This window comes from Streptomyces sp. NBC_00009, from assembly GCF_045040855.1.
In the GTDB taxonomy this organism is placed as follows: Bacteria; Actinomycetota; Actinomycetes; order Streptomycetales; family Streptomycetaceae; genus Streptomyces; species Streptomyces aureus.
Genome location: NZ_CP108312.1, coordinates 3,828,142 through 3,884,685, shown reverse-complemented (window position 1 = coordinate 3,884,685; position 56,544 = coordinate 3,828,142). Strand labels below are relative to the sequence as shown.

General features: G+C 70.5%; 49 protein-coding genes and 2 pseudogenes (2 of these 51 cut by a window edge). 30 read left to right on the top strand and 21 right to left on the bottom strand.

Annotated features, from left to right (window positions below; all coding sequences use genetic code 11):
- The 5 genes from OHA58_RS17505 to OHA58_RS17485 form a co-directional block, all read left to right on the top strand.
- Positions 1-633, top strand: the 3' portion of a protein-coding gene (locus OHA58_RS17505; RefSeq protein WP_383002767.1) for an alpha-ketoacid dehydrogenase subunit beta. Its footprint begins 372 nt before the window's first position; 633 of the gene's 1,005 nt are visible here — the last part of the coding sequence; its start codon lies beyond the left edge, outside the window; it ends in the stop codon at positions 631-633.
- Positions 633-1,991: a dihydrolipoamide acetyltransferase family protein gene (locus OHA58_RS17500; RefSeq protein ID WP_405479745.1), complete on the top strand. Its 1,359-nt coding sequence runs from the start codon at positions 633-635 to the stop codon at positions 1,989-1,991. The genes OHA58_RS17505 and OHA58_RS17500 overlap by 1 nt, the downstream gene beginning before the upstream one ends.
- A gap of 104 nt (positions 1,992-2,095) precedes the next feature.
- Entirely contained in the window at positions 2,096-3,058 is a 963-nt protein-coding gene (locus OHA58_RS17495; protein ID WP_405479743.1) for an NTP transferase domain-containing protein, read from the top strand.
- Positions 3,055-4,668, top strand: coding sequence for a molybdopterin molybdotransferase MoeA (locus OHA58_RS17490; protein ID WP_405479742.1), 1,614 nt, complete (start codon positions 3,055-3,057; stop codon positions 4,666-4,668). The genes OHA58_RS17495 and OHA58_RS17490 overlap by 4 nt, the downstream gene beginning before the upstream one ends.
- Positions 4,665-4,850, top strand: a complete 186-nt coding sequence (locus OHA58_RS17485) for a hypothetical protein (RefSeq protein ID WP_405479740.1) — start codon at positions 4,665-4,667, stop codon at positions 4,848-4,850. Before OHA58_RS17490 ends, OHA58_RS17485 begins: the two co-directional genes overlap by 4 nt.
- Here the strand turns inward: OHA58_RS17485 and OHA58_RS17480 are convergent, their stop codons facing one another.
- A complete protein-coding gene (locus OHA58_RS17480) occupies positions 4,851-5,960 on the bottom strand; it encodes a potassium channel family protein (RefSeq protein ID WP_405479739.1) in 1,110 nt (369 codons plus the stop codon).
- Between the two features lie 219 nt (positions 5,961-6,179).
- Between OHA58_RS17480 and OHA58_RS17475 the strand changes: the two genes are divergently transcribed.
- From OHA58_RS17475 to OHA58_RS17465, 3 genes are all read left to right on the top strand, one after another.
- Positions 6,180-6,539 (top strand): hypothetical protein, encoded by a 360-nt coding sequence (locus OHA58_RS17475; RefSeq protein WP_405479737.1) that lies wholly within the window; start codon positions 6,180-6,182, stop codon positions 6,537-6,539.
- A 406-nt stretch (positions 6,540-6,945) separates the two neighbouring features.
- Positions 6,946-8,136 carry an NAD(P)/FAD-dependent oxidoreductase gene (locus OHA58_RS17470; RefSeq protein ID WP_405479735.1) on the top strand — a complete coding sequence of 397 codons (1,191 nt, stop codon included), beginning with the start codon at positions 6,946-6,948 and terminating at the stop codon, positions 8,134-8,136.
- A gap of 10 nt (positions 8,137-8,146) precedes the next feature.
- A complete protein-coding gene (locus tag OHA58_RS17465; protein ID WP_405479734.1) occupies positions 8,147-9,085 on the top strand; it encodes a sigma-70 family RNA polymerase sigma factor in 939 nt (312 codons plus the stop codon).
- 308 nt (positions 9,086-9,393) lie between these two features.
- On the opposite strand, the gene OHA58_RS17460 is transcribed toward OHA58_RS17465, so the two are convergent.
- The gene (locus OHA58_RS17460) at positions 9,394-10,809 is read right to left on the bottom strand and encodes an FG-GAP and VCBS repeat-containing protein (RefSeq protein WP_405479732.1); all 1,416 of its coding nucleotides are present in this window, start codon (positions 10,807-10,809) and stop codon (positions 9,394-9,396) included.
- Positions 10,810-11,066: 257 nt separating this feature from the next.
- On the opposite strand from OHA58_RS17460, the gene OHA58_RS17455 reads away from it, so the two are divergent.
- From OHA58_RS17455 to OHA58_RS17430, 6 genes and pseudogenes are all read left to right on the top strand, one after another.
- Entirely contained in the window at positions 11,067-11,492 is a 426-nt protein-coding gene (locus OHA58_RS17455) for a hypothetical protein (protein WP_405479731.1), read from the top strand.
- 182 nt (positions 11,493-11,674) lie between these two features.
- Entirely contained in the window at positions 11,675-11,875 is a 201-nt protein-coding gene (locus OHA58_RS17450; protein WP_405479730.1) for a hypothetical protein, read from the top strand.
- 296 nt (positions 11,876-12,171) lie between these two features.
- Positions 12,172-12,864, top strand: a pseudogene (locus OHA58_RS17445) (potassium channel family protein); the annotation flags it as partial.
- Between the two features lie 176 nt (positions 12,865-13,040).
- Entirely contained in the window at positions 13,041-14,021 is a 981-nt protein-coding gene (locus tag OHA58_RS17440; RefSeq protein WP_405479729.1) for an NAD(P)H-quinone oxidoreductase, read from the top strand.
- A gap of 132 nt (positions 14,022-14,153) precedes the next feature.
- Entirely contained in the window at positions 14,154-14,930 is a 777-nt protein-coding gene (locus tag OHA58_RS17435; protein ID WP_405479728.1) for a hypothetical protein, read from the top strand.
- A gap of 555 nt (positions 14,931-15,485) precedes the next feature.
- Positions 15,486-16,025 (top strand): bacterial proteasome activator family protein, encoded by a 540-nt coding sequence (locus OHA58_RS17430; RefSeq protein ID WP_116512020.1) that lies wholly within the window; start codon positions 15,486-15,488, stop codon positions 16,023-16,025.
- Positions 16,026-16,180: 155 nt separating this feature from the next.
- Here the strand turns inward: OHA58_RS17430 and OHA58_RS17425 are convergent, their stop codons facing one another.
- Complete coding sequence (locus OHA58_RS17425) at positions 16,181-17,752, bottom strand: protein kinase domain-containing protein (RefSeq protein WP_405479727.1); 1,572 nt, start codon at positions 17,750-17,752, stop codon at positions 16,181-16,183.
- 312 nt (positions 17,753-18,064) lie between these two features.
- On the opposite strand from OHA58_RS17425, the gene OHA58_RS17420 reads away from it, so the two are divergent.
- Entirely contained in the window at positions 18,065-19,708 is a 1,644-nt protein-coding gene (locus OHA58_RS17420) for a protein kinase domain-containing protein (protein ID WP_405479725.1), read from the top strand.
- Positions 19,709-19,776: 68 nt separating this feature from the next.
- Here the strand turns inward: OHA58_RS17420 and OHA58_RS17415 are convergent, their stop codons facing one another.
- Positions 19,777-20,787 carry a phosphotransferase gene (locus tag OHA58_RS17415; protein ID WP_405479723.1) on the bottom strand — a complete coding sequence of 337 codons (1,011 nt, stop codon included), beginning with the start codon at positions 20,785-20,787 and terminating at the stop codon, positions 19,777-19,779.
- A 292-nt stretch (positions 20,788-21,079) separates the two neighbouring features.
- Positions 21,080-21,742: a response regulator gene (locus tag OHA58_RS17410; protein WP_405479722.1), complete on the bottom strand. Its 663-nt coding sequence runs from the start codon at positions 21,740-21,742 to the stop codon at positions 21,080-21,082.
- A gap of 389 nt (positions 21,743-22,131) precedes the next feature.
- On the opposite strand from OHA58_RS17410, the gene pdhA reads away from it, so the two are divergent.
- Genes pdhA through OHA58_RS17395 form a run of 3 tightly spaced genes read left to right on the top strand, consistent with a single transcriptional unit; the run spans position 22,132 to position 25,749 of the window.
- A complete protein-coding gene (gene pdhA, locus OHA58_RS17405) occupies positions 22,132-23,334 on the top strand; it encodes a pyruvate dehydrogenase (acetyl-transferring) E1 component subunit alpha (protein WP_405479721.1) in 1,203 nt (400 codons plus the stop codon).
- Between the two features lie 2 nt (positions 23,335-23,336).
- A complete protein-coding gene (locus tag OHA58_RS17400; protein WP_405479720.1) occupies positions 23,337-24,317 on the top strand; it encodes an alpha-ketoacid dehydrogenase subunit beta in 981 nt (326 codons plus the stop codon).
- A 10-nt stretch (positions 24,318-24,327) separates the two neighbouring features.
- Positions 24,328-25,749 carry a dihydrolipoamide acetyltransferase family protein gene (locus OHA58_RS17395; RefSeq protein WP_405479719.1) on the top strand — a complete coding sequence of 474 codons (1,422 nt, stop codon included), beginning with the start codon at positions 24,328-24,330 and terminating at the stop codon, positions 25,747-25,749.
- 63 nt (positions 25,750-25,812) lie between these two features.
- Here OHA58_RS17395 and OHA58_RS17390 read toward each other — a convergent pair whose 3' ends face one another.
- From OHA58_RS17390 to OHA58_RS17380, 3 genes are all read right to left on the bottom strand, one after another.
- On the bottom strand, positions 25,813-26,067 hold the full coding sequence (locus OHA58_RS17390; RefSeq protein ID WP_405479718.1) for a type II toxin-antitoxin system RelE/ParE family toxin: 255 nt from the start codon (positions 26,065-26,067) through the stop codon (positions 25,813-25,815).
- Positions 26,064-26,411, bottom strand: a complete 348-nt coding sequence (locus OHA58_RS17385; protein WP_405479716.1) for a hypothetical protein — start codon at positions 26,409-26,411, stop codon at positions 26,064-26,066. Before OHA58_RS17385 ends, OHA58_RS17390 begins: the two co-directional genes overlap by 4 nt.
- 64 nt (positions 26,412-26,475) lie before the next feature.
- Entirely contained in the window at positions 26,476-26,922 is a 447-nt protein-coding gene (locus OHA58_RS17380) for an ATP-binding protein (RefSeq protein ID WP_405479714.1), read from the bottom strand.
- A 242-nt stretch (positions 26,923-27,164) separates the two neighbouring features.
- Between OHA58_RS17380 and OHA58_RS17375 the strand changes: the two genes are divergently transcribed.
- The gene (locus OHA58_RS17375) at positions 27,165-28,046 is read left to right on the top strand and encodes a helix-turn-helix domain-containing protein (protein WP_405479713.1); all 882 of its coding nucleotides are present in this window, start codon (positions 27,165-27,167) and stop codon (positions 28,044-28,046) included.
- Positions 28,047-28,051: 5 nt separating this feature from the next.
- The gene (locus OHA58_RS17370; RefSeq protein WP_405479711.1) at positions 28,052-28,261 is read left to right on the top strand and encodes a DUF397 domain-containing protein; all 210 of its coding nucleotides are present in this window, start codon (positions 28,052-28,054) and stop codon (positions 28,259-28,261) included.
- Between the two features lie 69 nt (positions 28,262-28,330).
- On the opposite strand, the pseudogene OHA58_RS17365 reads toward OHA58_RS17370, so the two are convergent.
- Together OHA58_RS17365 and OHA58_RS17360 are read right to left on the bottom strand one after the other, a co-directional pair.
- Positions 28,331-28,570: pseudogene (locus OHA58_RS17365) on the bottom strand (contact-dependent growth inhibition system immunity protein); the annotation flags it as partial.
- Between the two features lie 108 nt (positions 28,571-28,678).
- Entirely contained in the window at positions 28,679-29,284 is a 606-nt protein-coding gene (locus tag OHA58_RS17360) for a PadR family transcriptional regulator (protein ID WP_405479710.1), read from the bottom strand.
- Between the two features lie 64 nt (positions 29,285-29,348).
- On the opposite strand from OHA58_RS17360, the gene OHA58_RS17355 reads away from it, so the two are divergent.
- Positions 29,349-30,563: an FAD-dependent oxidoreductase gene (locus OHA58_RS17355; protein WP_405479708.1), complete on the top strand. Its 1,215-nt coding sequence runs from the start codon at positions 29,349-29,351 to the stop codon at positions 30,561-30,563.
- A gap of 148 nt (positions 30,564-30,711) precedes the next feature.
- Here the strand turns inward: OHA58_RS17355 and OHA58_RS17350 are convergent, their stop codons facing one another.
- Positions 30,712-31,617, bottom strand: coding sequence for a D-alanyl-D-alanine carboxypeptidase family protein (locus tag OHA58_RS17350; RefSeq protein ID WP_405479707.1), 906 nt, complete (start codon positions 31,615-31,617; stop codon positions 30,712-30,714).
- A gap of 209 nt (positions 31,618-31,826) precedes the next feature.
- On the opposite strand from OHA58_RS17350, the gene OHA58_RS17345 reads away from it, so the two are divergent.
- Positions 31,827-32,495 carry a GntR family transcriptional regulator gene (locus OHA58_RS17345; RefSeq protein ID WP_405479705.1) on the top strand — a complete coding sequence of 223 codons (669 nt, stop codon included), beginning with the start codon at positions 31,827-31,829 and terminating at the stop codon, positions 32,493-32,495.
- Positions 32,492-33,796 carry a nitrate/nitrite transporter gene (locus OHA58_RS17340; protein ID WP_405479704.1) on the top strand — a complete coding sequence of 435 codons (1,305 nt, stop codon included), beginning with the start codon at positions 32,492-32,494 and terminating at the stop codon, positions 33,794-33,796. Before OHA58_RS17345 ends, OHA58_RS17340 begins: the two co-directional genes overlap by 4 nt.
- A gap of 234 nt (positions 33,797-34,030) precedes the next feature.
- Here OHA58_RS17340 and OHA58_RS17335 read toward each other — a convergent pair whose 3' ends face one another.
- Positions 34,031-34,855 carry a maleylpyruvate isomerase family mycothiol-dependent enzyme gene (locus OHA58_RS17335; RefSeq protein ID WP_405479702.1) on the bottom strand — a complete coding sequence of 275 codons (825 nt, stop codon included), beginning with the start codon at positions 34,853-34,855 and terminating at the stop codon, positions 34,031-34,033.
- A gap of 178 nt (positions 34,856-35,033) precedes the next feature.
- Between OHA58_RS17335 and OHA58_RS17330 the strand changes: the two genes are divergently transcribed.
- On the top strand, positions 35,034-35,855 hold the full coding sequence (locus OHA58_RS17330) for a carbon-nitrogen family hydrolase (RefSeq protein WP_405479701.1): 822 nt from the start codon (positions 35,034-35,036) through the stop codon (positions 35,853-35,855).
- Positions 35,856-35,897: 42 nt separating this feature from the next.
- On the opposite strand, the gene OHA58_RS17325 is transcribed toward OHA58_RS17330, so the two are convergent.
- Entirely contained in the window at positions 35,898-36,398 is a 501-nt protein-coding gene (locus OHA58_RS17325; RefSeq protein WP_405479700.1) for an LURP-one-related/scramblase family protein, read from the bottom strand.
- A 42-nt stretch (positions 36,399-36,440) separates the two neighbouring features.
- On the bottom strand, positions 36,441-37,316 hold the full coding sequence (locus tag OHA58_RS17320) for a YhjD/YihY/BrkB family envelope integrity protein (RefSeq protein WP_405479698.1): 876 nt from the start codon (positions 37,314-37,316) through the stop codon (positions 36,441-36,443).
- Between the two features lie 138 nt (positions 37,317-37,454).
- Between OHA58_RS17320 and OHA58_RS17315 the strand changes: the two genes are divergently transcribed.
- Positions 37,455-39,260: a thioredoxin-like domain-containing protein gene (locus tag OHA58_RS17315; RefSeq protein WP_405479696.1), complete on the top strand. Its 1,806-nt coding sequence runs from the start codon at positions 37,455-37,457 to the stop codon at positions 39,258-39,260.
- Between the two features lie 41 nt (positions 39,261-39,301).
- On the opposite strand, the gene OHA58_RS17310 is transcribed toward OHA58_RS17315, so the two are convergent.
- The 4 genes from OHA58_RS17310 to OHA58_RS17295 form a co-directional block, all read right to left on the bottom strand.
- The gene (locus OHA58_RS17310; protein ID WP_405479694.1) at positions 39,302-40,033 is read right to left on the bottom strand and encodes a DUF4232 domain-containing protein; all 732 of its coding nucleotides are present in this window, start codon (positions 40,031-40,033) and stop codon (positions 39,302-39,304) included.
- Between the two features lie 176 nt (positions 40,034-40,209).
- The gene (locus OHA58_RS17305; RefSeq protein ID WP_405479693.1) at positions 40,210-43,149 is read right to left on the bottom strand and encodes an AfsR/SARP family transcriptional regulator; all 2,940 of its coding nucleotides are present in this window, start codon (positions 43,147-43,149) and stop codon (positions 40,210-40,212) included.
- A gap of 92 nt (positions 43,150-43,241) precedes the next feature.
- Complete coding sequence (locus OHA58_RS17300; protein WP_405479691.1) at positions 43,242-44,537, bottom strand: M18 family aminopeptidase; 1,296 nt, start codon at positions 44,535-44,537, stop codon at positions 43,242-43,244.
- Between the two features lie 144 nt (positions 44,538-44,681).
- Complete coding sequence (locus OHA58_RS17295) at positions 44,682-46,508, bottom strand: acyl-CoA dehydrogenase (RefSeq protein ID WP_405479689.1); 1,827 nt, start codon at positions 46,506-46,508, stop codon at positions 44,682-44,684.
- Positions 46,509-46,682: 174 nt separating this feature from the next.
- On the opposite strand from OHA58_RS17295, the gene OHA58_RS17290 reads away from it, so the two are divergent.
- The 3 genes from OHA58_RS17290 (at position 46,683) to OHA58_RS17280 (ending at position 49,448) form a co-directional block, all read left to right on the top strand.
- Entirely contained in the window at positions 46,683-47,150 is a 468-nt protein-coding gene (locus tag OHA58_RS17290) for an SseB family protein (RefSeq protein ID WP_100596474.1), read from the top strand.
- 143 nt (positions 47,151-47,293) lie between these two features.
- Positions 47,294-48,256 carry a pirin family protein gene (locus tag OHA58_RS17285; protein ID WP_405479687.1) on the top strand — a complete coding sequence of 321 codons (963 nt, stop codon included), beginning with the start codon at positions 47,294-47,296 and terminating at the stop codon, positions 48,254-48,256.
- Between the two features lie 76 nt (positions 48,257-48,332).
- Positions 48,333-49,448: an AI-2E family transporter gene (locus OHA58_RS17280; protein WP_405479686.1), complete on the top strand. Its 1,116-nt coding sequence runs from the start codon at positions 48,333-48,335 to the stop codon at positions 49,446-49,448.
- Here OHA58_RS17280 and OHA58_RS17275 read toward each other — a convergent pair.
- Complete coding sequence (locus OHA58_RS17275; protein WP_405479684.1) at positions 49,370-51,589, bottom strand: SpoIIE family protein phosphatase; 2,220 nt, start codon at positions 51,587-51,589, stop codon at positions 49,370-49,372. The genes OHA58_RS17280 and OHA58_RS17275 overlap by 79 nt on opposite strands.
- A gap of 132 nt (positions 51,590-51,721) precedes the next feature.
- On the opposite strand from OHA58_RS17275, the gene aspS reads away from it, so the two are divergent.
- Positions 51,722-53,491 (top strand): aspartate--tRNA ligase, encoded by a 1,770-nt coding sequence (gene aspS, locus OHA58_RS17270; RefSeq protein WP_326712026.1) that lies wholly within the window; start codon positions 51,722-51,724, stop codon positions 53,489-53,491.
- Between the two features lie 116 nt (positions 53,492-53,607).
- A complete protein-coding gene (locus tag OHA58_RS17265; RefSeq protein ID WP_405479682.1) occupies positions 53,608-54,549 on the top strand; it encodes an intradiol ring-cleavage dioxygenase in 942 nt (313 codons plus the stop codon).
- A gap of 22 nt (positions 54,550-54,571) precedes the next feature.
- Here the strand turns inward: OHA58_RS17265 and OHA58_RS17260 are convergent, their stop codons facing one another.
- On the bottom strand, positions 54,572-55,024 hold the full coding sequence (locus OHA58_RS17260; protein WP_405479680.1) for a hypothetical protein: 453 nt from the start codon (positions 55,022-55,024) through the stop codon (positions 54,572-54,574).
- A 95-nt stretch (positions 55,025-55,119) separates the two neighbouring features.
- On the bottom strand, positions 55,120-56,544 hold the 3' portion of the coding sequence (metG, locus tag OHA58_RS17255) for a methionine--tRNA ligase (protein WP_405479679.1). The gene runs 288 nt beyond the window's last position; the window shows 1,425 of its 1,713 coding nt (coding positions 289-1,713); its start codon lies beyond the right edge, outside the window; it ends in the stop codon at positions 55,120-55,122.

Sequence of the window (56,544 nt, the reverse complement as noted above, 5' to 3'; positions counted from 1 at the left end):
GGCGGCGGCATCGGCGGCGTAGAGCACCACAGCGACTCCTCCGAGGCCTACTACATGGCCACCCCAGGCCTCCACGTCGTCACGCCCGCGACCGTCGCCGACGCCTACGGCCTGATGCGCGCCGCCATCGCCTCCGACGACCCCGTCGTCGTCCTCGAGCCCAAGCGGCTGTACTGGTCGAAGGACTCCTGGAACCCCGAGCACCCGACGGACGTGGAACCCATCGGGCGGGCCGTGGTCCGGCGGCCCGGCAGCAGCGCCACCCTCATCACGTACGGGCCGTCGGTGCCGGTCTGCATGGAGGCGGCGGAGGCCGCGCGCGCCGAGGGCTGGGATCTGGAAGTCGTCGACCTGCGCTCCCTGGTGCCGTTCGACGACGAGACGGTCAGCGCGTCCGTGCGCCGCACCGGGCGGGCCGTTGTCGTGCACGAGTCGGGCGGTTTCGGCGGGCCCGGCGGTGAGATCGCCGCGCGGGTCACCGAGCGCTGTTTCCACCACCTGGAGGCGCCGGTCCTGCGGGTGGCCGGGTTCGACATTCCGTATCCGCCGCCGATGCTGGAGCGACACCATCTGCCGGGGGTCGACCGGATCCTGGACGCGGTCGCACGGCTTCAGTGGGAGGCGGGCAGCTGATGGCACAGGTTCTCGAGTTCAAGCTGCCCGACCTCGGCGAAGGCCTCACCGAGGCGTCGATCGTCACCTGGCTCGTGCAGGTCGGCGACGTCGTGGCGGTGGACCAGCCGGTCGTCGAGGTGGAGACCGCGAAGGCGATGGTCGAGGTGCCGTGCCCCTACGGGGGCGTTGTTACAGCCCGCTTCGGCGAGGAGGGCACCGAACTCCCCGTCGGCTCCCCCCTCCTGACGGTCGCCGTGGGCACACCGGCCGAGGGCGAGAGCGACGACGAGGGGTCCGGGAACGTCCTGGTGGGATACGGCACCACGGCCGCGCCGGCGCGTCGGCGCCGGGTCCGCCGGCAGGACGACGTCCCTGCGGCTGCGCCCGCGGCACCCACGCGGACTGCCCCTTCCGCCTCCCCTGTACCGCCTCCGGAGGCGACACCGCGGAGCGGACCCGTGCCGGTCATCTCCCCCCTCGTGCGCAAGCTCGCCCGTGAACACGGCGTCGATCTGCGCGAGTTGCCCGGGTCGGGGCCCGATGGCCTCATCCTGCGGGCCGATGTCGAGAGCGCCATGCGGGAGACGGTGCAGGTACGGGCCCACGTGGCCGAAGCGGAAGCTGTGGCCCCGGCCCCGACCCAGGCCCCCGCCCAGGCTCCGACCCCGTCGGACGCGAGCGCGGCGGACGGCATCCGTGTCCCCCTGCGCGGCATACGAGGCGCCGTAGCCGACAAGCTCACCCGCAGCCGCCGCGAGATCCCCGACGCGACCTGCTGGGTGGACGCCGACGCCACGGAGTTCATGCACGCGCGCGTGGCCATGAACGCGGCCGGCGGGGACAAGATCTCCGTACTCGCCCTGCTCGCCCGCATCTGCACCGCCGCCCTGGCCCGCTACCCGGAGCTCAACTCCCGGGTCGACCTGGCGGCCCGTGAGGTCGTGCAGCTCGACGCCGTGCACCTCGGGTTCGCCGCCCAGACCGAGCGCGGACTCGTCGTCCCCGTCGTGAAGGACGCGCACGTGCGCGACGCCGAGTCCCTCAGCGCCGAGTTCGCCCGCCTCACGGAGGCGGCGCGGGCCGGGCGGCTCACGCCCGGGGAACTCACGGGCGGCACGTTCACGTTGAACAACTACGGCGTCTTCGGCGTCGACGGCTCGACGCCGATCATCAACCACCCCGAGGCCGCCATGCTCGGCGTGGGCCGGATCATCCCCAAGCCCTGGGTCCACCAGGGGGAGTTGGCGGTGCGGCAGGTCGTCCAGCTGTCGCTCACCTTCGACCACCGGGTGTGCGACGGCGGCACAGCGGGCGGCTTCCTGCGCTACGTGGCGGACTGCGTCGAACAGCCGGCGGTGCTCCTGCGCACCCTGTGAGGACGAGCGGCCCGCCCCCGCCCACCCCGATGTGACGTAAATCGTCGTGGGTGCGGGCCGTTTCCCGGGGTCGCAATGATCCTTCGTGCGCCCATACTCGGGGGATGAACGCTGCTCCCGCGCCGAGCCGCCCCGCCCACGACGCCGTCGTGCTCGCCGGCGGCGCCGCCAGACGGCTCGGCGGCACGGACAAGCCCGCGGTCCGTGTCGGCGGCAGGCCGCTGCTCGACCGGGTGCTTGCCGCCTGCGCCACGGCCGGCACCACGGTCGTCGTCGCCGAACCCAGACCCACCGCGCACCCCGTGCGCTGGACCCGCGAGGACCCGCCGGGCGGCGGGCCGGTGGCTGCGCTCGACGCCGGCCTGCGCGCCACCACGGCCGACCAGGTCCTCGTCCTCTCCGCCGACCTGCCCTTCCTGAGCGAGCAGACCGTACGGTGCCTCCTCGACGCCCTGAACGCGGGAACGGCGGACGGGGTCCTGCTCACCGACGCCGACGGCCGGGACCAGCCGCTCGTCGCGGCCTACCGCAGCGCACCCCTGCGCCACCACCTCGCCGAACTCGCCGCCACTCACGACGACGGCCTCTCCGGGCTGCCTCTGCGGCTGCTCGTCGGCCGGCTCGAACTCACCCGCATCACCGACCCCGTCGCGTCCTTCGACTGCGACACCTGGGACGACATCGCCGCCGCCCGGTCACGTATCAGGGAGCATGGGCACGTGTTGGATGAATGGATCTCCGCAGCCAAGGACGAACTGGGCATCGAGCTCGACGTCGACACCGGCGTCCTGCTCGACCTCGCCCGCGACGCCGCGCACGGTGTGGCCAGGCCGGCCGCGCCCCTGACGACGTTCCTCGTCGGATACGCGGCCGCGACCGCCGGGGGAGGCCGCGAGGCCGTCGCCGAGGCCTGCACGAAGGCCGCCGCGCTCGCTGACCGCTGGGCGAAGGAAGCCGCGGATGAGGAAGCGTCGGCGAGCGGCACGACGGGTGCCGCATCTGACGGTGCCTCCTCTGACGGCGCCTCACGCGGCGGCTCTGCGGGCGCGCGGCCGGACGCGGGATGAGCGGTCAGAGCGCTGAGTCGTTGGCCGCGCAGGCGCGCGCGGCCGAGGACGGCGCCGTCGACGAAGCGCTCGCCCTGGTCAACGAGGCCCGGGCGGCGGACGGCCGCGGCGCAGGCGGCGCGGGGGTTCCCGGCGCGGCGGGCTCCGCTGGCGGACGCTCCGGCAGGGCAGGCTCCGGCACGGGACGCCCTGGCCCGGAACGCGGTGCGGCAGAGCGCTCCCGGCGCACCGAACCCGCCACCCCCACCAGCCACACGGATCACCCGGATCACCCGGATCACACGGATCACCCGGGCCATCCGAATCACCCGGGCCATCCGGACCCCGCGCGCCACAGCGCCCCTTCAGACCACCGAACCGGCTCCCGGCACCAGGCCGCCCCCTGGTCCGCCGCGCGAGCCGTCGCCGCACGGGCCGGGCGCGCGGCCGCCGCACGCCGGGGACGTGCGGCGGAGCGCCGCGTGCCGCTCGACCGGGCGCTCGGCCTGACGCTGGCCGAGCCCCTCGCCGCGCTCTCCGACCTCCCCTCCTTCGACACGTCCGCCATGGACGGCTGGGTCGTCGCCGGGCCGGGCCCCTGGGACGTACGGGCCGAGGGGATCCTCGCCGGGCAGGACCGGCCCGAGCCGCTGTCCGACGGTGAGGCCGTCCAGATCGCCACCGGCGCCCGGGTCCCGCGGGACGCGACCGCCGTCATCCGCAGCGAGCACGGCCGCACCGACGACAAGGGCAGGCTGTTCGCCCTGCGCGACGTCGGCCACGGCCAGGACATCCGCCCCCGGGGCCAGGAGTGCCGCTCCGGCGACCAACTCCTGCCCACCGGAGCCCTGGTGACGCCGGCGGTGCTCGGGCTCGCCGCGGCCGCCGGATACGACGAGCTGCTGACGGTGGCGCGCCCGAGGGCCGAAGTGTTCATCCTGGGCGACGAGTTGCTGACCGAGGGCCTCCCCCGTGAGGGCCTCATCCGTGACGCGCTCGGCCCGATGCTTCCGCCCTGGCTGAGGGCGCTCGGCGCGGAGGTCACCTCCGTACGGCGTCTGGGCGACGATCCGAAGGCGCTGCTCAAGGCCGTACGGGCGTCGGACGCCGACCTCATCGTGACGACCGGCGGCACCGCGTCGGGCCCGGTCGACCATGTGCACCCGACGCTGAGCCGCGTCGACGCCGAGCTGCTTGTCGACGGAGTTGCGGTGCGGCCGGGGCACCCGATGCTGCTCGCCCGCACCAAGGAGGGGCAGCACCTCGTCGGCCTGCCGGGCAACCCTCTCGCGGCCGTTTCCGGGCTCCTCACGCTTGCCGAGCCGCTGCTGCGGATGCTCGCGGGACGGCCGGAGCAGGAGCCGTACACCGTGCCGCTCCAGGGGGCTGTGCACGGGCATCCGCATGACACGCGGCTCGTCCCCGTCGTGGTGCGGGGGGAGGACGCCGTGCCGCTGCGCTACAACGGTCCGGCCATGCTGCGCGGGATCGCGGCCGCCGACGGGCTCGCCGTCGTCGCGCCCGGCGGCGCGAAGGCCGGGCGGGAAGTGGAGATCCTCGACCTGCCGTGGTCGTGGAACCCGGCGGGTGACGACGGAGGCGACGCCTCCGCCGAGAGGTGTTTCACGTGAAACTTCCCGGCCATGACGCAATGGCCCGCCTCGTCACGCCGCTGCGTGTGCTGTTCCTGATCATCCTGGTCGGCACCACCCTCGAAGTGCTCACCGAGCGTACGCCGGATGAGTGGCGACTGAACCGCTGGAGCCAATGGTTTGCCGGATGTACCACACTGGCTCAGAGGTGTATTGCCTGATCAGTAGGTGGGGACCGCCCGGCTGACCGTGATTACGCGGTCCGCGAGCTGGAGAGTCGCGGCCTGCGGGTCGGTGTAGTCCAACACCTTCTTCCCACGCACGACGGCCACCACAAGGTCGGAGCATTCGCGCGGTGACCGGCCCACCTCGTCCTTGGTCACCAGGCGCTCGACGAGATCCAGGCCGCTGCCGTAAGTCATCAGGTCTTCGAGAGTGTCCGCGAGGTGCGGGCTCGCCGTGGACACGCCGAGCAGGCGACCGGCGGAACTGGAACTGGTCACGACAGTGTCCGCGCCGCTCTGCCTGAGCAGTGGCACGTTCTCGTCCTCTCGAACTGCGGCGACGATGGTCGCGCGCTTGTTGAGCTGGCGTGCTGTGAGGGTGACCAGCGTCGCGGTGTCGTCCCGCTGCGGCGCGATGATGATGTGCGCTGCGCGCGGCAACTCGGCCTTGAGGAGCGTCTCAGAGCGGGTGGCGTCTCCGAGGACCGACACCAGCCCGTCACCGTTCGCGACGTCCAACACCTTCCGTTGTGGATCGACGACCACGATCTCGTCTTTGGTGATGCCCTGACCAAGAAGCGTTTGGATGGCGTGCCGCCCCTTGGTGCCGTAGCCGACAACGACCACGTGGTTCCGCATGCGAGAGCGCCAACGGTGGACGCGCACCTGTTGGCGTGTGCGCTCGGTGAGCACTTCGAGAGTCGTCCCGACCAGGATGATCAGGAAGAGCACGCGCAGAGGTGTGATGACAAGGATGTTGATGAGCCGGGCGCCGTCGCTGACAGGCGTGATGTCCCCGTATCCAGTCGTCGAGAGGGTGACGGTCGCGTAGTAGGCCGCGTCCAGGAAGTCGACCTTGCCATCGGAGTTGTCGTTGTAGCCGGAGCGGTCGAAGTAGACGATCAGTGTGGTCACGGCCAGAACCAACAAGGCCATGGCCAGCCGTCGTAGAACCTGCTGGAGGGGCGGCACCGACCCTTGCGCCGGCATGGTGATGGACCGTCCGGCCTCCACGTCGTCCAACGCTTCGGTGCGGGAGCGGTACCAGAGGGACCGGTAGATCGAGAACCGCTCCGTCTTGGACGGTGGTTGCTTCTCGTCTCTCATCCTTTGCCCCCTACGGCGGCGGTCTTCCAGGCAGTCAGCACGGTGACCATGTTCCCGGACGAAGCCACACCGGTGTTGAAGCCACAGAATCCGGCACGTCGCTGAGTGAGCTGCGTCGCGCTATGTGGATCTAAAGGGCAAGGCGATGGCTGCCACTGCCAGGGAAGGGTGAGTAGCTGTACTCAAGCCTGGCAGGGCCCATCGCTGAACAATGAGTTCATGCATCCGTGGGTCGTTGATGCCTTCGTGGCGGGCTGGATCACAACGCTCGATGTGCTGCTACTTGTCGGGTACTCGATCTATGAGGGCATCAGGCAGTGGCCGTCCGAAGAGCATGCTCGTGCTCTGACAACGCGCCTGTGCCTGGTCCTGACGATCGGAGCTGCTGGTTTCGCCGTGGTCGGCTTCGTGTTCTACCGGGTGGAACTGGTGGTGGCAGCCGTATCTCAACTGGTGCTGGCCGCGGTGATTCTCGTTCTTCTGCTGATGGGGTTCGGCACCGAGTGCGCTCGCTGGGTCGCCCGACGCTCCCATCGTCATCGTCTTGTGCGTGAACGGCACCGGATGCGAGGTCGCTGAGCCTTCCGCTGGGCGATCACTCAATCTGGAACGGTGCGGCCGAGGTGCGGGTACCGGAAGCTTCTGGCCAGGCGTGATCAAACTCGATGACGCGAACCTGCACTCGTCAAGATTCGGCGACACGCGCTCAACCTTCGAGGGCATGGGACAAGCTTCGAGGGCATGGGACAAGCCGTTCCAGGTGTGACGCCGACCGATAGTTGGCCATCTCGATCCGTAGTTGGCCATCGCCCCGTTCGACTGCCCAAGACAGGCCCAAGCATCTGTCTCAGGCTCAGCCGCTCGTCTTGATTCCTCAGGCTCAGCCGCTCGTCTCAATTCAGTGACCCGCGTCACGCCCGGCTCCTGTCAGCAATCGGGGCGCCGTCTCGTTCAAGGGGCACGCGAACGAGACAGGAGCAACGCCATGAAGCACCGCATCGTCGTACTCGGCGCTGGATACGCCGGGGCCTTCGCCGCCGGAAACCTGGCCCGTCGGCTTTCCCCCGCCGACACCGAGATAACCGTCGTCAACGCCGTGCCCGACTTCGTTGAGCGGATGCGGCTCCACCAGCTCGCGATCGGCCAGGACCTCGCGTTCCGCAAGCTCGCCGACGTATTCGCGGGCACCGGGGTGCGGCTGCGCCTGGCGCGCGTCACCGGCGTCGACCCCGAGCGCAGGACCGTCGCCGTGACCGGCGAGGACGGCGACGGCGAGCTCGCGTACGACACGCTTCTCTACGCGCTCGGCAGTTCCGTAGCCCACCATGGCGTCCCCGGCGTGGCCGAGTACGCCTTCGATGTGACCGGCCGGTCCTCGGCGCTGCGTCTGCGCGAGCGCCTGGCCGGCCTGGGCGAGGGCGGCACCGTGCTGGTCGTCGGTGAGGGGCTGACCGGCATCGAGACCGCCACCGAGTTCGCCGAGTCCCGGCCCGGCCTCTCGGTCCAGCTCGCCGCCCGCGGCGAGCTGGGCGCCTGGCTCTCCCCGAAGGCCCGCCGTCACCTGCGCCAGGCCTTCGACCGGCTCGGCATCACCGTCCACGAGCACACCGGCATCGAAGCCGTCGAGCCGGCACGGGCGATCGCCGCCGACGGTACGTCCATCCCGGCCGACGTGACCGTGTGGTCGGCCGGGTTCGCCGTGCACCCCATCGCGGCCGCCAGCGGCCTGGAGGTCGCCGAGACCGGCCAGATCGTCGTCGACCGCACCATGCGCTCGGTCTCGCACCCGGACGTCTACGCCGCCGGTGACTGCGCCTACGCGATCGGCGAGAACGGCCGGCCGCTGCCGATGTCCTGCGCCTCGGCCGGCTTCACCAACATGCAGGCGACCGCCGCGATCATCGCGCGCCTGACGGGCGGCGAGGTCCCGACCGTCGGACTGAAGTACTACGGCAACCACATCAGCCTCGGGCGGCGGGACGCGATCTTCCAGATGGTGGACGGGGACGTCCGGTCGAAGTCCTGGTACCTGGGCGGCAAGGCCGCCGCGCGGCTCAAGTCGGGCGTGCTCAAGGGGGCCGGGTGGGGCATCGCCCACCCGACCTTCGGCATGCCGAAGCGCAAGCGCCGCCTGGCCACCGCGGCTGACCGGGACGGTATGGGGGTCGCCGCATAGGCTGCTCCGCATGGACACCGCAGCCATCGATCGGTTCGAGGCCGGCCGGGGTCGGCTGGCCTCGCTCGCGTACCGTCTGCTCGGCTCGGCGGCCGACGCCGAGGACGCCGTGCAGGACGCGTTCCTGCGCTGGCAGGCCGCGGACCGCGAACGTATCGAGCTGCCGGAGGCGTGGCTGACCAAGGTCGTCACCAATCTCTGCCTCGACAGGCTCCGCTCGGCGCAGGCGCGCCACGAGCGAGCGGCCGGTGCCTGGCTGCCCGAACCACTCCTCGAGGGCGACCCGATGCTCGGCCCGGCCGACACCTTCGAGCAGCGCGAATCGGTGTCCTTGGCCGTACTGACCCTCATGGAGCGCCTCTCGCCGATCGAGCGGGCCGCTTACGTCCTGCGCGAGGCCTTCTCGTACAGCCACGCCGAGATCGCCGGGATCCTGGACATCACCGAGTCCGCGAGCCAGCAGCATGTCCACCGGGCCCGACGCCGGGTCGCCGCCGAGCGCCGCCGCGGCGACGAGGTGGACCCCGCGTCCGCGCGCCGGATCGTCGAGGAGTTCCTCGCCGCCGCCACGTCGGGCAACACCGAACGGCTGGTGGCGATGCTCACCGCCGACGCGACCGCGGTCTCGGACGGCGCCGGACTGGCCAGGCGGCTGCTGCGGTACAAGACGCGCGAGCGCATCGCCTCCTACGTGCGGGCCGGCTTCAAGCCCACGCCGGCGAAGCGGCGGCTGGCCGGTGGCTCGCCCGCGATGCATATCGCGCTGGTCAACGGCTCCCCGGCCGTCCTCGCCGTGGTCGACGACCGGGTCGTGGGTGCCGTGGTGTTCGAAGTCAGCGACGGCAAGGTCGCGTCCCTGCGCGGCATCGCCGCCGCGGACCGGCTCGCGCGACTCAACGAGGCCTGGCGGCAGCACGAACCCGACGCGCCGGTCATCAACGCATGGTGACCAGAGCCACCGGAATCCAGTGACCTGATTCGGAGCGAGGACGACACCCCTTCGGCCCCCGCGCTGCACACCAGCACCGGGCCGAAGCGCGTCGGTCTCCCGAATCAGACTCGGCCATGCAGTTCGGGTCCCCGATGGCCAACTATCGGTCGACACAGTGGCCGACTACGAATCGTCACGGAGGGCTGACCAGGGCGGATCCGAGCGCCCCTGGCCACCTGTAGCTCGAAGTCACTGTCCTGTGCCATCGAGGGTTGATCGTGTGTCACCGAAGACTGAGCAGCGCGAAGGTAATGGAGCCCGCAGCGTCAGTCCCGCACGTTCAGCCCCACCTTCGCGGCTTTGGTGAGCTTCGGGTCCCCGGAGGGGAATTCTGCTTCTCCTCCAAGGAAGAGCAGGAGGCCGCCCGGCGTCTCGGCCACCACGTCCGCATGCCTGTCGCCGTTGATGTCCAGCGGGGGCAGGGTGGCGCTGATCGATTCCCAGCCGTAGGTCCTCGCGTCGAAGGCGGTGGCCCGGGTCGGGTCGGGGCCGGAGCCGTCGGTTGCGCCGGGCAGCAGCGTGAAGCGACCCGCCTTGTCCTCGCCGGGGGTGTTGACCACCAAGTCCGGATGCCCGTCGCCGTTCACGTCGCCGGTGCCGGAGACGGCACCGAACTGGTCGTTGCCCTGCGAATCGCCGGGGATGCCCGGGGTCTCCTGGTTGTACACCGTGTTGCGGCGGGCCGTGCCAGGACCGCCCTCGGCGCCGTAGACGATGGTGAGCTGTCCCGTGTCGAGGCCGACGGCTGGGGACGAAATACCTCCTCCTCCGACGAGGAGGTCGGTGATGCCGTCGCCGTCCACGTCGCCGGCCAGCGGCGTCAGGACTCCGTCCTCGAGGCTGTTGTCCAGGCCCTTGGGCGGGGCGGCCGGGACAGGCCCGTCAGGGCTGCCGCGGAAGTAGGCGGCTGCCGGGATCGGGTCTGAGCTCGGCTCCTCGTCGTCCGAATACGGCGGGCTGCCGGTGAAGAGCAGGTCGTCGAAGCCGTCGCCGTCGAAGTCACCGGCGGTGGACCCGCCTCCAGCGGCCTCCCAGTCCTGCCCCACCAGCCGGGCCGGGGCACCATCCCGGTCGAACGGGCCGTATGCAATCCGCCCTGGTATCCGGGAGGGGTCCTTCTCCTGCGCCCCCTTGCCGCGGTCGATCAGGTCGAGGGCCCCATCGCCGTTGACATCGGCCACGGCCATCGCGAGGAACTGGCGCTCGGCGGCCACGGTCACCGGCTTGCCGAGGCCGTTCATACCGCCGAACATGACCACCGCCTGGTAGGCGGCGCCCGGCTCGGCCTTCCGGCCCGGTCGCGTGGGTTCACGGGTGGCAACCAGGTCCGTGAATCCGTCGCCGTCGAGGTCGCCCCGGAGCAGCGGGCCGCTGTAGACGTCGCTGTAACGCGTGGCGCGGGCCGCGTCCAGTCCGCGCTTCGAGCCCGGGACGACGACTACGTGCCAGGCCCATGACCCGCCGGAGGCACGGTTTGCGGCGACGGTGACGAAATCGTCGTAGCCGTCCTTGTCGAAGTCGCCGATGCCGGGCTCGCTGCGACCGTCGCGATCCCGCGGGGCCGGGCGGCTCGCCCCCGTATCTCCCGCCGTCCCGTCCCGGCTCCCGCCATTGCCTGCGCAACCCGTGAGCAGTAGGGCTGTGCAGCCCAGCAGGGCGAGTGCGAACCGGGGTGCAACCACGTGGGCTCCTGACGCAGGGACGCTGTCGGAGGAGTCTGACCTGCCACTCGTCACAGTGGAGCCACGATCAAGATTGCAGAACAGTAAAGACGAGGTCAGCGCCCGGACGGCAGCAGCATCTACCCGCCGGTGGAGGTGGGTGCCAACAGTCGCCGCATGATGCCCCTGCCTGCGATCCGTGCCTCCCGGACAACCTGGTCGTCAGATCCCGCCGAGTGCGGCAGGATCAGCCGGATCGATGCCGCAGGGAGAGACCGGTGATCACCGCCACTCAGGGAGTGAAGCTCACATCGCAGTGCGAGAGCTGTGGTGGCGAGCTGGTCCGTGACGTCGGTCAGTTCATCGACCGTGGTCGGTTGTGGTGGGGCGTTGAAGGGCGGTGCCAAGCCTGCCCGAACGCATGGTGCGAGATGGACACAGGCCCAGCTCCCGAAGACATCAGGCAGGCCCTGCTGACCAAACACGGGCCCGCTCGGCTTCACCTTGCGGACAAAGAAGCAAGCCTCGTTCCCGTGCTGCTGGCCCTGCGAGAGATGCAGCACCTCTCGCTGGGCGAAGCGCGGCTGATGGCGGCCGACCTCATGGAAGTCGGCCTGGTCGGCACGTCCGTGGAAATGGTCTACCTGGCTGAGGGGCTACGCAACCGGTCCGTCACCGTGACCATCACCTCGTCGCCCACCTGACCCTTGCTGAACCTGACCGGGACGGGTTGACAAGCGGCATCAGGAATCGATGGCACAAACCTGATGGTCATCAACCTTCGATGGCGATGATCAAGGTTCGATGCCACGGGACAGTCACGCCAGGACGTCTTACGGCGTGTCTCGACGTGCGCGGTAAATCGAACACATGCTCTACTGGGCTCATGGTGCACAACGAGCATTCCCCCGACATCGTGCAGGCCCAGCGCGACTGGAACCGCACCTACAGCGCCCTCGCGCAGGCTCCCGCGGGCAGTAATACGCGGTTGAGGCGGCGCCTGATCGATCTGTCCCGCCGTCTCGTACAAGACGTCCCTCGGGAGCGGCTCGCCGACCTGCGTCAGCAGGCCGGGAAGGAGTCCTGACCGCGCCGGCGGTCTTGGGACGCCACCGTGCGGCAGCGGTCCGTGCTCGCGCGACTCGACGAACGACCGGTTGTCCTTCTCCTGCTCGTCGCGGCTTCTGATGTCCCGCCCGGTCATGGGCCGGAACGCGGGCTTGGCCTCGGTGTTGCCGGTAGCGTCGCTTCCAGTGGTAGCGGGACCCTCGTCGACCTCGAAGGACAGCCGGACCAGGCCGGCCCGGTTGTGGGCTTGAGATCTCCCCAACGAGCGTGCTGCACACGGTCGTTGTCCATGAACTTAGGTTACTTACGTCAAAGCGCTGGAGGTCCAACTTGCGTGACCACACCGTGGTCGTCGGACTCGGCACGAAGGGCCGGTCGGCGATCCAGACCGTCTGCGCGACAGGGCTGAAGGCGGATCAGGTGGTGGTCGTCGACCCCAGCAGCAAGGTCATCGAGGCGGCCACGGCGCTCGGGTTCGCCGGAGTCGTCGGCGATGCCACGCGCAGTGATGTGCTGCTGCGGGCCGAGGTGCAGAGGGCGCGGCAGATCATCGTCGCGACCCAGCGCGACGACACCGCGGTCCTGGTCACCCTCACCGCCCGCCAGCTCAACCGCGCGGCGAAGATCGTGGCGGCCGTCCGTGAGGAGGAGAACGCCCCCCTGCTGCGGCAGTCGGGCGCCGACGCCGTCATCACCAGCGCCAGCGCGGCGGGCCGGCTGCTGGGACTCTCCGTGCTCAGCCCGAGCGCGGGCATGGTCATGGAGGACCTCATCCAGCAGGGCAGCGGCCTCGACCTCGTCGAACGGCCGGTCATAAAGGCCGAGGTGGGGTTGAAGGTCCGGGAGACCGAGGACCTGATCGTGAGCGTGGTGCGCGGGCACCGGGTGCTGGGTTACGACGACCGGGCCATCGGCACGCTCCAGTTGACGGACCGCCTGATCACGATCGTCCGGGCCACCCCCGGCACCCAGTCCGTCCCGGACACGCGACGGCTGCCGCAGGACTGACAGTTGTGGCACCACAGGACTGACAGTTGGGGCGTGCCCGGACAGTGAGTTGGGGGCGTGCCTGGACGGTGAGTTGGGGGCGTGCCCGGACGGTGAGTTGGGGCGCGTCGCGAACTGGCAGTCGGGGCACGTGCCGTCCCGCCGCCCGGATCACCGCGAGGAGTAGCCTCGCCGGCATGTATGCGATCACGATTCCGGAACCCGGTGGACCTGAGGCGCTCGTCTGGGCGGAGGTTCCCGATCCCGTACCCGGTGACGGCGAAGTGCTGGTCGAGGTGGCGGCCGGGGCCGTCAACCGCGCCGATCTGCTCCAGCGCCAGGGCCTCTACAACCCGCCGCCCGGCGCGACCGCCATCCCCGGCCTCGAGTGCGCGGGACGCATCGTCGCCCTCGGCGCCGGAGTGTCCGGCTGGTCCGTCGGCGACGAGGTGTGCGCGCTGCTCTCCGGCGGCGGTTACGCCGAGAAGGTCGCCGTCCCGGCCGGCCAGCTCCTGCCCGTACCCGAGAACACCGACCTCGTCACGGCGGCCGCGCTGCCCGAGGTGACCGCGACCGTCTGGTCGAACGTCTTCATGATCGCCCACCTGCGCCCCGGCGAGACCTTCCTCGTCCACGGCGGCTCCAGCGGCATCGGCACGATGGCCATCCAGCTGGCCAAGGCGATCGGCGCCAGGGTGGCGGTGACGGCGGGCAGCAAGGAGAAGCTCGACTACTGCGCCGAGCTCGGCGCCGACATCCTGATCAACTACCGCGAGCAGGACTTCGTGGAGGAGATCAAGCGGGCCACGGACGGCGCGGGCGCCGACGTCATCCTCGACAACATGGGCGCCAAGTACCTGGACCGCAACATCCAGGCGCTGGCCACCAACGGCCGCCTCGCGATCATCGGCATGCAGGGCGGCATCCAGGGCGAGCTGAACATCGCCATGCTCCTCAACAAGCGCGGCGCCATCACCGCGACCTCGCTGCGCGCGCGCCCGCTGGCCGAGAAGGCAGCGATCGTCGCGGCGGTACGGGAGCACATCTGGCCGCTGATCGACTCGGGCCGAGTCCGGCCGGTCGTCGACCGGAAGCTGCCGATGAGCGACGCGGCGCAGGCGCACCGCGTCCTGGAGGAGAGCGGGCACATCGGGAAGGTGCTGCTCACCGTGGAGTAGGCCGAGCGGCGGGGCGGCGGCGTGGCCGGCGTGAGCGGAGGGGCACCAAGGTGCCGGAATTGTTGCGTCATGTGACGCTGATTCCGGGATTCCTCTGATCTTGGTGACTCGATTCCGGGAGGGGCGCGCGGAATGACTCCACGCCTCCGTACCACCGGCCGCCCGCTGCTGCCGCCGCCGCCGCCGTCGCTGCTGCCGCCGCCGCTGTGGCCACTGCTGTTCTTGGCCCTTCTCCTAGGGCCGGCCACCACCGGCACCTACGCGTACGCCGCCGAACCCTCGCCCACGCGCGCCCCCGCCTCTGCCGACGACGAGCCACAGGCCGGCAGCCACCCCGGCGAGGGGCGTACGCCGCCGGGGCGGGCCGAGTCGAAGCCGTCGGGCCACGACCGCCCCAAAGAGCCCCCGCCCAAGCACCCGCCGCGCCACGAGCCCTCCACGGCCGCACCGTCCGCGCCCGACACGGGGAAGCCCTCGGCCAGCGCCTCCCCCAGAAGGCCCAACGCGTCCGACGCCCGTCCGAAGGCCTCCTCCGCGGACCCCTCCCGCAAGGACCACTCCGCCCGAGAGAGCCACTCCGCCTCGGCGCCCGCGGCCGCGGACGCGCCGAAGCGGTCCCACGCTCCCTCGGCGGACCCGTCCCGCACCCGCTCGGCCCACGCCGCGATACCCGTGTTCCCGGAAGAGCCGCAGGCCTGGGAGGAAGACCCCGACGAGCAGCAGGTCCAGCCGTCGGTCCGGCCGTCGGTCCGGCCCACCGGCGTCCCCGAGGACAACGCCGACCGCACCCCGCGGCAGACCGTTGCCGAACCCGTGATCCCCGGCGTGGGCGTCCTGCCGCTGGGCTCCGGCCTCGTCCTGGTCGGCCTCGGCGTCGGATTCCTGGCCCTGCGCCTGCGCCGCACATGAATCGCTGCCCGCCCATGGCATACGTGCCGCCCATGAGATCCGCCCCGAACCCGAAATCTCCGCTGCCCATGACATACGCGCCGCCCATGAGATACGTGCCGCCCATGACATACGCGCCGCCCACGAAATCCGCCCCGAACCCGAAATCGCTGCCGCCCATGACATACGCGCCGCCCACGAAATCCGCCCCGAACCCGAAATCGCTGCCGCCCATGACATACGCGCCGCCCACGAAATCCGCCCCGAACCCGAAATCGCTGCCGCCCATGACATACGCGCCGCCCATGAAATACGCCGCCACGGCACACGCCCCAAAGACATACGCCCCCACGGCACACGCCTCCCGCTGCTTCCAAGCCCGAGGCCGTCCTTCACGACCGGCCCGTGGCCCGCGTTCGTCGCCCCGCCCGCCCCGCAAACCGCCGCCGCCCTCGCTCAGGCCCGTACGCGTCGGGAACGCCGTCGCTCACGGTGGGAGCACGCCCGAACACGGTGGATCACCCTCGTAAGGGGGCAGTACCCAGGTGTGATGGTGCGGTACGAGAGAATGGCGGCATGGAGATGCCGAGGAACGAAAGGTCGCCGGAGAGCCCCCAGGTCCTGGTCGTGGGCCAGGACGGAATGGCGCTCGGTGGCGGTGGAGACGACGACTCCCGCGAGGTCCCGGTGACGGAGATGGTGGAACAGCCCGCCAAGGTGATGCGCATCGGCAGCATGATCAAGCAGCTGCTCGAGGAGGTGCGGGCGGCTCCTCTGGACGAGGCGAGCCGGGTGCGGCTCAAGGAGATCCATGCCAGCTCGGTGAAGGAGCTCGAGGACGGTCTCGCGCCGGAGCTCGTCGAGGAGCTGGAGCGCCTCTCCTTGCCGTTCACCGACGAGGTGATCCCGAGCGACGCCGAACTGCGGATCGCGCAGGCCCAGTTGGTGGGCTGGCTCGAGGGACTCTTCCACGGGATCCAGACGACACTGTTCGCGCAGCAGATGGCCGCGCGGGCCCAGTTGGAGCAGATGCGCCGCGCGCTGCCGCCCGGCGTGGGCGGCGAGGACGGCGACGACCCGCGGGTGGCCGGCCGCTCCGGAGGCCCGTACCTGTAGGGGTGCCGGGCGCCCCCTACCTGGAACGCCCAGCCCGGTACCTGCAGCGACCCGAATCGAACCCATAACGCGAAGGCGCCCGGCCGGTCACAGTGACCGGCCGGGCGCCTTCACGTTCGCCTGACAAGAAAATTCGCCTGACAGGAAAAACCGGGTCAGGGGGTGTCCTGACCGCCGTTGCCCGTGCCACCCAGGGGGTCCTCAGTGGGCGTTTCCACGGGCGGGGACTCCTCGCCGCCACCGCTCGGCGACTCCTCGGGGACCGACTGGCTCTTGGTCGGCGTCGGGTTCGACGGCTCGTCGCTCGGCTCGGGCGCGCTGTCGGACGGCGTGACGTCACCCGTGCTGGGCTCCTCCGACGGCGAGTAGTCGGACTCCCCGCCGGTCCCGGCGCCCGGGTCCGTCGTGTCTTCCTCGGTGGCCGTGTCGCCGGAGCTCTGGCTGGGCTCCTTCTCCTTCTGGGAGTGCGACTGCGTGGGCGACTGGGTGGTGTCGGTGCCGCCCTTGTGATCGCCGCCGCTGGTCATCGCCCAGGCCGCGCCGCCCGCGATGGCGATCACGGCGAGGACCGCGAGGATCCACATCTTGCCGCGGCCGCTGCCGCCGCCTGAGCGGTGCCCGCCGTCGAATCCGCCGTCGTCGCTGCCCGGGGGCCGCAGCATCGGCTGGGCCGCCGTACCGCCGTCGGTCGGGTGCGGAAGCGCCGTCGTGCCCGCGACGCCCATGGCCGGGGTGTTGCCGCCGCTGTGCATGTCGGCGGCGACCGGACCGGTGTTCCAGGTATTGGTGTGGCCGCCCTGGTCGTACAGCATCTGCAGCCCGTACTGGACGAGGCCGCGCATCTCCTCGGCGGTCTGGAACCGGTCGTCCGGGTCCTTGGCCAGCGAGCGCATGACGAGCCCGTCGAGCTCCGGCGGCGCCACGTCCGAGACCTCGGAGGGCGGCACCGGGGTGTCCTGGACGTGCTGGTAGACGACAGACAGCGGGGTCTCGCCGGTGAACGGGGGCCGCAGCGCGAGGAGCTCGTAGAGCAGGCAGCCGGTCGCGTACAGGTCGGAGCGGTGGTCGACGGCCTTGCCGAGGGCCTGCTCGGGCGACAGGTACTGGGGCGTTCCCATGACCATGCCGGTCTGCGTCATGGTCGACTGCGCGCCGTGCAGGGCGCGCGCGATGCCGAAGTCCATCACCTTCACCGCACCGGTGTTGGTGATGATCACGTTCGCCGGCTTGATGTCGCGGTGCACGATGCCGTGCTGGTGCGAATAGGCGAGGGCCTCCAGGACACCGGAGACGATGATCAGGGCCTGCTCGGGTCCGGGCGCCTCGGCGTTCAGGAGGAGGTCGCGGATCGTGCGGCCCTCGACGATCTCCATCACGATGTAGGGGACGACCGAGCGGCCGACGGTGTCCTCGCCGGAGTCGTACACGGCGACGACCGCGTGGTGGTTGAGGCCCGCGACCGACTGGGCCTCGCGCGTGAAGCGGGCCTTGGAGACCGGGTCCTCGGCGAGGTCGGAGCGCAGGAGCTTGACCGCGACGGTGCGTCCGAGCCGGACGTCCTCCGCGGCGAAAACCTCTGCCATGCCGCCCCGGCCGAGTCTGTGGGTCAGCCGGTACCGGCCGTCGCCGACCAGCCCGCCGTTCCCCCACAACTCCGGCGCATCTGACATACCGCCGCCAGCCGCCTCGGGGTCGGACGGGCCCTGAGCGCGCTGCGTCTGTGCCATCAGTCCTCGCCGTCGTTTCTGTCCGCGTCCGTGTCCGCACTGTCGGATGTACGCGCGGTGGTCGTTACGGTCTCCGTCGGGCCACGCTACAGGCTTCGCCCGGCGCCCCGTTCCGAGATGGACCGGCCATCAAACCTTCTGCGGGCAATGCGATGCAAATCGTCTGGGCGGTTCCTGTAACGCTTCCGCGACGCTTCTTGCCCGTACGGTCACGGAACGGGCACCGAGCTTGACGTGTCGGTGCCACGGGGCAGACTTGGCCGGGAATAGTGCTAATCGATCACCGGCCGCGCCGATGGGGGACGTAGAAACATGAGCCAGGACGGCGCACAAGGCCGGTACGCAGGGCGTGCCGTCGCCGGCGGTCGCTACCAGCTGCGTGATCTGCTCGGCGAGGGCGGCATGGCCTCGGTCCACCTCGCGTACGACGCGGTGCTCGACCGCCAGGTGGCGATCAAGACGCTGCACACCGAGCTCGGGCGTGAGCAGGCGTTCCGTGAGCGCTTCCGCCGTGAGGCCCAGTCCGTGGCGAAGCTCACGCACACGAACATCGTCTCGGTCTTCGACACCGGCGAGGACGACCTCGACGGGATGACCACTCCGTACATCGTCATGGAGTACGTCGAGGGCCAGCCCCTCGGCTCCGTGCTCGACGCGGATGTCGCGCACTACGGCGCGATGCCGACCGACAAGGCCCTGAAGATCACGGCCGATGTGCTCGCGGCGCTCGAGATCAGCCACGAGATGGGTCTGGTCCACCGCGACATCAAGCCGGGCAACGTCATGATGACGAAGCGGAACGTCGTCAAGGTCATGGACTTCGGCATCGCCCGCGCCATGCAGTCCGGTGTCACGTCGATGACGCAGACCGGCATGGTCGTCGGCACCCCTCAGTACCTCTCGCCCGAGCAGGCCCTGGGCCGTGGCGTGGACGCCCGCTCCGACCTGTACTCGGTCGGCATCATGCTGTTCCAACTGGTCACCGGGCGGCTGCCGTTCGAGGCGGACTCGCCGCTGGCCATAGCGTATGCGCACGTCCAGGAGGAGCCGGTGGCTCCTTCGTCGATCAACCGGTCGGTGCCCCCGGCCGTGGACGCGCTGGTCGCCCGCGCGTTGAAGAAGAACCCGAACGAGCGCTTCCCGAGCGCCGAGGCGATGCGCGACGAGTGCCTGCGGGTCGCCCAGTCGCTGCAGGCCGCGGCGCCCAGCATCGTGCCGGGCGCGCAGACGTCCAGCGGCGCGGGTGTCGGTTCCGCGGTGTTCCCGCCGGTCGACCAGTCGACGCCGGTGCCGACCGGCCCGGTGCAGACGCCGTACCAGCCTGGCCCCTACGGGACGCCGGCGCCGGCCACGCCGGGCTACGGATATCCGCAGCAGGGCTACCAGACCCCGCCGCCCACCTCTCCGTACGCGCCTCAGCAGCAGTATCAGCAGCAACAGCACCAGCAGACACCCCCGCCGTACACCATCTCGCCGCAGACGACGCCGAGTTCGTCCGTCTCGGGCGGCGGCGGTGGCAAGCGGAACACCGGGGTGATCGTCGGTTCGATCGTCGTCGCGCTGATCGCGGTCGGCGGTCTGATCACGGCCCTGACGATGAACGGCAACGACGAGAAGGGCGGCGGCGACGCGAAGAAGTCGCCCTCGGCCGTCGCCGGTCACAAGGGTCCCGATCTGACGAAGACGATGGAAGAGGACGAGTGCAAGGAGCCTGAGACGGGTTACAACGACCCCGACAAGGTCCAGCTCCCGGACTTCACGTACAAGAACATCAAGTCGGTCAAGGCCTGTCTGCAGGCCGCCGGCTGGAAGTTCGACATCAGGGACGTCGACGAGAACACCTTCGGCGAGGGCACGGTCATCGTGCAGTACCCCAAGGCGGGCACCGAGATCGACCCGAAGAACCCCGAGTCGATCCAGCTCCAGGTCTCCACGGGTGACCCGGCGACGGGCTGACCCGGCCGATCCGGCAGACCAGGCCGACCCGACCGATCCGGCCGACCCGGCTCACTGACGGCGGCCGGTCACTCGGCGAACGCGTCGCGCACCGCCCCGTACTCCTTCGTCCACCACACGGCGAGCGCCGACGCCGCGGGGAACTGGGGGTCGGCGCGGTGGTCGCCGCGTTCGTAGCGCCAGCGCAGTATCCAGAAGTCGTTGAGCCGCTCCCACCACACGCGGTGGACGGCGGCCGCGAGTTCGTCCGCCCCGGCGCCCGAGGCGCGGCGGTACGCGCGCGCGTAGGCCCGCACCTTCGGCAGGTCGAGGGTGCCGGCGGGACGCACGAAGAAGATCACGGCGGCGCGCACGGCCTCCTCGGCGCGCGGCTGCACCCCGAGCCGGTCCCAGTCGACGATCGCGGCCGGTACGCCCCCTTGGTAGAGCAGGTTGAACGGGTGGAAGTCCCCGTGCACCCAGCCGGTCGCCGAGGCCTGCGGTGGCCGGCGCCCCGCGCAGGACTCCAGGAGCTCGCGGCGCTCCACGAGCCGGTGCCGCGCCAGCTCGTCGAACGCGTCGTGCGGCCGATGGCGGCGCACCCGCGCCAGCAGCGTGTCGATGAGCTCAAGCGTGTCCGCGGGATCGGCACTGGCCCGCCCGCGCGCGGGCGCGGCCCCCATGACCTGCTCCAGACACGCGTGTACGAGTCCCAGGAGCGCCCCGAGCGTGCGGCACTGGGCCGCCGTGAGCTGGGCGCCGCTGCGGTGGCGACCCTCGACCCAGGGGTGCAGGGCGTAGCTGGCGCCGCCGATGACGGTGACGGTGCGGCCGTCGGCGGCGGGCAGGGGCGGGGCGACGGGGACGCCGAGTGCGGCCAGTCGTTCGGTGGCGCGGTGCTGGCGGGCGATGGCGGCCGGGTCGGCGGTCTCGGGGTCGAAGTGGTGCTTGAGGAAGTAGCGGCCGCGCGTGGTGGCGAGCCGGTAGCCGCGGTTGAGCAGGCCCTGGTCGACGGGTTCGCAGACCAGCGGTGAGCCGGCGTCGTACTGCCGCAGCAGGGCGTGGAGCGGTGGGGCGGAGTGAGCAGATGAGCGCGGCACGCGCCAGATGTTAGGGCACCCTGGGTAGCCGGTGGCTACAGAACGTGGTGAAAGGCCCGCTTCGGATGACGGGCGCCGCCCGTCAGTTCGTGCACGGTTCGTGCACGGTGACGAACCGGGGCTCGATCAGGTCGCCACCCGGCCGTGGTCCACGCTGTCGATCAGCTCGACGGCGCGCTTTTCCCGGGCTCGGTCTTCCTGGAATTCGGAGGGCATGTTTCCACGGTGCGCCTCCGGAAGCGCCCCGTAAAAGAGGCACCGGCCCCCTGTGAAAGGGGCGTGGGTCCCGAATTCAGCGGCGCTTCTCGGCCTGCAGTCGTGCCACATACGCGGCGGCCTGCGAGCGGCGTTTCATGCCCAGTTTCGACAGGAGGCTGGACACGTAATTCTTGATCGTTTTCTCGGCGAGATGCAGGCGCTCCCCGATGACCCGGTTGGTCAGTCCCTCGCCGATCAGGTCGAGGATCCTGCGCTCCTGGTCGGTCAGGTTCGCGAGCCGGTCGTCCTCCTTGCCGCGGCCGCCGTCGCGGAGCCTTTCGAGGACGCGGGCGGTGGCGACGGGGTCGAGCAGGGACTTCCCGGCGGCGACGTCACGGACCGCGTTCAGGAGTTCGTTCCCCCTGATGGCCTTCAGTACGTAGCCGGAGGCGCCCGCCATGATCGCGTCGAAGAGTGCCTCGTCGTCGGCGAACGAGGTCAGCATCAGGCACTTGATCGACTCGTCCTGGGAGCGGATCTCGCGGCACACCTCGACGCCGCTGCCGTCCGGGAGCCGCACGTCCAGGACGGCGACATCGGGGCGCGTGGCGGGGATGCGGACGATGGCGTCGGCGGCCGTGCCGGCCTCTCCGACGACTTCGATGTCCTCCTCCACGGAGAGCATCTCGTGCACTCCGCGGCGTACGACTTCGTGGTCATCGAGTAGAAATACGCGAATTTTTCCGTCTTGGGACACGCGGGCAGTCTCACATACTGGCTCTTCCCGTGCCCGAGGTGACCGGGATAACGTGCCCGTGTTCCGGCCGCCTGCCAGGCTTGTGACCGGTGCTCCGAACGGTGCTTTGACCGCGTCTGACCAGCGAGTGTTCCGCAGTTGCTCGATTTACTTGGATATCCAAGCAAAATCGCAGGTCAGATGGGGTTTCGCAGATATGTGGGGCACTGGGTAACGTGCATGGTGCAGGGCGCTCGCCGGGACACCTGTCACGCCTTTACCCGGCCGAGTCGCACCCACCCCGTGCGCAGGACGGATCAGGCGAGCCTCCTCCAGGCCCTCAAAAGGCCGGGGGGAGACCCCCAGGCTTTCCCGGCGAACCCGGGGGCCGGACCGACGGAGGAGCACACGTGACCGTGGACAGCACTGCCGCCGCGCGTACGCCGCGCAAGCGCACCGCTGCGAAAAAGTCTGCGAAGAAGTCCCCGGGGGCGGGAGCGCCCGACCTCGTTCAGCTGTTGAGCCCCGAGGGCCGGCGCGTGGAGGACCCCGCGCACGCCGAGTACGCCGCGTTCGTCGAGGACATCACGGCCGACGAGCTGCGCGGCCTGTACCGCGACATGGTCCTCACCCGCCGCTTCGACGCGGAGGCCACGTCGCTGCAGCGACAGGGCGAGCTGGGCCTGTGGGCCTCGCTGCTCGGCCAGGAGGCCGCGCAGATCGGCTCGGGCCGCGCCACGCGCGACGACGACTACGTCTTCCCCACCTACCGCGAGCACGGCGTCGCCTGGTGCAGGGGCGTCGACCCGACGAACCTGCTCGGCATGTTCCGCGGCGTGAACAACGGTGGCTGGGACCCGAACAGCAACAACTTCCACCTGTACACGATCGTCATCGGCTCGCAGACGCTGCACGCCACGGGCTACGCCATGGGCATCGCCAAGGACGGCGCGGACAGCGCGGTGATCGCGTACTTCGGTGACGGCGCCTCCAGCCAGGGCGACGTCGCGGAGTCGTTCACGTTCTCCGCGGTCTACAACGCGCCCGTCGTGTTCTTCTGCCAGAACAACCAGTGGGCGATCTCGGAGCCGACCGAGAAGCAGACCCGGGTGCCGCTCTACCAGCGCGCGCAGGGCTACGGCTTCCCCGGCGTCCGCGTCGACGGCAACGACGTGCTGGCCTGCCTGGCCGTCACCAAGTGGGCCCTGGAGCGGGCCCGCAGGGGCGAGGGGCCGACGCTGGTCGAGGCGTTCACGTACCGCATGGGCGCGCACACCACCTCCGACGACCCGTCGAAGTACCGGGCCGACGAGGAGCGCGAGGCGTGGGAGGCGAAGGACCCGATCCTGCGCCTGCGCACGTATCTCGAGTCCGAAACTGACACGGACGAGGGATTTTTCGCGGAACTCGAGGCCGAGAGCGAAGCGTTGGGTCTTCGAGTACGCGAGGTCGTGCGGGCCATGCCGGACCCGGACCGGATGGCCATCTTCGAGAACGCGTACGCGGACGGGCACTCGCTCGTCGACGAGGAGCGTGCCCAGTTCGCCGCCTACCAGGCGTCGTTCTCCACGGAATCCGATAGCGACCCCGTCGCGGGCTCGGGAGGCAACTGATCATGGCGGTACAGAAGCTTCCGCTCGCGAAAGCGATCAACGAGTCGCTGCGCGTGGCGCTCGACACCGACCCCAAGGTCCTCATCATGGGCGAGGACGTCGGCAAGCTCGGCGGCGTCTTCCGCGTCACGGACGGGCTGCAGAAGGACTTCGGCGAGGACCGGGTCATCGACACCCCGCTCGCCGAGTCCGGCATCGTCGGCACGGCCATCGGCCTCGCGCTGCGCGGGTACCGGCCGGTCGTGGAGATCCAGTTCGACGGTTTCGTCTTCCCCGCGTACGACCAGATCGTCACGCAGCTCGCGAAGATGCACGCCCGCGCGCTCGGCAAGATCAAGCTGCCGGTCGTCGTGCGGATCCCGTACGGCGGCGGCATCGGCGCGGTCGAGCACCACTCGGAGTCGCCGGAGGCGCTGTTCGCGCACGTGGCGGGCCTGAAGGTGGTCTCCCCGTCGAACTCGTCGGACGCGTACTGGATGATGCAGCAGGCCATCCAGAGCGACGACCCGATCATCTTCTTCGAGCCGAAGCGGCGCTACTGGGACAAGGGCGAGGTCGACACCGAGGCGATCCCCGGACCGCTGCACGGCGCGCGCACGGTGCGCGAGGGCACGGATCTGACGCTCGTCGCGTACGGGCCGATGGTGAAGGTCTGCCTGGAGGTGGCCGCGGCCGCCCAGGAGGAGGGCAAGTCCCTGGAGGTCCTCGACCTGCGCTCCATGTCGCCGATCGACTTCGACGCGGTGCAGAAGTCCGTCGAGAAGACCCGCCGGCTCGTCGTGGTGCACGAGGCCCCGGTCTTCCTCGGTACGGGCGCGGAGATCGCCGCGCGGATCACCGAGCGCTGCTTCTACCATCTGGAGGCGCCCGTGCTGCGGGTCGGCGGCTATCACGTGCCGTACCCGCCGGCGCGCCTCGAGGATGAGTACCTGCCGGGCCTCGACCGGGTGCTCGATGCCGTCGACCGCTCGCTTGCGTACTGAGGAGAGGGCCGTGACGACGATGACAGACGCTGCGCTGGCCGAGTTCAAGATGCCCGACGTGGGCGAGGGGCTCACCGAGGCCGAGATCCTCAAGTGGTACGTCCAGCCGGGTGACGCGGTCACCGACGGGCAGGTCGTGTGCGAGGTGGAGACGGCGAAGGCGGCCGTCGAGCTGCCGATCCCGTTCAACGGTGTGGTGCGCGAGCTGCGCTTCCCCGAGGGAACGACGGTGGATGTGGGGCAGGTGATCATCGCGGTGGACGTCGCGGGCGGATCCGGCTCCACGGCCGCTGCTCCCGCGCCCGTTTCCGTTTCCGTGCCGGAGCCCACGGCGCCCGAGCCCGAGCCCGAGGCTGAGCCGAAGGGGCGGCAGCCGGTGCTTGTGGGGTACGGGGTTTCCGAGGCGTCGACGAAGCGGCGTCCTCGCAAGGGCGACGTGGTGGCGGCCCCCGCGGCGGTCACGCAGCCCGCGCCCGCACCCGCGCCCGAGCCGGTAGCCCCGGTGAAGGGCAACGGGCGCCCGCTCGCCAAGCCCCCCGTGCGCAAGCTGGCCAAGGATCTGGGTGTCGACCTCGCCTCGCTCACGCCCTCCGGACCTGACGGCATCATCACCCGCGAGGACGTGCACGCGGCCGTCGCCCTGGCTCCCGAGCCGGTCGTGACGCAGGTGCAGGCACAGTCGCAGGTGCAGGAGCCGGTCGCCGCCGCGCCGGCCGTCGTCCAGGATGGCGTACGCGAGACCCGCATCCCCGTCAAGGGCGTACGCAAGGCGACCGCGGCCGCGATGGTGGGCTCCGCCTTCACCGCGCCGCACGTCACGGAGTTCGTGACGGTCGACGTGACGCGGACGATGAAGCTCGTCGAGGAGCTCAAGGCCGACAAGGAGATGCAGGGGCTGCGGGTCAACCCGCTGCTGCTCGTCGCCAAGGCCCTGCTCGTCGCGATCAAGCGGAACCCGGAGATCAGCGCCGCCTGGGACGAGGCCGCCCAGGAGATCGTCCGGAAGCACTACGTGAATCTGGGCATCGCCGCGGCCACGCCCCGCGGTCTGATCGTGCCGAACATCAAGGACGCGCACGCCAAGACCCTGCCCGAACTGGCGGTGGCGCTGGGCGAGTTGGTGTCAACGGCCCGCGAGGGCAAGACATCGCCGGGCGCCATGCAGGGCGGCACGGTGACCATCACCAACGTCGGCGTCTTCGGCGTCGACACGGGCACCCCGATCCTGAACCCCGGTGAGTCGGCGATTCTCGCCGTCGGCGCGATTCGGCTCCAGCCGTGGGTGCACAAGGGGAAGGTCAAGCCGCGTCAGGTGACGACGCTGGCCCTGTCCTTCGACCACCGTCTGGTCGACGGTGAGCTCGGCTCGAAGGTGCTCGCGGATGTCGCGGCGATTCTTGAGCAGCCGAAGAGGCTCATTACCTGGGCGTGAGTTGCCTGGGCGTGAGCGAACAACACGGGGCCGGACCTGACGGTGCGGCCCCGTGTGACGTACTCAGGCCGCTGTGCTGCCGACCATGAGGATCTTGATCGTGACGGTGCCGCCGTCGATCTCGTACGTGGCCCGGTAGGCGCCGACCCGCAGGCGCCGCAGGGGCGTGCCGCCGAGCTTGCTGCTGGCGGAGGGTTCCGGGTGGTCGGCGAGGGTGTTGATCGCCTTGAGCAGTGGTTTCACCGCGTCGCCGTCGCGGGCCCTGAGTCGCTTGAGGCCCTCGGACGCGGTCCTCTCCCAGACGATGGTGTACGTCAAGAGGCTTCCGATCCGGCGGCGATGGCCTCGATCTCTTCCTGGGTGGACGTCGGGCCGCCGACGGCGCGCGCGTACAGAGAGACGGCGACGTCGGCAAAGTCGATCGCAGCCCGGCGGGTCTTCTCGTCCGTGGCCGAGTCCGCCAGTGCCTGGGTCCACCAGTGGTTGAGGAAGGCGTCGAAGCCCTCGGGGTCGGACAGGAGGCCCAACTCCACGTAGAAGCCGGCCCGGTGATCGAGTCTCAGGGCCCCGCCGATCGCATCGACATTGCGGTGGATGTCCTTGCCCGCGAAACCTGTGGTTTCCCGAGCTCCGGCCACCGCGGTCTGCCACTCGGCTGCCATGTGCGTCCCCTTTCGCCGTGCGGCCAAGGTACCGGTCTGGCACTCTCGGAGACGGCTCGGCAGCCTACGCATCCGGGCTCCTCGGAATATCGAGTTCCGCCCAGACCGTCTTGCCCACGGTGAGCTTCTCCACGGCCCATCGCTTGGCGAGACCGCCGACGATGAGCAGTCCGCGCCCGAACTGTTCGCCGTCCTCCGCGGCGCGGACCTCCGGCAGGCGCTCGCTCTTCGGGTCGGTGACGGCGACGCGCAGCACGCTGCCGACGAGTGACGTCTCCACGCGAAACAGCCGGTCCCGTAAACACCCGTGCAGCAGCGCGTTCGTGCACAACTCGCTTGCCAGCAGCGCCGCGTCGCCGGCTGCGCCGGGATGGCCCCACGCGGCGGCGAGCTGGGCCACGTGTCTGCGGGCGAGGGGGATGTTCTGCGGGAACGGGGTGTAGCTGACGGCGTCGTAGCGGTCGTAGCGGTCGTAGGGCTTGGGGAGTCCGGGAGGACAGGAGTCGGTCACCGGAACGCACCTCCTTGTGCGATGTGGGGGCCAGGTGAGGTGGCTCTGCCGTGCCGTATCGGATGCGGGCAGCACGGTGCACTTCCGCCAACTGGTGTCGCTGAGTGGGCGATTGAGTACTGACGGTAGCGATAGAAAGGGAGGGCCAGCAAGTCTGAGGCCATAAATTTCTACTCGAACTTGCTTGCTCGCAGTGTGGCGACGGCGCAGACTGTGACCAACTCGGCGAGAGGAAAGGCAAGATGGCAGGCAGGAGCCCTGATCGCGGCGTGTCCGTGTCCACCGTGCTGGCACGCAGACTGGGCGGTGAGCTGCTGCGCATGCGCGAGGCGCGCGGGTTGCGTCAGGCACATGCGGCCGAAGCGTTGTCGGCCTCGGTGGCCAAAATCGCCAAGATGGAGCGCGGGTTGGTGCCGATCCGCGACCCGGACATTCGTGCCCTGTGTCACCTGTACGGCGAGACCGACGAGGTGGTGGTCGGGAGGCTGCTGACGCTTGCGCGGACGGATCGAGAGAGACGCAAGGCCCACGGCTGGTGGAACCAGTACCCACAGCTTCCCGCCATGGTCGAGTACGTGGCCCTGGAGGACATCGCCACCAGCATCCGTACCTGTCAACTCTCCTTCATTCCAGGCCTATTGCAGACACCGGACTATGCGCGGGCCGTGGCGGTCGGAGCCGGCTCGTGGGAAGACCCGAGCGAAATCGAGCCCTTCGTGGAGGCGAGGCTGGCCCGTCAGGCGCGACTGCGATCGGAGCGACCGCTGGAGCTGTGGGCCGTGATGCACGAGGGGGCGCTGCGCCAGCTCGTCGGTGGCCGCGACGTGATGAGGGAACAACTGGGGCATCTGCTGGACCTGGCACACATGGACACGGTCAGGGTGCAGGTGGTCCCGTGGCTGGCAGGTGCGAACCCGGGCATGATCGGGGCGTTCAGCATCGTCTCGTTTGCCGACCCCGGCGCGCTGGACGTCGTACATATGGACGTACCCTCTTCTACGCTCTGGTTGGAGAGCGAGGAGGACGCCGCCCAGCACGGTCGGATCTTCGACCGCATCGCACGGGTGGGGCTGGCGGAGCGCAACGCTCTCGACCTGATCGAAGCCATTCGCAAGGAGATGTAGGCCTGATGACCGAGTTCGAGTTCGTCAAGTCCAGCTACAGCGGCGGAGATGCCGGCCAGGAATGCGTCGAAGTCGCCCGCAACATCCCCGGCACCGTCGCCGTCCGTGACTCCAAGGGCCTGGACGGGCCCGTACTCCGGGTCGCCCCCTCGGCCTGGGCCGCGTTCACGGTGCACGTGGGGCAGGGAACGGGCGGCGCACCTCACCACTCGTAGACCGCCCGCCGGATCAGTCCCTGCCGACCTGGATCAGTACGGTTCCAGGAAACTCATCGGCGGGCGCGGTCACTTCACATCGCCCTGCGACGGGGGCCCGTACTCGGCCCGCGGCCCGGCGAGCCGATCGGCGACCAGCGCGAGCCAGCCGCTCGGCGCGTACGGTGCCGGCGGGTCGACCTCCATCCCCAACTCGGCTACCGCGAGGGCGTAGTCGGACTCGTCCAGGTCCAGGGTGAGCAGCTCATGAAGTCCCCCGGCCAAGCGAGCCACGAGGTGCGGGTCGGTAGCGGCCCGGTAGTCCTCGACTTTCGTCGATCTGACGGATCATCCGGCCGGGTCCGGGCAGGATGAGACCGCGTAACTCCGGACCGTCTCACTGGAACCAGTTGCACTCCTCCGCACCCCTGAGGTCTCCTACTCGTCCTCGTTCGCCATGGCCAACAGCTCCTCCGGTGACCACTCCAGCCGCCCCGCGGCAAGATCGGTCAGCACCCCCCGGACCCATGCCAGCTCCGCAGCGGTCATCGTGCGCACATACTCCGACTCCAGAGCCGCAATCCGCGGCAGCCCGCTCTCCGCCTCCTGGGCGAGGTCTGCCTCGTACGTGGCAAGCGCGGCCTCCAGCGCAGCCGCCCGGCGCGTGAGGGCGTCGGCCATCGCCTCTGGCGTCAGCAGCATCAGCAGCGACAGCGCTGCCGGGAACGCCGGGAACTCCTGCTTCGGCGTGGCCAGCATCTCGTCCAGCCAGCGGTGAGCGGTCTTGCTGCCCGCGTCTGTCACCTCGTACACCGTGCGCTCGGGGTACTGCGCGTCCCGCCCGGTCTCCCGGACTGCGATCAGCTCGGCCTCCAGCAGGCGGTCCATGGTCCGGTACAGGCCGGCCCGCTGGCCGACGTTGACGACCTGGTCCTTGCCCCACTCCTTGAGCAACCGCTGGACACCGTACGGATGCAGTGGCTTGTAGTGCAGCAGGGCCAGGACGGTCAGGGCGAGGGGGGAACTCCGGGGCGCAGTGCTCATGCCTCGATGCTACCCACAGGCAAACTAGTTGACTAGAGACTAGTAGTGCTGTAACTATCAAGTCATGACGTTTTCGACTGGCACGACGAACGGCAAGGTTCGCTCCGCACTGGTCATCGGCGGCGGTATCGCCGGCCCCGTCACCGCGATGGCGCTGCAGCAGGCCGGCATCGAGGCGACGATCTTCGAGGCGTACGACGGCCCGGCCGACGAGGTCGGCGGCGGCATGGGCCTCGCACCCAACGGCTTCCAGGCCTTCGACGCGATCGGCATCGGGGACGCGATCCGCGCGGTCAGCACCCCGATGAACGGCATCGTGCTGCAGAGCTGGAACGGCAAGAAGCTGGCCGAGTTCGGCACGCCGGCGGGCATCGACCCGACCCGCTTCGTGATCCGCGCCGAACTGTTCGGCGCACTGCGCCGGGCCGCCGACGAGCTCGGCATCACCACCGTGTACGGCAAGCGCATCATCGACGCGAACGAGGAAGCCGACGGCGTCACCGCCCGCTTCGAGGACGGCAGCACCGCGACCGCCGACGTGCTGATCGGCGCCGACGGTCTCCGCTCCACCGTCCGCCGCCTCATCGACCCGAGCTCTCCCGCGCCGCGGTTCGCCGGCACCGCCGGTTTCGGAGCCATGGTTGCCGATGCCGGCGTCCCGAGCACAGACGGCATGATGCACATGACCTTCGGCAAGCGGTGCTTCTTCGCCTGGCAGGTCTTCGCCGACGGCACCGGCATCTGGTTCATCAACCTCCCGGTCCCGCAACCGCTCTCGGTCAACGAGCAGCGCGGGCGCGGCGGCGCGTACTGGCTGTCGCACCTGGCGCAGGCCTGCGACGGAGACGTCACTCCGGCCAAGCGGATGCTGGCCAGCACAGACCCGAAAACGATGCTCTTCGCCGGCAGTACCGAAAACATGCCACGCCTCGCCAGTTGGAGCCGCGGCCGGATGGTCCTCACCGGGGACGCGGCCCACGCGCCCTCGTCCAGCTCCGGCCAAGGCGCCTCGCTGGCGGCGGAGAGCTCCGTCGAACTCGCCCGCTGCCTGCGCGATCTGCCGCTGCCGCACGCTCTCGCCCGCTACGAGGAGCTGCGCCGCCCCCGGGTGGAGCGGATCATCAAGGAGACAGCCCGCACCAACGCCCGCAAGGCCGCGGGCCCGATCGCCCGTGTGGTCCGCGACGCCCTGCTGCCGACGATGTTCAAGCTGATGAAGCCCGAGAAGAACGCCTGGCAGTTCCAGTACCCGATCGAGTTCGACGCGCCTGTGGCCTGAACGCACAATCCGGGGCGCACTTGCAAGCGGTAAGAAGCGCTCGTCCGGGGTGATCGCCTGGCGGATCAACAGGGTCTGGACCGGGCGAGCGCGATGAGGGGCCCGCCGCGGCATGCGGCGGGCCCCTCATCCATGGAGCTGTCGAGGACTACTTCTTGAACCCGTAGTCCATGAGCTTCTTCGCGTCCGCCGTGCGGTTGGTGACCGAGGAGGACGCGAGGACCGTGCCGATGACCGTCTTGCCGTTGCGGGTGGCGGCGAAGACCAGGCAGTACTTGGCCTCGGGGCCCGAGCCGGTCTTCACGCCGATGGTGCCGGAGTAGCTGCCGAGCAGGTTGTTCGTGTTGGACCACGACATGTAGCGGTAGCCGCCGCTCTTCGTGGTGACCTTCTGCTTCGTCGACGTCGTCTTCACGACCGTGCGGAACGTGGAGTTCTTCATCGCGGACGACGCGATCTTCGTCAGGTCGCGCGGCGTCGAGTAGTTCGAGCCGCTGCCGATGCCGTCGAACGAGTCGAAGTGCGTGTTCTTCAGGCCCATGTCGGTGGCGGCCTTGTTCATCTTGCCGATGAAGGACTTCACGCGGGCGGCGCGGGTGGTGCCGGAGCCGAACTTGTCGGCCAGGGCGTAGGCGGCGTCGCAGCCGGACGGGAGCATGAGCCCGTACAGGAGCTGGCGGACGGTGACCTTGTCGCCGACGATCAGGCGGGCCGACGACGCGTTCTTCGCGACGATGTAGTCGCTGTACGCCTTCTGGATCGTGACCTTGGAGTCCAGGTTCAGGTTCGACTGCGCCAGGACGACCTTCGCGGTCATGATCTTGGTGGTGGAGCCGGTGGAACGGCGGGTGTCCGCGGCCTTGGTGAACAGGCTCGTACCGGTCCCGTTGTTCATCACGTAGCCGCCCGCGGCGACGATCGTGGGAGTGGGCAGCGTGGCGGCCTGCGCGGAGGTGGCGAAGACCCCGCTCGCCAGGACCGCACCGGCGGTCACGGTGGTGGCGGCGAAGGTTACGCGGCGAATGCCTGAGATGCCCTTAATGCGGGTTTTCAAGTTGAACGCTCCAAATGCCCCTGGAATGCGGCCACGTGAGGGTGCCGCTCGCTGAAGAGACTCACGAGTGTGGCGGATGGATGTGCCGGGATGCGGAGTATTTGTGCGGACCGTTCGTGGCGAGAGGCGGCGCCCACCGTTTGGGGGTGCTGCGTCCGCATCCTGGACGGCCTCCGGCGATGCGTACGTGTTGTATCTATGATGTGCGCATGCCTTCAGCGCCCCCGTCCCCCGCCGCCGTCAAGCGACCACCAGCGGCCGACCGCGTCTACGACCACGTCAAGCGCAGCGTCCTCGAACGCCGCTACGAGGGCGGGACGTTGCTCACCGAGGGCGAGCTCGCCGAGGCCGTAGGGGTGTCCCGCACCCCGGTGCGCGAGGCGCTGCTCAAGCTGGAGGTCGAGGGGCTGATCAAGCTCTACCCGAAGAAGGGCGCCCTGGTCCTGGCCGTCTCCGCGCAGGAGATCGCGGACGTCGTCGAGACCCGCCTCCTCGTCGAGGAGCACTCCGTACGCAAGGTGGTCCCCGCGCCGGCGAGCCTGATCGCCCGCCTGGAAGAGCTGCTCTCGCTCCAGCAGACCCAGGCCGCCGCGGGCGAGTTCGCCGACGCGGCCGGCACCGACCGCTGCTTCCACGCCGAGATCGTGCGCAGCGGAGGCAACGCGATCCTCTCCCGCCTCTACGACCAGCTGCGCGACCGCCAGCTGAGAATGGGCGTCGCCGTGATGCACTCGCACCCGGACCGGATCGCCAAGACGCTCACCGAGCACGAGGAGATCCTCGACGCGCTGCGCGCAGGCGACGCCGAGGCAGCCGTCGCCGTAGTCCGACGCCACGTCGGCTGGTTCTCGAACCTGGCGCGGGGCGAGGTCCGATGAGCTCCGCAGGCACCGCGACGCTGCCCGGGGACCCGCCCGGCGGCCGCAGGGCCATGGGCGTCTGGTCCATCGGCGTCGCCGTCTACTTCGTCGCCGTCATCTTCCGTACCTCGCTGGGCGTCGCGGGCCTCGACGCCGTCGAGCGCTTCCACATCAACGCCTCGGCGCTGTCCACGTTCTCGATCCTCCAGCTGCTCGTGTACGCGGGCATGCAGATACCCGTCGGCCTGATGGTCGACCGGCTCGGCACCAAGCGCGTCCTGACGATCGGCGTCGTCCTCTTCACCATCGGCCAGCTCGGCTTCGCGTTCTCGCCCTCGTACGGGACGGCCCTCGTCTCGCGCGCGCTGCTCGGCTGCGGCGACGCGATGACGTTCATCAGCGTGCTGCGGCTCGGTACCCGCTGGTTCCCCGCCCGGCGCGGGCCGCTGGTCGCGCAGCTCGCGGGCCTCGTCGGCATGGCCGGCAACCTCGTGTCGACCCTCGTGATCGCGCGGCTGCTGCACGGCGTCGGCTGGGAGGCCGCGTTCGCCGGCAGCGCGCTCGCCGGAGTCGTCGTGCTCGTCCTGATGCTGCTCTTCCTCAAGGATCACCCGGAAGGCTTCGAGCCGGAGCCCGTGCGGCACACCGGCGGGGCCTTCGTCCGCGGACAGATCCTCGCGTCCTGGCGCGAGCCGGGCACACGGCTCGGTCTGTGGGTGCACTTCACGACGCAGTTCCCGGCGATGGTGTTCCTGCTGTTGTGGGGCCTGCCGTTCCTGGTGGAGGCGCAGGGCCTCTCGCGCGGGACCGCCGGTGAACTGCTCACCCTCGTCGTGCTGTCCAACATGCTGATCGGGCTCGTCTACGGGCAGATCGTGGCCCGGCACCACATGGCCAGGCTGCCGCTCGCCCTCGGCACGGTCGCCGGTACGGCTCTGATGTGGGCCGTGACGATCGCCTACCCGGGGGACCACGCGCCGATGTGGCTGCTGGTGGTGCTGTGCGTCGTGCTCGGTGCGTGCGGGCCCGCGTCCATGATCGGGTTCGACTTCGCGCGTCCGGCGAACCCGCCCGAGCGGCAGGGGACCGCTTCCGGGATCGTCAACATGGGCGGGTTCGTCGCGTCGATGACGACGCTGTTCGCGGTCGGGGTCCTGCTGGATGCGACCGGCGACAACTACCGCATCGCGTTCTCCGCGGTGTTCGTCCTCGAGGCGCTCGGGGTGAGCCAGATCCTGCGGCTGCGCCGGCGCGCGGACCGCCGGGAGCGGGAGCGCCTGGTGGCGAGCCGGGTGGAGACGGTGCACGTGCCCGCTTAAGCGGTTCCTGCGTGAGGCTTCTCCGCGCAGACGTACGCGTAGGCGGCCTGAGACGTACCGCGCCTGAGACGTACCGCGCCTGAGACGTACCGCGCCTGAGACGTGCCGGGCCTGAGCCGTACCTGCGTAAGACCTCCCCGCGCAAGACGTCCCCGCGTAAGCGACGGGCCCCGGTTGCCGTCTCCGGCACCGGGGCCTTTCCCGTCCGCTCCGCCGCCCTGGCCCCCGTAAGGGCTACGGCGTCGTGGACAGCGAGTTCAGGATCGCCTGGGCGAGGTCCAGGTCGCCCTCCGTCTTGACCCGGTCGGACACCGCGTCGGGCGTCACGCGGCCGCAGGCCAGCTTGACGTAGGTCTCCCAGTCGAGGGAGAGCGTCGCGGCCGGGCCCAGCGACGGTGCGCCGTCGACCGTGCCGCGCCCGTCCGCGTCCACACGCACCGTGCGCAGGAACTCGACCGGCCCGTGCACATCGAAGACCACCGCCGAGTTCGCGGGCGCAGACGCGTCCTTCGCGACGACCTTCGGCAGAACGGCGAGCAGCATGTCGCGCGTGACGTACGCGCCCGGCGAGTCGAGGTTGCCCGGCCGGCCGACGGCCACGCGCAGGTCCTGCTCGTGCACCCACACGTCGAACGCCCGCTTGCGCATGGCGAATTCGAGGGTCTCCTCCGTGCCGAGCGGCCCGCGCACCATCGCGCCCGGCTCACGCGACTCGTTGCGCAGCTGCCGGGAGCGCCGGATGATCGTGTACTCCAGCTCGGACGTCATCTCGGGCGCCGTGTGGTGGCGCCGCACGTCGACCTGCATCTCCATGTACCGCTGGTGCTCGTTCTGTACGTGGTACAGGTCGCGCGGCAGCGTGTGGATGGGCCGCGGGTCGCCGAGCATCTCGCAGTCGAGGCCGATGACATGGGACACGATGTCCCGCACCGACCAGCCGGGGCAGGGCGTGGCCCGGTTCCATTCGCCCTCCACCAGGGGCGTCACCAGCTCGGATATCGCTTCGATGGAATGGGTCCAGGCATCGGCGTAGGACTGAAGACTGGGGTGGAGACTCACGGAACGGGACCCCTCGGGCGGTTGTGGCGCGGGCAGTGGGTGTCTTGGAGCGCGTCTGCGGGGGTCCGGGGGGAACCCCCGGAAATGCACAGTACGCTGCGGGCAGGCACCCCGGCAGTGCTTTCGTGTGACGATCGTAGGCCTGTGTAGACGGCTCGAATGCCAGGACGGTGGTACTGTGCGCGCCTCGCTCATCCAGATCCGTGTAGATGATGACGAATCGCCCAATTCCCGTCGGCTGCGGGCCGCTTCGATGGTGCGGGAACAAGCCGGGTCCGCCGACCTCGTCGTCCTCCCCGAGCTGTGGACCACCGGCGCCTTCGCCTACGAGGCCTTTTCGACCGAGGCGGAGCCCCTGGAGGGCCCGACGTACGAGGCGATGGCGAAGGCCGCGAGCGACGCCGGCGTCTGGCTGCACGCGGGCACGATCCCCGAACGCACAGTGTCTGACAGCGGCTCCGCCGCGGGGGACGGGCCGCTCTACAACACCGCGCTCGTCTTCTCCCCGGACGGCGAACTCGCCGCCGCCTACCGCAAGATCCACCGCTTCGGCTTCGACAAGGGCGAGGCCGTGCTGATGAGCGCGGGCGAAGAACTCGTCACCGTACGCCTGCCGGAAACCGTCCTCGGCGTCACCACCTGCTACGACCTGCGCTTCCCCGAGCTGTACCGGGGCCTCGTCGACCGGGGCGCCGAGACGCTCCTCGTGTCCGCCGGCTGGCCCGAGCGGCGCCGCGCGCACTGGACGCTGCTCGCCCAGGCGCGCGCCGTCGAGAACCAGGCGTACGTACTGGCCTGCGGCACCGCCGGTACGCACGCCGGGGTGCCGCAGGCCGGGCACAGCATCGTCGTGGACCCCTGGGGCGAGGTCATCGGGGAGGCGGGCGCCGGCGAGGAGGTCCTCACCGTCGAGTTCGACGCGGCGGGCGTCGCCGCGACCCGCGAGCGGTTCCCGGCGCTCAAGGACCGGCGACTGGGGCTGGAGCCGCCTCGACGGTGAGGGAGCGTCAGCCGTCGCTTGTCAGCGGTCGCTCGTCAGTGGTCACTTGTCAGCCGACCCTCGCTCCTTCTCCGCCAGGTGGATCACGCACACCGCGATGGCGATGAGCAGCGCCGGGTCCGCGTCCTCACGGATGACGTCGACGCCGTACGTGTCGCGGACCCGGAGCCAGCGGCGTGAGATGTGGGCGAGCATCTCGCCGCCGTACTCGACGACGAACTCGCGGTCCAGGATCTTTCCGCTGACGTCGAGCTCGGTCCCGTCGACCAGTTCGACCCGGTAGTGGTTGCGCAGCAGGGACAGGCGCTTGCGCTTGATCTTGGCGAGGGCTTCGTCGCCGCGCTCGATGACCATCGTGTCGCGCAGGGCGAACATCTTCTCGTGGATGTCGATGAGCACCCGCCCGTCGGTCCCCTTCAGCTCGAAGGTGTCCCGCAGGCGCATCGCCTTGCCGTCGACGAGGAAGGCCTTGTGGCCCTGCTCGTCCTCGATCCAGTAGTCCTCGCCCACCGCGAAGAGCCGCTCTCGAACTTCGTATCTCATACGTCGAAGGGTGCCCAGCCCGCACGCGCGGACTCTCCCCCCTCACTCGGGCGGCGGTGTCCCGAGGCGGCGGGCGAGGGACGGCTCCTGGGCGAGGACGTACCCCGTGGCGATCCCCACGCACACGACCGTGAACAGCACGATGAGCCACGACAGCAGCGTGAACACGAGGCCGAGGGGGCCGAACTCGGCCACGGAGCGGTTCAGTGTCACCGGCATGTAGAAGCGCGACGCCCAGGCGAGAACGACCACGCCCGTGCCGGTCAGGAGGGCGCCCGGCAACAGTGGCAGCCACGGCACGCGGCTGCCGAGCAGCATGTGCTGCGTCCACCACCACAACAGGGTGCTCGACGCGAACGACAGCGGCATGCCGAGCCAGGAGCCCAACCCGAACCCCTCACGCAGCAGCCCCTGGACCACCAGCGCGGACAGCCACACCAGCAGCCACACCAGCCACCGCCACGCGATGAGGCGCAGGCCTGCGGGCGGCACGTGCCAGGAGCGCTCGCACACGCGTTGCAGCGCGCGGCTGCACGAGGTCGCTGACAGCAGCGTGACGAGGACGCCGACGGCTCCCGAGGTATCGCGTGCGGTGTCGTCGGGTGCGCCGAACACCTGCCGGACCTGGTCGAGGGCGGGTCCGGACAGGCCGAGCGCGTACGTGGCCGACTCGACGAGGCGGTCCCGCACAGCGGTCGGGGCGAACGCGGCGATGATGAAGAGCACGGGGACCGCCGTCAGGAAGGCCTGCGCGGCCAGCCGCGTCGAGGAGTCGAGGAGACTCACGTCCACCATCTGCCGGGTCAGGCGCGTGATGAACGGCAGCCGCTTCCGCAGCTCCCCGGCCCGCGTGGCGCCCCACCGCGTGACCTTGGCCAGGGTGCCGGTGAGACCGCCGCGTGCGCTGTCGTCTCTCATAGCTGCCAAGCGTCGGCCACGTGCCGCCCGCTCCGCCCGCAGACGCGCCGCCGGGGCCTGCGGCGGCTACGGGACGACGTACCCGCTCACGTGGATGCCCCTACGGGGCATGCGCTCGCTCAGTGGCACCCTTGACCCATGAACGATGTCGATCCCGCACCCCGTCGCGCCCGTGTCCGTGCCCCCGAGCTCATCGGCAAGGGTGGCTGGCTCAATACGGGCGGTAAGCAATACACCCTGGCCGATTTGCGGGGACGCATCGTCATTCTGGATTTTTGGACATTTTGTTGCGTGAATTGTCTGCATGTCCTCGACGAGCTGCGTGAGCTCGAGGAGAAGCACCGGGACACCGTCGTGATCGTCGGGGTGCACTCGCCGAAGTTCGTGCACGAGGCCGAGCACGCCGCCGTGGTCGACGCCGTCGAGCGGTACAACGTCGAGCACCCCGTCCTCGACGACCCCGAGCTTGCGACCTGGAAGCAGTACGCCGTGCGGGCCTGGCCCACGCTCGCGGTGATCGACCCCGAGGGGTACGTCGTCGCGCAGCACGCCGGCGAGGGGCACGCCCACGCCATCGAGAAGCTGGTCGAGCAGCTGGAGGCGGAGCACGGCGCGAAGGGGACGCTGCGCCGCGGCGACGGGCCGTATGTCGCCCCCGAGCCGGTCGCGACGGATCTGCGCTTCCCCGGCAAGGCGCTCGTGCTGCCGTCCGGGAACTTCCTGGTCTCCGACACGACCCGGCACCAGCTCGTCGAGCTGGCCGAGGACGGCGAGAGCGTCGTACGGCGGATCGGCTCGCCCGGCGACTTCAACGAGCCGCAGGGCCTCGCGCTCCTCGACGACGCGACCGTCGTCGTGGCCGACACGGTGCACCACTCGCTGAAGGCCGTGGACCTCGCGAGCGGGGACATCACGACGCTCGCGGGTACCGGCCGGCAGTGGTGGCAGGGCGCGCCGACCAGCGGCCCCGCCCTTGAGGTGTCGCTGTCCTCGCCGTGGGACGTCGCCGTCTTCGGCGGCAAGGTGTGGATCGCCATGGCGGGCGTGCACCAGCTGTGGACGTACGACCCGGAGACGAAGAGTGTCGCCGTCGCGGCGGGCACGACGAATGAAGGGCTCGTCGACGGGCCGGGGGCCGAGGCGTGGTTCGCGCAGCCGTCCGGGCTCGCGGCGACCGGCGAGCGGCTGTGGGTGGCCGACTCGGAGACGTCCGCGCTGCGGTACGTCGACCTGGACGGCGCCGTGCACACGGCGGTCGGTACGGGTCTCTTCGACTTCGGGCACCGGGACGGCGCCGCCGAACAGGCGTTGTTCCAGCACCCGTTGGGCGTGACGGCTCTGCCGGACGGTTCGGTCGCGGTCTCGGACACGTACAACCACGCCCTGCGCCGCTACGACCCGGCGACCGGTGAGGTCACCACGCTGGCGACGGATCTGCGGGAGCCCAGCGACGCGGTGCTCGTGGGTGGGGACTCATCGGAAATCGTCGTGGTGGAGTCGGCGCGGCACCGGCTGACGCGGCTGCGGCTTCCGGAGGAGGCCGTGCGGGTCGAGTCGGTCGCGCACCGGACGCAGCGCGCGGCGACCGAGGTCGCCGCGGGCAAGCTGCAGTTGGATGTGATCTTCCAGGCTCCGGCGGGTCAGAAGCTCGATGTGCGGTACGGGCCCTCGACCCGGCTCCTGGTCTCCTCCACCCCGCCGGAGCTGCTGGCCGCGGGCGACGGGGCGGACACGGACCTGTCGCGCGAGCTGGTCCTGAACCCGGAGGTGGCGGAGGGCGTCCTGCACGTGTCGGCGATGGCCGCCTCGTGTGACGACTACCCGGCCAACGAGTACCCGGCCTGCCACGTCCACCAGCAGGACTGGGGCGTGCCGGTCCGGCTCACCGAGGGTGGCGCGGACCGGCTGCCGCTGGTGCTCGCGGGCATGGACGACCGGGGCTGATCCGGACTGGCAGGGGCTGACCGGGGCTGACGGAGCGCCGGTCAGCCGGCGTACGGGCGCTTGGTGTTCCAGGAGAGCACCTCGATGCCGTCGGCGCGCTTGCCGGCGTACTCCACCTCGCCGGGGGTGACCAGCTTGACGGACTCGCTCGAGTCGTCGGAGTTGTTCCTGACCAGGGACAGGCGGATCGACTTGAAGTAGTCGTCCTCGGCCTTGGTCTCCTGGTAGACGTTGATCGCGGAGTAGACCGTGCCGCCGGGCTGCACGACGATCGGCTGGGCGGGCTGCTGGTCGTCCTTGGCGAGCGGCGCGTCGCCGTTGGCCTCGCCCGGGGTCACGACGGGGAACTTCTGCACGGTGCAGGCCGTGGCGGAGCGGTTGACGGCCGTGATGAGCAGGTGGTCGCCCTGCTGCTCGGGGTTCTCGCGCTTGAGGGAGTAGTCGAGGTAGCCGACCTTGCACTCGGGGGCCTTCTTGGCCGCCGTGCCGCCGGTCGTGCCGGTGCCGGTGCCGGTCTGCTTCGCGCCGGCCGCGGCGGCGTCCGTGCCGCCGGAAGCCTTCGACGAGCCGGTGCCCGAGCCGGTGCCCGAGCCGCTGTCGGAGCCGGTGTTCTCGGCGCCGGAACCGGCGGAGTCGGTGGCCGCCTTGTCCGTGGAGGCGGCGCCCGAGTCCTTGGTGCCCTCACCGCTGTTGCAGGCGGTGAGGGACAGGCTCAGGGCCGCGAGGGCGGCGACGGCGAGGACGGTGCGGGAACGGTTGCGGTGGGTGTTCATGGTGGGCTCCCCCGTGTGAATGGTCCGTGCGAATGGGCCGTGCGAAAGGACCATGCGAAAGGTCCGTGTGAAGACGGTCCGTGCATGCGGTCTGCTGTGTGTGGTCCGCACCGTTGTCTCTGTCTCGGTGCTGACTTCAGCTTCGGGGGTGCCTCTCTCGATCGGCTTGCGTGCCGCTAACGATCCGCTGGCAGGCCCTCCAGGACCTTCCGCGCGGCCGCCGCGCCGTCCTCGAAGCCCTCCGACTCCGCCGTCCACAGGGCCTGTTCCAGCAGGCCGGCGGCGTCGTCGGGGCGTCCGAGCGCGGCCAGCGCCTCGCCGCACGCGGTCTGGAGCAGCACGCGCCGGGCTGCCTCGTCGGGCGAGGTCATGTCCAGGGCACGCAGGGCGTGCGAGAGGGCCGCTTCGTGGGCGTCGGCGTCGAGGCAGTGCCGGGCCAGGTGGTGCAGCGCCAGCGCCTCCGTCGGCGGGTGCTGGGCCTGTACGGCGAGGGTGACGGCGCGGGACAGGAGGAGCCCGGCCCGCTCGTGCGCTCCGGTGCCGTTGAGTGCCACGGCGAGGTTGACGCAGGCGATGGCCTCGCTGGTCACGTCGCCGGCGCGGGCGGCGAGTGCGGGGGCCTGTTCGAGGTGGACGAGGGCCTCGTCGTCCCTGCCTTCCTCGTGGAGGATCCAGCCGAGCAGGGCGCGGGCCCGCGACTGGGCGTCGGGGTTGTCCTCGTGTTCCGCGGAGGCGAGGCACTGTTCGAGCAGCGGCACCCAGCCGTCGCCGACCCGCAGCAGGATCACCGGCCACAGCAGGAGGGCGATCCGCCAGGCCCGGTCGTGCAGTCCGGCGGCGGAGGCCGCGGCGACGGCGCCCTCCAGGCCCGCGCGTTCGGCCTCGTACCAGGCGAGCGCGGCTGCGCGGTCGGGGAACTCCCTTACGGCGACGGGCTCCCGGATGCCGGCGGGCAGGTCGCAGCAGGGCCGGCTCTCGGGGTGGGCGGCGGCGGCCGCGTCGAGGGCGGTGCGCAGATAGTGGTCGAGGAGGCGGCCGAGCGGCTCGGTGCCGGGCTCGGGCGCGAGGGTACGCGCGTAGAGGCGTACGAGGTCATGGGGTGTGCGGCGGCCTGCGGCCGATTCAGCGACCAGGTGGGCGGCGGCGAGCCGGCCGAGCGCGCTGTCCGCCTCGTCGGGGGTGGTGTCGGTGAGCGCGGCGGCCGTGAAGCGGTCGAGGTCGGAGCCGGTGTGCAGCCCGATGAGCCCGAACAGTTCGGCGGCTGGTTCCGGCAGGTGCCGGACGGTGAGCCGCAGTGCGGCCGATACGCCGGTGTCCTCGATGTCGAGGAGGCTCAACCGGCGCTGTTCGTCGGCGAGTTCACCGGCCATCGCGTCCAGGGTGCCGCTGGGGCGTTCGGCGAGGCGGGCCGCGGTGACGCGCAGGGCGAGCGGCAGCCCGTCGCACAGGGCCGCGAGGCGTTCGACGGCCGCGGGTTCGGCGGACACGCGCTCGTCGCCGAGTACGGCGGCGAGGAGTCCGGCCGCTTCGCCGGGCGGCAGGGGGTTCAGGGGTACGGGGGTCGCGGCGTCGGAGGCGATGAGGCCGCCGAGCCGGTCGCGGCTGGTGATGAGGGTGGCGCAGTGGTCGCCGCCGGGGAGCAGGGGGCGGACCTGGGCGGAGGTGCTCGCGTTGTCGAGGACGACGAGGAGGCGGCGTCCTGCGGCGAGGGAGCGGTAGAGGGCGCCCATCGCGGCGGTGGTCTCGGGGATCCGCCGGGCCGGGAGGCCGAGCGCGAGGAGGAACTCCCGCAGCACGGTGGGTGTTTCGGGGGCGGGGGTGTCGCTGAAGCCGCGCAGGTCGGCGAAGAGGACGCCGTCGGGGAACCGGTCGTGGCGCGCGTGGCGGCGGTGGGCCCAGTGCACGGCCAGCGCGGTCTTGCCGACGCCGGCGGGTCCGGTCAGCAGGCATACGGGTGCGTCGTCGCCGGACATCGCGTGGTCGAGGGCGCCGAGGTCGGCCTCGCGCCCGGAGAAGCCACGCGGGAGGCGGGGCAGGAGGTTGGGGGTGCGGCTGGGGGTGGGGGGTTCGGTGGGGGTGTGTACGGGGGTGGGGGCGGCGGGGTATTGGGGCGCGGGGCCGGCTTCGGGGTTGGTCCCGTTCCCGGGTTCCGGTTCGGACGCGCTCTCGGGGGCGTTCGGGGTTCCCGTTCCAGCGTCGGGTGGCGCGGCGGGTTCCGGGGACGGTGACGGGTCGGGCCGGGGGCTGTCGGCCGGCTGGTCGGACACGGGCCGCGACGGCGGGACCGCGCCCACCGGACCGGCCGATGACTGCGCCTGCACCTGGGCCGATGCCCGCGGCTGTGACGCGAACGCGGCCTGCGGCGGCGCCGGCACCGACGGCGTCCCCAGAATCGTCCGGTATGCCCCCGCGAGCACCGGCCCCGGATCGACGCCGAGTTCGTCGGCGAGGAGCTGGCGCGTGCGGTGGTAGTGGTCGAGGGCGTCGGACTGCCGGCCCGAGCGCCCGAGCGCGAGGACGAGCGCGGCGGCGAGCGACTCGCGCAGCGGGTGGGCCACCGATTCGGGGCGCAGGACGGCCGCCGCCCGTGCATGCTCGCCGAGCTGCCCGTACGCCTCCGCGAGCCCTTCGACGGAGGCGATCCGCAGCTCTTCGAGGGCGAGCGCGGCGGCTTCCAGGGGTGCGCTGCGCACGGTGCCGGTGAGTGCGGGGCCCTGCCACAGGGAGAGGGCCTCGCGGAGCATCTGGACGGTGTCGGCGGGCCGGTGCTGGAGCCGGGCGAGGGCGACCAGTTCCTCGAAGCGGTGGGCGTCGAGGAGGGTCTCCGGGAGCTGGAGCGCGTACGCGGAGCCCTGGGTGGTCAGCCGGACCCCGTACATCTCGGCGTCGTGCGCGGTGAGCAGGGCCCGCAGGCGTGAGACGTGGCTCTGGAGGACGGCCTTGGCGTGGAGGGGCGGTTCGTCCTCCCACAGGGCGGCGATCAGCTGCTCGACGCGGACCACGCTGTTGGGCCGCAGCAGCAGCATCGCGAGGAGGCCGGAGCGTTTGGCGGGGCCCAGCGGCAGTTCACCGGTCTCCGTCGCGACCGCGACGGTGCCGAGAATCCTGAACTCCACGCCCGGTGTCCTCCCTTGGCCTCCCCCGCACGGCAAAGGTCGAGTTTACCGCCGGGGGTCTGCGGGCTGCGCGGCGCTGCCTGCCGGGGAGGTCAGCCCTCCAGGAACGCGGCGAGAGCGTTCGCGAGAAGGAACGGGTCGTCGGCGGCACACAGTTCGCGGACGCTGTGCATGGAGAGGATCGCGACGCCGATGTCGACGGTCTTGATGCCGTGGCGGGCCGCCGTGATCGGGCCGATCGTGGTGCCGCAGGGCATGGCGTTGTTGGAGACGAACGACTGGAAGGGCACGCCGGCCTTCTCGCACGCGGCGGCGAACACGGCGCGGCCCGAACCGTCGGTGGCGTAGCGGTTGTTGACGTTGACCTTGAGGATGGGGCCGCCGCCGGCGCGCGGGTGGTGGGTGGGGTCGTGGCGCTCGGCGTAGTTGGGGTGCACGGCGTGCCCGGTGTCGGACGACAGGCACACCGTCCCGGCGAAGGCGCGGGCCTTGTCCTCGTACGAGCCTCCGCGCGCGAACACCGAGCGCTCCAGGACGCCGCCGAGCAGCGGTCCGTCGGCGCCGGTGTCGGACTGCGACCCGTTCTCCTCGTGGTCGAAGGCGGCGAGGACCGGGATGTAGGGGAGGTCGCCGGAGGCGGACACGGCGGCGAGGGCGGCCGTTCCCGCGTGCACGGACAGGAGGTTGTCCATGCGGGGTCCGGCGACGAGCTCCTTGTCGCGGCCGAGGTAGGAGGGCGCCTCGATGGGGTGTGTCATCAGGTCCCACCCGGTGACGTCGCCCTCGGCGAGGCCGTACTCCTCCTCCAGGAACCGGATGAGGTCGCCTTCGTGGACGTCGTCGCCGAGGCCCCAGATGGGCTGCATGTGCTTCTGCTTGTCGAGCTTGAGGCCGTCGGTGTGGACGGAGCGGTCCATGTGGATGGCGAGCTGGGGCACGCGCAGCAGGGCCCGGTCGACGTTCACGAGCCGCGTCGAGCCGTCCCGCAGGGTGAGCCGGCCCGCGAGTCCGAGGTCCCGGTCGAGCCAGGAGTTGAGGAGCGGTCCGCCGTAGATCTCGACGGCGACCTGCCGCCAGCCCTGCGAGCCCATGTCGGGCAGCGGCTTGACGCGCAGGTTCGGCGAGTCGGTGTGCGCGCCGACGATGCGGAAGGGGGTGTGCGGCGCGGCGCCCTCGGGGACGTACCACGCCACGATCGCGCCGCCGCGCGTCACGTACTTGCCGCCCTTCGTCCCGTCCCACGCGTCGGTCTCGGCGACCTGGCGGAATCCGGCCTTCTCCAGGCGCGCGGCGGCGTTCGCCACGGCGTGGTACGCCGAGGGGCTGGCCGCGAGGAAGGACATGAGGTCGTCGGTGTGACCGCGGTCGAAGCGGGAGGGGTTGCTCATGCGGGCCAGCCTAACGAGCCTTTGGCCCGGCGCGCGGGGGGTCCGCGCGGGTGCGGCCGGGGGGTTCGGTCGATCCCGATACGACGGCGCCGCCACCCGGATGTGTCCGGATGGCGGCGCCGGTGACTACGGGCAGGCCGGGGACTAGAACGCGGCCTCGTCCAGCTCCATCAGGTCGAGCTCGACCTTCTCGGAGAGGCGGCGCTCCAGGCCGACGCCCGGCAGGACGTTCGCGGCGAAGAACTTCGCGGCGGCGATCTTGCCCTGGTAGAAGGGGACGTCCTTGGCGGAGGCGGTCTCCAGCTTCTCGGCGGCGACGGCAGCGCCGCGCAGCAGCAGGAAGCCGACGACCACGTCGCCGGAGGCGAGCAGCAGGCGGGTGGTGTTGAGACCCACCTTGTAGATGTTCTTGGTGTCCTGCTCGGTGGCCGCGAGGTCGGTCAGCATGACGCCGACGATGGCCTCCAGCTCGACGGCCGCCTTGGCGAGCGCCTCGCGGGCCGGGGCGAGCTCCTCGCCGCCCGTGCCGACCGCGAGGAACTTCTTGATCTCCTCGGCGAGGCCGTTGAGCGCGGCGCCCTGGTTGCGGACGATCTTCCGGAAGAAGAAGTCCTGGCCCTGGATCGCGGTGGTGCCCTCGTAGAGGGTGTCGATCTTGGCGTCGCGGATGTACTGCTCGATCGGGTACTCCTGGAGGTAACCCGAGCCGCCGAACGTCTGGAGCGACTGCGCCAGCTGCTCGTAGGCCTTCTCCGAGCCGTAGCCCTTCACGATGGGCAGGAGGAGGTCGTTCAGGGCGTGCAGCGCGGACGCGTCCTCGCCGGTCGCCTCCTTGACCTGGATGTCGTCCTGGACGGCGGCGGTGTGCAGCACGAGCGCGCGCATGCCCTCCGCGTACGCCTTCTGCGTCATGAGCGAGCGGCGCACGTCCGGGTGGTGCGTGATGGTGACCTTGGGGGCGGTCTTGTCCATGAACTGGGCCAGGTCGGGGCCCTGGACGCGCTCCTTGGCGTACTCCAGGGCGTTCAGGTAGCCCGTCGACAGCGTGGAGATCGCCTTCGTGCCGACCATCATGCGGGCGAACTCGATGATGCGGAACATCTGGCGGATGCCGTCGTGCTTGTCGCCGATGAGCCAGCCCTTGGCGGGGTGCTGGTCGCCGAACGTCATCTCGCAGGTGTTGGACGCCTTGAGGCCCATCTTGTGCTCGACGTTCGTCGCATAGACGCCGTTGCGCTCGCCCAGCTCGCCGGTCTCCCAGTCGAAGTGGAACTTCGGGACCAGGAAGAGGGAGAGGCCCTTGGTGCCGGGGCCGTGGCCCTCGGGGCGCGCGAGCACGTAGTGGAGGATGTTCTCCGACATGTCGTGCTCACCGGACGTGATGAAGCGCTTCACGCCCTCGATGTGCCAGGAGCCGTCCTCCTGCTGGACGGCCTTGGTGCGGCCGGCGCCCACGTCCGAGCCGGCGTCCGGCTCGGTCAGGACCATCGTCGAGCCCCACTGCTTCTCGACGGCGATCTCGGCGACCTTCTTCTGCGCCTCGTTGCCCTCCTCGAAGAGGATGCCGGCGAAGGCCGGGCCGGAGGAGTACATCCAGACCGCCGGGTTCGAGCCGAGCAGCAGCTCCGCGTAGGCCCAGATCAGGGAGCGCGGGGAGGTGGTGCCGCCGATCTCCTCGGGCAGGCCCAGGCGCCAGTACTCGGAGTCCATGAAGGCCTGGTACGACTTCTTGAAACTGGCCGGTACCGGAGCGGTGTTGGTCTCCGGGTCGAAGACCGGCGGGTTGCGGTCGGCGTCCGTGAAGGACTCGGCCAGCTCGTTCTCGGCGAGGCGGGCCACCTCGTCGAGGATGCTCTTGGCGGTGTCGACGTCCATCTCCGCGAACGGGCCGCTGCCGTACAGCTTGTCGCGCCCGAGCACCTCGAAGAGGTTGAACTCGATGTCGCGGAGATTCGACTTGTAGTGCCCCATGGCGACGGCTCCGTTTGGCTGGAAGCGGGATCTTCGTAAACACGCACTACTCGCAAGTAGCAAGTGACTACGATGATGCTACCCGTCGGTAATAACGCGCAACCCCTGATCCGCCAATGTGAGCAGGGTCTAACGGCGCCCGCGCTTCGGCCCCCGCTCGGTAGTCTGGCCCCCATGTACGGCTACGACCAGACCGCGGGACCCGGGCAGCAGTACGCGCCGCCGCAGCAGGGCATGCAGGGCGGGTACGGCCAGCAGGCGCCGCCGCTGTATCCGGAGCCGTCACCTCCGTCGCTGGCGGACGCGGTCCGCGCGTTCACCACGGGCTCGATGTCCGCCGAGGACTTCCAGCAGATCTTCGCCACGTCGAAGGTCTACTGCCCGCGCGGCGACAACCCCGGCTTCCTCGCGCTGCACAACACCCAGCAGCCGGTCATCCCGATGTTCACCTCGCTCAAGGAGCTGCGCAGGTACGCGGGCAAGGAGTCCAAGTACTTCGTGATCACCGGCGCCGAGGTGATCGACCTGCTCCCGACCGGGTACGGCTTCGTCCTCGACATGGAGGGCGAGCACCGGATGGTCTTCGACGCCAAGGCAGTCGAGCAGATGGTCGACTTCGCGATGCGCCGCATGTATGGCTAGACGCCTCTGCTCAGCGGGCGGCTGATCCGCCCCGCAGTACTTCGTCACCGGACGCCCGGAGGGAATTCCCTCCGGGCGTTCCGCGTTCCAGGTGGCAGAAAGTTCTACGTTCAACTAAACTCGGAGCACAAGGAGGTCCCGACATGCCTGCAGTGACCGTCGAAAACCCGCTGACCCTGCCCCGTGTGGCCGCGTCAGCCGACGCCGTGGCACGCCCCGTGCTGGCCGTGACGACCGCGCCCAGCGGATTCGAGGGCGAGGGCTTCCCGGTGCGCCGAGCGTTCGCCGGGATCAACTACAAGTACCTCGACCCGTTCATCATGATGGACCAGATGGGTGAGGTGGAGTACGCGCCCGGAGAGCCCAAGGGCACGCCCTGGCACCCGCACCGCGGCTTCGAGACCGTCACCTACATCATCGACGGCACCTTCGTTCACCAGGACTCCAACGGTGGTGGCGGCACCATCACCAACGGCGACACCCAGTGGATGACGGCCGGCTCGGGCCTCCTGCACATCGAGGCGCCGCCGGAGGCGCTCGTCATGTCCGGCGGGCTCTTCCACGGCCTCCAGCTGTGGGTGAACCTCCCGGCCGCCGACAAGATGAAGGACCCCCGCTACCAGGACATCCGCGGTGGCCAGGTCAAGCTCCTCACCACCGCCGACGGCGGCGCCCTGCTGCGCGTCATCGCGGGTGAGCTCGACGGTCACGACGGCCCCGGCATCACGCACACGCCGATCACGATGGTCCACGCGACCGTCCGCCCCGGCGCCGAGCTGACGCTGCCGTGGCGCGAGGAGTTCAACGGCCTCGCGTACGTCCTCGCCGGCCGCGGCACCGTCGGCACCGACCGCAGGCCGGTCCACATGGGCCAGACCGCCGTCTTCGGCGCGGGCTCCTCGCTGACCGTCCGCGCGGACGAGACGCAGGACTCCAACACCCCGGACCTCGAGGTCGTCCTCCTGGGCGGCCGCCCGATCCGGGAGCCGATGGCGCACTACGGTCCGTTCGTCATGAACACCCGCGACGAACTCCAGCAGGCGTTCGACGACTTCCAGGCGGGCCGGCTCGGGGTCATCCCGGGAGAGCGGATCCCGCACACGTAAGCGGTATCTGATTGCCCGTCACTCGCGTGGCCCCGTCCGGAAGGTCGGGGCCACGCGCGCGTGATGCCCTGTGGGGGTGCACACAGGTACAGGTAAGCCGCTTCTTCCCGAACCAGCCCGCCGCACCGCCGCCTGGTGCGCCCTGGCGTTGCTCGTCACCGGGGTGGCGGCCGTCGGTGTCTGGCTGTGCATCGTCTTCAAGACGGCCGTCACGCCCCTGCTGCTCGCCCTGCTCGGCACGGCCCTGCTCGGGCCGGTGCACGGCTGGCTGATCCGCAGGAAGGTCAACCGGGCGCTCGCCGCCGCCCTCACGTGTGTCGCCCTCGTCGCCGTCGTCGGCGGCGCCGGCTACATCGTCGTCAAGACCCTCATCGACACCGGCGACCAGATCGTCGACTCGGTGCGGGAGGCCGGCGGCTGGATCAAGAGCCACTTCGGGATCACCGTGGCCGACGACCTAGGATCCGCCGCCGGCAGCCTCAAGAAGCTGCTGTCCAAGTGGGGCGCCAGCGCCGCGAGCGGAGTGATCGCCGGGCTCTCCGTCCTCGGCTCGCTCCTCACGACCAGCGTTCTCGCCCTCCTGCTCACGTTCTTCTTCCTCAAGGACTCCGACCGCGCAGCGGGCCTCGCGCACAGCCTCGCGCCCGGCCGCGCCGGGGACACGCTGGAGGCAATGGGGCGGCGTGCCTTCCAGGCCGTCGAGGGCTTCATGCGCGGGACCACGCTGATCGCGCTCATCGACTCGATCTGCATCACCGTCGGCCTGCTCATCCTGCGGGTGCCCGGCGCGGTCGGGCTCGGCTCCCTGGTCTTCGTCACCGCGTACATCCCCTACCTCGGGGCGACGATCTCCGGCGCGGTGGCCGTCCTGGTGGCACTCGCCGACCGGGGCTGGGTGACCGCCCTGTGGGCGCTCGGCGTCATCCTGGCCGTGCAGCAGCTGGAGGGCCACATCCTTCAGCCGATGATCCAGTCCCGCACCGTGCAGATGCATCCCGCGATGGTGATGCTGGCGATCACGGCGGGCGCCTCCGTCGCGGGCATCCTCGGCATGCTGCTCGCGGTGCCGGTGACGGCGGCCGCCTTCGGGGTGATCGGGGAGCTGCGCAAGCGCTACTCCGCAGGCGAGGGGCCGGCGGCGCCGTCAGCGCCGTCTGGGGGTTCACGTGAAACGTCGGCCGAAGACTCGTAGAGCTCGAACCAGATGCTCTTGCCCTCGCCCCTCGGGTCCACGCCCCAGCGGTCGGCGAGCAGCTCCACCAGGACGAGGCCGCGCCCGGATGACGCGAGCTCGCCCGGGTGGCGCTTGTGCGGCAGGTCGTCACTGGCGTCGGCGACCTCGGCGCGCAGCCGCCGCGCGGGCCCGTCGGCGACCTCGGCGACCAGGAGCGCGTCACCGTCCGTGTGGACGAGGACGTTCGTGAGCATCTCCGAGATCATCAGGACCGCCGAGTCGACCTGGTCCTCGTCGGTCCAGTCGTGCAGCAGCTCGCGCAGGTGCTGGCGGGCGGCGGCGACCCGCTCCGGCTCGGCCTGGGCGACGGTCATCGCGGTCCGGCGCGCGGGCACGGGCGCCTCGGGCAGGCCCGTCCTGGCCAGGAGCAGTACCGCTATGTCGTCCTCGCGCCGGTCGACGAGCGGGCCCGTCGTGTAGTGCGAGGAGGGGCCGTGCACGGCCCGCACGAGTGCGTCTGCCAGGTCCTCCAGGCGGTCGGGGTCGGTGGAGTGCTCCCCGTGCCCGCCGTGCTCCTCGAGGATGCCGCGGATGCGGGCCCAGCCGGTGTCGAGGTCGTGGCCGCCCGTCTCGATGAGGCCGTCGGTGCAGATCAGCAGGGTGTCGCCGGGTTCGAGGGTGAGCCGGGTCGTGGGGTAGTCGGCGTCGGGGTCGACGCCGAGGGGCAGCCCGCCCGCGGTGGGCCGTACCAGGACCGTTCCGTCGGTCATGCGTATCGCGGGGTCGGGATGGCCCGCGCGGGCGATCTCCAGGATTCCCGTCTTCGGGTCGGCCTCCACGTACAGGCAGGTCGCGAAGCGCGGGTCGCCCGCCTCCGAGCCCTTCTCGATGCCCTTGCCGGGGCCGCCCGTGGAGCCGTACGTGATGGAGTCGGTGACCCCGTACAGGAAGCGCGAGGCGCGGGAGAGGACGGCGTCCGGGCGATGCCCCTCGGACGCGTACGCCCGCAGCGCGATCCGCAGCTGTCCCATCAGGCCCGCGGCCCGCACGTCGTGCCCCTGCACGTCGCCGATGACGAGCGCTATGCGCCCGGTGGGCAGCGGGATCATGTCGTACCAGTCGCCGCCGACCTGGAGGCCGCCGCCGGTCGGCACATAGCGGGCGGCGACGCTCATCCCCGGGATCTCGGGGCCGAGCGTGGGCAGCATCGAGCGCTGGAGTCCGTCCGTCAGCTCCCGTTCCGACTCGGTGATCCCGGCGCGCGACAGGGCCTGCGCCAGCATGCGCGCCACCGTCGTCAGGACGGAGCGCTCGTCGGGAGTGAAGGACACCGGGTAGGCGAACGCGGCCATCCAGGTGCCGATGGTGCGGCCGGCCACGATGAGCGGCAGGAACGCCCAGGACTGCCGCTGGAAGCGCTGGGCCAGAGGCCAGGCGGCCTGGTAGCGCAGGCGGTACTGCTCGGGCGACGACAGATAGACGGCGCGGCCGGTGCGCACCACCTCGGCAGCCGGATAGTCGGTGTCGAGGGGCATGTCCGTGAAGGGCCCCTCCTCGCCCGGCTCGTGCCCGTGGTGTCCGATGACCGTGAGCCGGTCGCCGCCGACGCCGAAGACGGCGAGGCCGTCCGGCGAGAACCCCGGCATGGAGAGCCCGGCCGCGACCCGCAGGACCTCCTCGGTGGACCCCGCCTCGGCGAGCGCCCGCCCGGCGTCCAGCAGGAACGCCTCGCGGGAGCGCCGCCAGTCGCCGGTCACGGGGGTGCGCGCCGCGGACCCGGGCGTGGGCTCGCTGACCTCCTGGAGCGTGCCGATCAGCTCGTACGCGTGAGAGTCGCCGTGCACGACCGGCTTGGAGCGGCTGCGTACGGTCCTGATGACCACGCCCTGATCGTCCATGATCCGCATCCGGGCCTCGGCGAGGGTGCCCTCGGCGACGGCGAGCTGCACCACGCCGTAGATCTCGTTCCAGTCGACGGGGTGGAAACGGGAGCGTACGGCGGCCTCCGTCAGCGTTACCCGGGATGCGGGCAGGCCGAGCAGCCGGGCTGCCTCCGCGTCGAAGGTGACCAGCCCGGCCCGGTTGTCCCACCGCCACACACCGGTGTCGAGGGCGGCGAGAACGTCCCCCACGGGCGGCAGGGGGTCACCAGTGCGCATGGCCCCACTCTAAGAAGAGGTGATCGTGGACGGCCACCGAGACTATTCGCAGAGCGATCTTGGGGTGGCCGGTACCCTGGGGCTTCGGGCATGCCCGGCCAATCCCCAATCGCAAAGACTGGATGAACGACGATGCATCGGTACAGGTCCCACACCTGCGGCGAGCTCCGCGCCTCTGACGTCGGATCCGACGTCCGGCTGAGCGGCTGGCTGCACAATCGGCGCGACCTGGGCGGCATCCTCTTCATCGATCTGCGCGACCACTACGGGATCACGCAGCTCGTCGCCCGCCCCGGCACCGCCGCCGCCGAGGTCCTCGACAGGCTGACCAAGGAGACGGTCGTCCGCGTCGACGGCAAGGTCGTCTCGCGCGGCGCCGACAACGTGAACTCCGAGCTGCCCACGGGCGAGATCGAGATCGAGGCCGCCGAGGTCGAGGTGCTCGGCGCGGCCCAGCAGATCCCGTTCACGATCAACGCGGACGACGGGGTGAACGAGGAGCGGCGCCTGGAGTACCGCTTCCTCGACCTGCGCCGCGAGCGCATGCACCGCAACATCATGCTGCGCTCGTCCGTCATCGCCTCCATCCGTTCCAAGATGGTGGCTCTCGGGTTCAACGAGATGGCGACGCCGATCCTGAGCGCCACCTCCCCGGAGGGTGCCCGCGACTTCGTGGTCCCCTCGCGCCTGAACCCGGGCAAGTTCTACGCGCTGCCGCAGGCCCCGCAGCAGTTCAAGCAGCTGCTGATGATCTCGGGCTTCGACCGCTACTTCCAGATCGCGCCCTGCTTCCGCGACGAGGATGCCCGCGCGGACCGTTCGCCGGGCGAGTTCTACCAGCTCGACGTGGAGATGTCCTTCGTCGAGCAGGAGGACGTCTTCCAGCCGATCGAGAAGCTGATGACCGAGCTCTTCGAGGAGTTCGGCGGCGGCCGCCACGTCACGTCCCCGTTCCCGCGGATCCCGTTCCGCGAGTCGATGCTCAAGTACGGCTCTGACAAGCCGGACCTGCGCGCCCAGCTCGAACTGGTCGACATCTCGGACGTGTTCGAGGGCTCCGAGTTCAAGGCGTTCGCCGGGAAGCACGTGCGCGCGCTGCCCGTCCCGGACACCGCGTCGCAGTCCCGCAAGTTCTTCGACGGCCTCGGTGACTACGCGGTCGAGCAGGGCGCGAAGGGCCTCGCCTGGGTCCGCGTCGCCGAGGACGGGTCCCTCACGGGCCCGATCGCGAAGTTCCTCACGGACGAGAACGTCAAGGTCCTCACCGAGCGCCTCGGCCTGAAGGCCGGCCACGCCGTGTTCTTCGGCGCGGGCGAGTTCGACGAGGTCTCCAAGATCATGGGCGCCGTCCGTGTCGAGGCCGCCAAGCGCGCCGGGCACTTCGAGGAGGGCGTCTTCCGCTTCTGCTGGATCGTCGACTTCCCGATGTACGAGAAGGACGAGGACACCGGGAAGATCGACTTCTCGCACAACCCGTTCTCCATGCCGCAGGGCGGCCTCGAGGCCCTGGAGACCAAGGACCCGCTGGACATCCTGGGCTGGCAGTACGACATCGTCTGCAACGGCACGGAGCTGTCCTCCGGCGCGATCCGGAACCACGAGCCCGAGATCATGCTCAAGGCCTTCGAGATCGCGGGCTACGACCGTGACACCGTCGAGGAGCAGTTCGCGGGCATGCTCCGCGCGTTCCGCTTCGGCGCCCCGCCGCACGGCGGGATCGCCCCCGGCGTCGACCGCATCGTCATGCTCCTCGCCGACGAGCCGAACATCCGCGAGACCATCGCGTTCCCGCTCAACGGCAACGCGCAGGACCTGATGATGGGCGCGCCCACGGAGCTCGACGAGACGCGCCTGCGCGAGCTGAACATCCAGCTGCGCAAGCCGGTGGGCGAGAAGAAGTAGCACCCGCCAGTCGTCCGAAGGGGCCGGAACCGTTGATCGGTTCCGGCCCCTTCGCTGTGCGGACTCACAGCGCATCCCCATGTCCCTGACAGGTGGCGGTCCTAGCTTCGCTTCCCATGACAGAGATTCAGGGACCAGCACACAAACGCGACATGACCCGTCGGAAGGTCATCCTCGCGGGCGGAGCCGCCGTGGCGGCCGTCGGCGTCGGGGGCTCCATCGCCGCCAACGCGTTCGCGGGGGAGACGGACGCCGCCGACACGAAGTCCGAGGCGGAGTCCTGCTACCGGCTCACCTCGGAGACCACCGAGGGCCCGTACTACATCGACGCGGACAAGCTCCGCCGTGACATCACGGAGGACAAGGAGGGCATCCCGATGGTCCTCCGCCTCAAGGTGATCGACGCCGAGACGTGCAAGCCCGTGCGGAACGCGGCGGTCGACATCTGGCACTGCGACGCGCTCGGGATCTACTCCGGGTACGAGTCGCTCTCCACCGGTGGCGGTGGCGGCACGCCCCCGAGCGGCGCCCCGAGCGGAGCCCCGACCGACCAGCCGTCCGGCACCCCGACGGGTGCCCCGCCCGGCGGTGGCGGTGGCGGCGGGCACGAGGAGCCCACCGACGACGAGCGCTATCTGCGCGGCACCTGGAAGACGGACAAGCACGGCAGCGTCGAGTTCAGGACGATCTTCCCCGGCTGGTACCGGGGCCGTGCCGTGCACATCCACACCAAGGTCCATGTGGACGGCAAGTGGACCGACGCCGGCTACGAGGGCGGCCACACCTGCCACACCGGCCAGTTCTTCTTCGAGGAGGCCGCGGTCATCGCCTCCGGGAAGGTCGCGCCGTACTCGACGAGCACGACCGAGCGCACGACGCTCACCGAGGACACGATCTACGACCAGAGCGGGACGACGGGCGGCCTGCTGAAGCTGACGTACGGCAAGGGGCGCATCGCGAAGGGCGTCATCGGGTCGATCACGATGGCGGTGGCACCCGACGAGACACACGACAGCACGGACACGCAGCCGGGCGCTTCCGCCTCGGCGGCTTCCTGACGGGCGCCGCCGCGGGCTGCGCTCAGGTGTCGTACCGGCCGTCCCACGGTTCGCCGAAGCCGAGGCGGTCCGGGTAGAGCTCGGCCCAGCCGCCCTCGTCGTCGTCCTCGGCGATCAGGCCGAACAGCACGCGGTCCACGGCGAGCCGGAACGGGCGGACGGCGATGTCGCCGTAGGCGCGGCCGGGCAGGGCTGCCAGGAGTTTGTCCAAGTGGGCGTGGGCCTGGGCGAGTTCGGCACCCTCGGCCCAGGTCCCCGCGCACCAGATCTCCGAGTCGCGGTACCTGCCCGAGGCGTCGAACGTGTGGAGCACCGCGTAGAGACGCTTGTGCTCCTCCCAGCCGTCGTCGGGGCGGTAGCCCTCCGGGAAGGCGTACGTCACCGTGGCCAGGAACTGGCCGTCCGCGTACCGGCCGATGGTGGCGGTGCGGTGGTCCGGCTCGTGGGCGATCGGGATGGTTGCGGGAACTGGCATGGCGAAACCCTAATCGCGGTCGTGAACATGCCAGTAACGGGGTACGGGAAAGGGGTGCGGGGGAAGGTCCCCGCACCCCTTTCCCCCGGAATGCGTTACTCCGGAGCGCCGCCGAAGCGCTCGCGGTAGGACTCCAGGTCCTCCTCGGTGATCTTCGCGAAGAGCACCGGCGGGACCGTGAAGGCCGTGCCCGCGGGGACGGTGTCCAGGGCCTTGGCCTGCTCGGCGGTGACCCACGTGGCCGTGTCGTCGGCCAGCGCGAACGCGCCGCGCATCGCCTTCGACGAGGCCGGGATGAAGGGCTCGGACACGACCGCGTACAGGTGGATGAGGTTCATCGCCGTACGCAGCGTGAGGGCCGCGGCCTCCGGGTCGGTCTTGATCTCCAGCCAGGGGGCCTTCTCCTCCAGGTAGGAGTTGCCCGCCGACCACAGGGCGCGCAGCGCGGACGCGGCCTTGCGGAACTGGAGGGCCTCCATCTGGGCCTCGTACTCGGCGAGCAGCGCGGCGATCTCCGTGCCCAGCTTCGCCTCCGCCTCGCCGGCCTCCTTGCCCGCGGGCACGTCGTCACCGAAGCGCTTGCGGGAGAAGGACAGGACGCGGTTCACGAAGTTGCCGAGAGTGTCGGCGAGGTCCTTGTTCACCGTGGCCGCGAAGTGCTCCCACGTGAAGGAGGAGTCGTCGGACTCCGGCGCGTTGGCGATGAGGAAGTAGCGCCAGTAGTCGGCCGGGAGGATCTCCAGGGCGGCGTCCGTGAAGATGCCGCGCTTCTGCGACGTGGAGAACTTGCCGCCGTAGTACGTCAGCCAGTTGAAGGACTTGAGGTAGTCGACCTTCTTCCACGGCTCGCGCACGCCCATCTCCGTGGCGGGGAACATGACGCTGTGGAACGGGACGTTGTCCTTGGCCATGAACTGCGTGTACCGGACGTCGTCGGCCTTGTACCACCACGACTTCCAGTCGCGGTCCGCCGGGCTCTGGTCCGACCACTCCTTCGTCGAGCCGATGTACTCGATCGGGGCGTCGAACCAGACGTAGAAGACCTTGCCCTCGGCGGCCAGCTCCGGCCACGTGTCGGCCGGGACGGGGACGCCCCAGTCCAGGTCACGGGTGATCGCGCGGTCGTGCAGGCCCTCGGTCAGCCACTTGCGGGCGATGGAGGAGGCCAGCTGCGGCCACTCGCCCGCGGTCTGCGCGATCCACTCCTCGACCTCGACCTGCAGCTTCGACTGGAGCAGGAAGAGGTGCTTCGTCTCGCGGACCTCAAGGTCCGTGGAGCCGGAGATCGCCGAGCGCGGGTTGATCAGGTCCGTCGGGTCCAGGACGCGCGTGCAGTTCTCGCACTGGTCGCCGCGCGCCTTGTCGTAGCCGCAGTGCGGACAGGTGCCCTCGACGTAGCGGTCCGGCAGGAAGCGGCCGTCGGCAGGCGAGTACACCTGACGGATCGCGCGCTCCTCGATGAAGCCGTTCTCGTTCAGCTTGCGCGCGAAGTGCTGCGTGAGCTCCGCGTTCTGCGCGGA

What these genes read in the sequence shown, in the direction of transcription:
- OHA58_RS17500 (WP_405479745.1), top strand. Translation starts at nt 633, where the DNA reads ATGGCACAGGTTCTCGAGTTCAAGCTGCCCGACCTCGGCGAAGGCCTC.
- OHA58_RS17495 (WP_405479743.1), top strand. Translation starts at nt 2,096, where the DNA reads ATGAACGCTGCTCCCGCGCCGAGCCGCCCCGCCCACGACGCCGTCGTG.
- OHA58_RS17490 (WP_405479742.1), top strand. Translation starts at nt 3,055, where the DNA reads ATGAGCGGTCAGAGCGCTGAGTCGTTGGCCGCGCAGGCGCGCGCGGCC.
- OHA58_RS17480 (WP_405479739.1), bottom strand. Translation starts at nt 5,960, where the DNA reads ATGAGAGACGAGAAGCAACCACCGTCCAAGACGGAGCGGTTCTCGATC.
- OHA58_RS17475 (WP_405479737.1), top strand. Translation starts at nt 6,180, where the DNA reads ATGCATCCGTGGGTCGTTGATGCCTTCGTGGCGGGCTGGATCACAACG.
- OHA58_RS17470 (WP_405479735.1), top strand. Translation starts at nt 6,946, where the DNA reads ATGAAGCACCGCATCGTCGTACTCGGCGCTGGATACGCCGGGGCCTTC.
- OHA58_RS17465 (WP_405479734.1), top strand. Translation starts at nt 8,147, where the DNA reads ATGGACACCGCAGCCATCGATCGGTTCGAGGCCGGCCGGGGTCGGCTG.
- OHA58_RS17450 (WP_405479730.1), top strand. Translation starts at nt 11,675, where the DNA reads ATGGTGCACAACGAGCATTCCCCCGACATCGTGCAGGCCCAGCGCGAC.
- OHA58_RS17440 (WP_405479729.1), top strand. Translation starts at nt 13,041, where the DNA reads ATGTATGCGATCACGATTCCGGAACCCGGTGGACCTGAGGCGCTCGTC.
- OHA58_RS17435 (WP_405479728.1), top strand. Translation starts at nt 14,154, where the DNA reads ATGACTCCACGCCTCCGTACCACCGGCCGCCCGCTGCTGCCGCCGCCG.
- OHA58_RS17430 (WP_116512020.1), top strand. Translation starts at nt 15,486, where the DNA reads ATGGAGATGCCGAGGAACGAAAGGTCGCCGGAGAGCCCCCAGGTCCTG.
- OHA58_RS17425 (WP_405479727.1), bottom strand. Translation starts at nt 17,752, where the DNA reads ATGGCACAGACGCAGCGCGCTCAGGGCCCGTCCGACCCCGAGGCGGCT.
- OHA58_RS17420 (WP_405479725.1), top strand. Translation starts at nt 18,065, where the DNA reads ATGAGCCAGGACGGCGCACAAGGCCGGTACGCAGGGCGTGCCGTCGCC.
- OHA58_RS17400 (WP_405479720.1), top strand. Translation starts at nt 23,337, where the DNA reads ATGGCGGTACAGAAGCTTCCGCTCGCGAAAGCGATCAACGAGTCGCTG.
- OHA58_RS17385 (WP_405479716.1), bottom strand. Translation starts at nt 26,411, where the DNA reads ATGGCAGCCGAGTGGCAGACCGCGGTGGCCGGAGCTCGGGAAACCACA.
- OHA58_RS17375 (WP_405479713.1), top strand. Translation starts at nt 27,165, where the DNA reads ATGGCAGGCAGGAGCCCTGATCGCGGCGTGTCCGTGTCCACCGTGCTG.
- OHA58_RS17370 (WP_405479711.1), top strand. Translation starts at nt 28,052, where the DNA reads ATGACCGAGTTCGAGTTCGTCAAGTCCAGCTACAGCGGCGGAGATGCC.
- OHA58_RS17360 (WP_405479710.1), bottom strand. Translation starts at nt 29,284, where the DNA reads ATGAGCACTGCGCCCCGGAGTTCCCCCCTCGCCCTGACCGTCCTGGCC.
- OHA58_RS17355 (WP_405479708.1), top strand. Translation starts at nt 29,349, where the DNA reads ATGACGTTTTCGACTGGCACGACGAACGGCAAGGTTCGCTCCGCACTG.
- OHA58_RS17345 (WP_405479705.1), top strand. Translation starts at nt 31,827, where the DNA reads ATGCCTTCAGCGCCCCCGTCCCCCGCCGCCGTCAAGCGACCACCAGCG.
- OHA58_RS17340 (WP_405479704.1), top strand. Translation starts at nt 32,492, where the DNA reads ATGAGCTCCGCAGGCACCGCGACGCTGCCCGGGGACCCGCCCGGCGGC.
- OHA58_RS17325 (WP_405479700.1), bottom strand. Translation starts at nt 36,398, where the DNA reads ATGAGATACGAAGTTCGAGAGCGGCTCTTCGCGGTGGGCGAGGACTAC.
- OHA58_RS17320 (WP_405479698.1), bottom strand. Translation starts at nt 37,316, where the DNA reads ATGAGAGACGACAGCGCACGCGGCGGTCTCACCGGCACCCTGGCCAAG.
- OHA58_RS17315 (WP_405479696.1), top strand. Translation starts at nt 37,455, where the DNA reads ATGAACGATGTCGATCCCGCACCCCGTCGCGCCCGTGTCCGTGCCCCC.
- OHA58_RS17310 (WP_405479694.1), bottom strand. Translation starts at nt 40,033, where the DNA reads ATGAACACCCACCGCAACCGTTCCCGCACCGTCCTCGCCGTCGCCGCC.
- OHA58_RS17300 (WP_405479691.1), bottom strand. Translation starts at nt 44,537, where the DNA reads ATGAGCAACCCCTCCCGCTTCGACCGCGGTCACACCGACGACCTCATG.
- OHA58_RS17295 (WP_405479689.1), bottom strand. Translation starts at nt 46,508, where the DNA reads ATGGGGCACTACAAGTCGAATCTCCGCGACATCGAGTTCAACCTCTTC.
- OHA58_RS17290 (WP_100596474.1), top strand. Translation starts at nt 46,683, where the DNA reads ATGTACGGCTACGACCAGACCGCGGGACCCGGGCAGCAGTACGCGCCG.
- OHA58_RS17285 (WP_405479687.1), top strand. Translation starts at nt 47,294, where the DNA reads ATGCCTGCAGTGACCGTCGAAAACCCGCTGACCCTGCCCCGTGTGGCC.
- OHA58_RS17275 (WP_405479684.1), bottom strand. Translation starts at nt 51,589, where the DNA reads ATGCGCACTGGTGACCCCCTGCCGCCCGTGGGGGACGTTCTCGCCGCC.
- aspS (WP_326712026.1), top strand. Translation starts at nt 51,722, where the DNA reads ATGCATCGGTACAGGTCCCACACCTGCGGCGAGCTCCGCGCCTCTGAC.
- OHA58_RS17265 (WP_405479682.1), top strand. Translation starts at nt 53,608, where the DNA reads ATGACAGAGATTCAGGGACCAGCACACAAACGCGACATGACCCGTCGG.
- OHA58_RS17260 (WP_405479680.1), bottom strand. Translation starts at nt 55,024, where the DNA reads ATGCCAGTTCCCGCAACCATCCCGATCGCCCACGAGCCGGACCACCGC.